The sequence below is a fragment of the Paenibacillus sp. WLX1005 genome, assembly GCF_046603685.1.
Classification (GTDB): domain Bacteria; phylum Bacillota; class Bacilli; order Paenibacillales; family Paenibacillaceae; genus Saccharibacillus.
On the sequence record NZ_CP176756.1, the window covers coordinates 4,572,297 to 4,629,967 of the forward strand.

Consider the following 57,671-nt stretch of genomic DNA (forward strand, 5'->3'; position numbering starts at 1 on the left):
GCAGCACAGGGCAGCAGCAACCGGTCGCACCGGCAGCAGTTCTAGCCCCGACCGCTCCCTTGTTAGCAACTGACTGATCTGTATTTCAACAGCATGTGCCTCATATCAGAACCGTATCACACAAATATAATATTCCTAAGGAGTGTATGAATCATGAACGCATGGCTCAGACAAAACAAAATCGCAATGTGGCTGTTAACTGTTCTTCGTATCTATATCGGTCTTCAATGGATTCAAGGTGGTTGGGGTAAATTAACGGGTGGATTCGACGCGAGCGGCTTCCTCAATAACGCGATCACACTCAGCACCGGTGAAAAACCAGTCGTCAAAGCAGCTTGGGCGGGCTTCCTGCAACACTTTGCGCTTCCGAATGTGGAGCTATTCAACATCCTCGTACCCGTTGGCGAATTCTTAGTCGGTCTTGGCTTGATCCTCGGTACCTTCACAACGGTTGCCGCACTGATGGGTATGGTCATGAACTTTGCCTTCCTGTTCTCGGGTACAATCAGCACCAACCCATACCTGATCCTGCTGGAAGTATTCATCGTCGTCGCTGGCGCAAACGCTGGTAAAATCGGTCTGGATCGCTGGGTACTGCCTTACCTGAAAGCTCACGTCTTCAAACGTCAGCCCAAAGACAGTGGCGGCGGCGCACCAACCGCACCGACTCACAAAGCGGCGTAACTGATTCACACGTAGAAAACAAAGAGACTATTATACTAACAAACAACGATATAAAGAAATAATGAGACAAAGAAACAACCAACGCGCAATCCTTAACATGAGGATGCGAGTTGGTTGTTTTTTTGTAACACCGTTGCGTATTGTATTTGAATGACATGATCACATATCCCGGCTCGCCACAAACACATACGTTGCCATCGAACCGATCACATCCGTTTGCTGCACGGAATGCTCCAGCATGCGTACCTCAGATTCAATCAGCGAACGCAGCTTGTCCGGTACATCAAACAATGCGTCCAGCTCGTCCTCATACGTATTCAGCACCATGTCTGTCTCCCACTGTCCATCCTGTAGCTGCACAGACTCTATCGACTGCTCGCGCTCGATGGTCCAGCCTGCTTCCGCAGCTACCCGATGAATGTCATCCACCGTAAACAGCGTGCGGATGTTGGCGGTACTGCTTTCCTTGAAGCATTCGTATTTGGCTTGAATCAACACTGCCAGAAGATGTGGAAACTGCTGAATGTGCTCAATTCGTGTATCCCATTCGGCAAAGCACAAACGCTTGCCCCAGTGACGTACACGCTCCAGAATCTGGCGCAATTCTTCAAACGAAGCCATATACCACGACGCATGCGAGATCACAACATAATCAAACGCATCTTCTGGAAAATGAGTATCGAAGCTCAGCACATCCACCTCATAGTCCATCTGAATCGGCGCACCCAGCTTGGAATCCAGCAAATAGTTCGCTGAATCGCCAACAGTGATAGGGCTACCATAATCGCGCGTTGCTACATCAATACCATGCACCAATCCGTCCGAACCGGTCGCCCACGCCAGCACCGCCGTCGTATCTCCTTGTCCACAACCGATTTCCAGTACCGTATCGCCCGGCTGAATGCCCCAGAACTTTACCAGCTTTAACCGATGCTCAGTCTGAATACGCTGAACTTCCTTATGCTCCTGCCCGGTCGCCATACAACTCACAATCTCATCCACAATCCGCTGCCACTCATCTATTTCATATTCTTGGCTCATTCTTGTACCCCTCTCGTTATTGACAATTCGCTGAAGGACAGACAAAGCTTTCTTTACATCGTGCCAGTAGGATTGCTGTGCAAGCCAACAATCTCAATCACTTCCATCTCCGCTACTGCTCGTGCTCCTTCCATCATATAGGCACGCGTACCAATCTGTATTTGATGTATATGAACCTGACGACGACGCTCTGGAATAACGATCCACATGCTCGCCGTGCCTGTAGAAGGAACAGGCTCTATTTGAAGAATAACTGCCCCCTGTTCATCCTCAAACTCTGGATGAATCATATACAATTCTGAAAGAATAACATTCGGCGGTATGTCGTTATATTTACCGTTGCGCTCCAATATTGCTGGCGTGTCACCCTGCTTTGCCGGAACATTCTTGACTGGCATTTCGTAAGCAAAATCTGGACGATACCCTTGCCATGGCAATACCCGACGACCGCCCTCGTCTGGGCTGTAAAATCGGTAACGTACGCGAAAATCAGGCGGATATCCCAATACTTCCTCATAGCTTTTTCTAGTATCCATGTTCATCTTCCTTCTCTTGTTATGGCATGAGCGCATGCTCTCCACCTTATCCATTCATTGACTACATTCATTCACCAAAATCAACAAATCATATGTACCTTTCAAACGATCACTGTATTCATTTCCCACTTCATGTATGCACTTCTTAATTCCGTTTATTCCGCTTGCTTATACCGTTGCCCACGCTTGCGCTGTAACGGCATACGCTGCTTCTATTGTAATACATCTTTATCCATAATAAATATCATTTTCCACATTCATATACTACTACAACATTCTCCATTCGTTTGACGTCGCTGGCTGGTCGTGATATTTTAACAAAAAGCCAATACGACGGTGCAGCATAGTAAAGCGGGCAGAATGGTCGGCAATTCGGCGATTTGGTTCCGATGTTATGTCATGGTGCAGCGAATTTACATACTGGCGACGGGAGGATGTATATGAGAGAACAATGGTTTGGCGAACTGGAACAATTGGAAAAGGATATCGTGGACTGGCGCAGACATATGCACCAATACCCGGAATTGTCGTTTCAAGAAGTGAAAACATCGCAGTTTATCGCAGATACATTACAAAGCTTTGGTTATGACGTTCGCACGAATGTGGGCGAAGGCGGCGTGCTTGCCGATCTGAAGGGTGCATTGCCGGGACCGACGATTGCGTTTCGCGCGGACTTTGATGCATTGCCGATTCATGAGGAAAATCAAGTGCCGTACCGTTCGCAAAATGATGGTGTGATGCACGCTTGCGGGCATGACGGTCATACCGCGTCCCTGCTCGGCGTAGCCAAAGTACTCAGTCAGCATACCGACCAGCTGCAAGGCAGCGTTCGTTTTATTTTCCAACACGCTGAGGAGAAAATTCCCGGCGGTGCCAAAGCGATGATCGACGACGGCGCATTGGAAGGCGTCGATGAAGTGTACGGTGCCCATCTGGCAAGCTACCTTCCTTACGGCAAAATCGCAGTCGTGTCCGGTCCATCCATGGCAGCGGCAGACGGCTTCTCCGTCGTCATTCAAGGGAAAGGCGGTCATGGCGCACGTCCAGATCAGACGATCGACTCCATCGTTGTCGGCAGTCAAGTCGTTGGCGCTTTGCAGCATATCGTCTCCCGTCATGTCGATCCGCTCAAATCGGCAGTCGTTACAGTCGGCGTCTTCCAAGCAGGCTCGGCGTTCAACGTAATCGCTGATACCGCCAAGATCGAAGGCACCGTACGTACGTTTGATCCACAAGTACGGGTTCAGATCGAAGAAGACATTCAGACCATTTTGCAAGGCATCACGTCGGCGGCACGCGCGACCTTCAAGCTGGAGTATACACACGGCTATCCGGCTGTCGTGAATCCACCGGAGCAGGCGGACTATGTTCGCTCGCTGGTGAGAGATTCGCTTGGTGAGGAAGCGTTGCAGGAAGTTCCACCTTCTATGGGTGCTGAGGACTTTGCCTACTATCTCGAAGAGCGTCCGGGCAACTTCTTCTATGTCGGCTCCCAGCAAAACGAAGACACAGCGTTCCCACATCATCATCCACGCTTCGACATTGACGAGCGTGCGCTACTGAATACAGGTAGAGTGTTCCTGAGTATTGTCGCTGACAAACTGTTGACCCCTTCGCCAGAAGCAGCACCAGTTCGTTAATCGACTAACCACATGTTACAAGCATAATGACAACGTATATACGTTTATTGCAAAAGCCCGTCCTGTTCTCATTTGAGAATACGACGGGCTTTTTGGATATTCGTATTGTATTGCACACATATGGTGCACAATAACTGCTGTTGCTTGCGTTACAACAGTCCATGTTACAGCAATCCTCTTTATATCAGTTCTTTTTATATCAGTTCTTTTTGTATTCGCTCCCCTTCATGTCAGTTCACTTCACAGCATGTACTGTAGCACTTTGCAGTTGGATCATCTTCTGAATGGTGAGCAGCACCCCTTTTTCTTCATTGGATTTGGTAATCCAGTCGGCAGCGCGCTTCGTATTATCGCAAGCATTGGATACGGCAAAGCTGTATTTGGCGATATCCATCAATTCCACGTCATTTTCCCCATCGCCAAATGCCATCGTCTGTTCATATGTCACATGAAGCAGCTCCTGCAATCGTTTGACCGTTTCTCCCTTGTGCGTATGCAGAGCGGTAATATCCAGCCATCTCGGCTCGGAGTCGATAATATAGATCGTATCCAGCAATTCGCTCTCAACATGGGCGCGCAACGCGGCACTACGCTGTAATGGATCGAAGACGGTTAGCTTGAGGAATTCCTCTCTAATCTCTGCAAATGAACCAATCTTGATCACTTCCTGATACGAGCCTTTGACCACTCGATACAGATCAGGGGAAATCGTGTCTTTTACATATGCGGCTCCGCTTGTGCAAGCGATTAGCGTCAGCTCAGTATCAAATTGCTCAATCAACCGAATCGCATGCAGTGCGCGTTCACGCTCCAGAATGAATTCGCGGATCAGTTGACCGTCTTTTTTGATACGGGTTGCGCTGTCTCCCAGTATCCAGATGCCTTCTCCCGCATGCTCGAACAATTTCTCCACCCGCTCACACTGCTTCCCTGTGCAAGCGACAAATTCGATGCCCTGCTGCTGCATCTGCGCATACACCTCACGAAACAATTCCAGATCAAACGAACTCTCATTGTTCAAAAATGTCCCATCCAAATCGGTCACAACTAGCTTAATCATATCCATTCTCCTCGCTCTTCATGAAATTGACAGGTCACGTTGGTTCTCATTGTTCCTCGTACCCTTTCCTATACGCCTGCCGCATAAATTCTTTATAAATATAGTGAAAACGTCGATGTGTAGCCGGATGCTCGACAATCCGCTCGAGCGTATAATAAATGGCGATCAATGCAAGAATTGCTACAAGTGCCTGCACAAACATCCACATAAGCATAACCTCCCTTTCGCAATATCTTTATAAACATTATTTATAAAGTGAATGCAAATGTAATCACATCATCTTCCCTGATCGCCAATGTTTTTGATCCACCGATACCGATTGACTTTCACCGCTGCAACGATACATTTTAGCATCTGATCACTTTTTAAAATGAGGAAGATCCACACTGGCGACCAATTCCATACGAATGCACCCAACAACGACAATGGCAAAATCAGCATCCACATAAAGATAAAATCGTTGTACATGACAAACTTCGTATCGCCTCCACTCTGCACAATACCGGATAACGACGGCATTTCATAAGAAGTACCCACTACCGTGATCGACAGAATGGTCATGAAGGTAAGCGCTAGCTCACGGGTATCCAGCGAGATCGAATACAGGAATAGCACATGATCTTTGAGCACATACAATGCGATGCCTGTCACCAAGCCGATGCACACATATATGAATTGCAACGTACGGCTGTACAACTTCACTTGTGTCATATTGCCTTCACCGACCGTTTTGCCCATGATGACGGACGAAGCACTTGCCGCCGCATATGCCCCTACAGTGACGAATTGGAAAATGCTTGTCGCCACACTATTCGCGGCAATCGCAGCTGTGCCCATATGACCGAGGATGCCAGTCTGTAATGCCATCGCAGCCGCCCATGACAAGCTTGCCAGCAAAATCGGCAGCGATACTTGAATGTACGACTTCCAGACGTTTACGGACAATGACATATAATCCCGCAGACGGGGAATAGCAGACAATTGACGGATGCGCACATACCCGACCACAAGCAGACATTCGATGATGCGTGAGATCAGCGTAGCGATAGCAGAGCCTTCCACTCCAAGGCTAGGCAAGCCTAAATAACCATATACCAGTACTATATTCAGCATGATATTCACAACTAACGTGCAAATGGATACGATCAAGCCAATGCGTACGATTTCCAGACTACGCAGCGTTGCCAGCAGCACATTCGTCACCGCATAGAATACATAAGACCAAGCAATGATTGTAAGAAAAAGCGCTCCTTCGCGCACAATCTCCTCTTCATTGGTCATCATGCCCAATAGCGGTGTAGCAAACAGAAACGAAGCCAGCCACATGACGATCCCAATACCTAGCGATATAACCATACCAGCACTAGTCGCTTGACCAATCAGATGCTGCTGCCCGGAGCCGCGATAACGCGAAGCAACAATCACGACGCCCTGTGCACAGCCGATCATAAGAAAAGTAGCGATAAACTGAATCTGATTGGCAAGAGCAGAAGCGGACAGTGCAGTCTCGCTATATCCGCCCAGTATCAGATTGTCCGATACAGCGACAGCGACGGTAATTATATTTTGCAGACCGATCATGAACGTCAAGCGGAAGAAACGGGTATAAAATTGACGATCTCGCGTGATCCATGTCATCGACCAAGACTCCTTTGGCACGATTGCATTCAGGAGTCGACCGTATAGTCTTTGTAATAATACAGCTTGTCCTGCTCGTTGATCTCCCGTAATACCCGGCACGGGTTGCCAACTGCGATGACACCTGCCGGAATATCGCGCGTTACGATGCTGCCTGCACCGATCACACTGCCGCGCCCAATACGGATACCCGGATTGATGATCACACCGCTACCGATCCACACATGATCTTCAATCACAACTGGGAATGCATACATTTGCCCGGTCGCTCGTAAGGTGGGATCTACCGGGTGCCCTACCGTACATATCGTTACATTGGGACCGAGCAGTACGTGATTGCCAATCGTAATCGTCGTATCATCGATCAGCGTCAGATTCGTATTCGCATAGAAGTGGCTGCCAATCTCAGTATTGGAGCCATAGCATAGATGCAGCGGCGGCTCAATCCAACTGTTCACTCCGATCTGCCCGAAGATTTGCTGGATCAGATTATGACGTTTGTCCGCTTCGGATGGGCGTGTATGGTTAAAGTCGTACACTAATTCTTTTCCCCGTAGACGATCTTGTGGCAACCCTTCGCCCATATCGGTAAATAATTTGCCCTGACGTATTCGTTCGCGCTGTGATTCGTTTTCCGACATATTCTTCAACCTTCTCTCTACTAATGCAGCGTTGTATGATAACTATAGTATGATTATAGTGTGAGATAACGATGAGAAATATCGAAATAGGATTCTTTTTTATAACAATCGTACACAGGAGGGTCTATGCAGCAGCAATTGAATATTATGGACAATGGTTCGGAAATTGTTGAATATGATACGCCGCATCTGGCGATTCGTTCGCGTGCGTCCAGACTTTCGTATTTTCAGAATCGGGCGGCGACCTGTCATTGGCATCAGGATTGGGAATGGGTATGGGTGTTGAGCGGGCATATGTACTATTTTGTAGATGGGGAGACATATACGCTGGAAGCGGGACAGGGGATATTTGTCAATTCCAATCGTCTGCATTACGGATATGGAGATGAGGAAGATTGTGAATTTCGGGTGCTACTGCTCAGCCCTTCACTGCTAGTGCGCAATACGTACATGGAGGAGCAGTATATCCGCCCCTTTATCGAGGATCAGTATACCGGGGCGCTCCTACTGGACACGCAGACGCATTGGAAGCGCCAAGTGCTGAAGCAACTTAACGAGCTGTACGAGATTTGCCAGCAGCGACAGGATGGATATGAATGGATGGCACTGAGCCGCTATGAACTGCTGTTTTGGGAATTGTACCGGAATACGATTGCCCAGTATGGCTCTCATCGCGGACATTCACGAGATATGGAAGCGGTAAAGCAGATGCTTGCGTATATTCAGCAGCATTTCGCTGAATCTGTACAGCTTCACCATATCGCTGCCGCTGGCTCGGTATCCCGAAGCAAATGCTGTGCGCTATTCAAGCAATCGTTACACAAAACACCGATTGAATATTTGAACAGCTATCGGCTGCAAAAAAGTATAGACTACATGAATAACGCCCAGTTGAATATTACAGAGATTGCGGCTGCCAGCGGCTTTAACAGCTCCGCTTATTACGCGGAATTATTCAAAAAACAGATCGGCGTTTCGCCGCTGGAATATCGCAAACAGCATCACAGATAGCGACGACCATCTCCATGATCGGCACATACAGATAGTTAGTATATGGATCGGCATAGAGACGGTTAGCATATGAATCGGTACGTTGGCGAAACAGGAAGCGCCGTAATCAGATGATCATTTATTCCGATGAATCGTCCTCTTCCAAACGCAATTGTCTCGCCATTTCCAGCACATCTTGCAGGGGATGGTTGGAGATCGTGCCGATTTGGATCGAATGCGCCGCTTGAGGATTGACCTTCATATAGGTATATACCATTTCTGTACGGGACAGCTGGTTTGTACCGCCTTGCGGCTCCACTTCGACCTCCACCTGAATCGTCTGCCGCTCATACAACGAACGATGCACATCTTCCCAGGTATCGACCATCTCCAGTTCCTTTTCGGTTAGCCGCAGCAACTGTCCATGAACGTTGGATTTGGGTGTTTCCCGCAGGTAAAAGTAACCATCCTCGTCCGCCACAATCGCATGCCCCGGCAATACTGCCGGTTCCATCGGCTTCACTCCGCCAAACAAAATCATCTGCAATTCCATACTGGTCAACGTCCCGTAACAAAACATCCGATATGAAGCCATTTTCTGCATCACTTATGCCTCCTGCCATGTTTTGATCAACACAATTTCCAACGGCTCTCCTAGTGATAGTGCTCCGATATCCCCATCATCCGATTGATAATACAACAACGAAGTTGCTTGCTCTACTAGCATGATTTTATGCCAGCTCACTCGCTATGATATGCTAGAGGAGCAAGATGATTCGGTAGCGATAATGCGGCGATTGCGGTATTTGGGCTGACTACGTAATACTTTTCTCCAAACCATTTGCGTTTTACGTAGGCGCAACCGTCAATCGTGGGTAATACAACTTAGATAGCGATTCAAGTATGAGCTACAGCCTATTCTTTGAATGAACGGAGAGATGATAATTATGGAACAGAAAAATCTTTTATTCGGCGTTGTTGCCGGTGCATTGGTTGGTATAGGAGCGGCTCTGCTGTTTACTCCCAAATCAGGTGAAGACCTGCGCGAAAGTCTGAAATCAGGTGCCAGTTCGTCGGCTTCCAACCTGACAACGACATTGAAAGTCAAAGGGCAAGAAGTGAAATCGAACACCGAGGAACTGATTCAACTTGCCAAAGAAATTACGCCAGTCGTCAAAGAAGCGATCGGTGTCGTACAGGAATGGAAAGAAATGATCGTAGGTGCAAAAGCTGAATTGACCGGCGAGGTCAACAAACTCAAAGGACCTTCGTCCACGACTTCCCTGCCTGAAGGCGGTTCAAACCAATCCGCAGCCCTGTAAAATGAAATCTTATATTACGTCGAGAATGCAGTCCGTTGATCGGTATCTCACCGATTGATTGGCTGCATTTTTGTATGGATTTCGTGCTGACTGATTTGCGTATGTGTACACATTCGCCTTATTACGCCAATTTCCTACTTTTTCGTCACCTGACTTTAGCATCAATTTTGCGTGAAGACATCGCCTTTTGAACCATGCCTTGGACTATGTTTTGCATATGTGATCAGCGTCTGATTCGTTCATTATCTGCTCATTGTGGTCAACGAGGAAGCTATATATCCCATTTCTATATGTATTCCGTTTCATTCTATAACGTATGAGTTTACTGCTATGTCTTCGGTATTCTCCTATCGTCTTCGTTAATATGTCATTTTTTATACGTGCTTTTGGTGCTTTCAACCTATACCTGTCCCTTCCAACCCATGCTAACTTTTAAATGTAAGCACTTACATTATGAATTACAAAGGAGAGATTAACACATGAAGAACAAAAGTTTTAGAAAAGGAACTGCCTGGCTGCTTAGTAGTGCATTGCTGTTAGGCGGACTCTCTGTCGTCGGTCAATCGGCTGCTGCCTCTTCGCCCTCTCTTATTCATTCTAATTTTGCAAACGTTAACATTTTATCGCCGCTATCGCAAATCACTTCTTCCGAGCCGGGTGCAACGACAACTGAACCCGGTGTTGGCACACTGGCTGCTGCGCAGGCTACTACATATAGCGCCTACAATTTGACCGGCTTCTCAGCTGGCAATCCGGGCGGCGGCTCCATTGCCGAGACCGATTCCCGCTACAAAAAAGTATACAATGCCACTGATCTCGCTCAAGCACTGAAAAAAGGCTCCGGCATCAAGGTGATCGAGATTATGAACGATCTCAATCTAGGCTGGAGTGAATTACCGACAGCCGCACAAACGTCCCCATTTGCCGCACACAATGCGCCCCTCACTCATCCTGTGCTTAAGAAAACAGGTGTCAGTAAACTGACGATTGACGGATTCGACGGATTGACCATTTTCTCCGCTAACGGTGCCAAGATCAAGCATGTCGGTATTACCGTGAAGCGCAGTTCCAATCTGATCATCCGCAATCTTGAATTTGACGAACTGTGGGAATGGGATGAAGCGAGCAAAGGCGATTATGACAAAAACGACTGGGATTATCTGACGCTGGAGCAAACGAACAAAGCATGGATCGACCACTGTACATTTAACAAAGCCTATGACGGTATCGTCGATGTGAAAAAAGGCAGCAATGGCGTAACGATCTCATGGTCCTACTTCCGTGGAGATGACGGCAGCTCCAACAGCTGGGTCACTCAACAGGTGAAAGCGATGGAAGCGGACAAAGCATCGTATCCGATGTACAACTATCTGCGCAGTAGCGCCGTCGGACTGAGCCAAGCGGATATTATCTCCATCGCTAGCGGACAGAAGAAAACGCATCTGGTCGGTGCAACGGAATTTGCATCGGACAATGCTGATCTGCAAGTGACGCTGCATCACAATTATTATCAGGATTCCCAAGATCGCATGCCGCGTCTGCGTGGCGGCAATGCCCATGCCTACAATATCGTAATGGATGCAAGCGGTCTAGTAAGTGCCAAGAGCAAGATCACAGACGCAATGGAAAAAGCAATCACGTCCAAAGGCTACCATTTCACCGTAACTAGCAATGGTGCGATCTCGACCGAAGGTGGCGCTGTATTGGTAGAGAAATCGAATATTATCGGCGTTGCCTCACCGATTCGCAATAACCAGACCGATCCCAATGATGCCAAATATACCGGTAAAATCCGTGCGGTCGATACGATCTACACCGCCAATGGCACGACCTTCCGCGGCAACAGCGATACCGCTGGCAGCCCGCTTGCTCCTTATCCGGCTGCGGCGCTCACCTTCTCGTGGAATGGCTTCACCACACTGCCGTATACGTACCAGACAGACGATCCATCTACACTGATTAGTCGTTTGAAAGCTTCTGACGGTGCAGGCTCTGGCAAACTGTCATGGACGAAAACAAACTGGCTGCTCACTTCGTATTGATATCCATATATTCCAGCAAAACAGGCTGCGCTTTCATTGCGCAGCCTGTTTTTGTCGGTTCTTCATCATAATAGAATTGGAAATATCCAGTTATTCATCTGTAAAAAGACGCATAAACACGTTGATACGTATAAAAAAGTCTGTATTTCTGCTCGCCAAGTCGCTTAACACCGATTACATTCTCTCTACTTGTGGTTAATACTAAACAACCATATTTTCACATTGTAAAGGAGAAATTGCCGTGCCGCATACCATCAATCTGGAAGCCATTACCCAACAGCTTGAATTGCTGGGTCAAAGTCAATTTGGCAAGCTGCCCAGCTCCATCGATATTCATACCAATGAACATTGTGTTGCTATCTTTCTGAACGACTTAACCGATCCCAATGATAACAGAATGCCGGACGATCTGGATGAACGTTATACGCATGTGTATATTTTACTGGATCAATTCATTTTCCCAGCGATCAAAAAGAAAATCGAACAGGCGACAGGAAGTACGGTCGTAAGTCATTTTATTGATTGGAAAGAAGAATCAAACTGCGCTTCGATTGTCGCTGCATTCAATCTGGAACCTGATCGACTCACAGAAGACCTATACTCCGGTAAAGCCGATCTGCATATGAAAGTCAGTCAGATCACCGAAGATGTGCAAAAAACACCGACCGATATCGAATCATTCTGGATGACTTCCTCCATTCTGGTCGTGATTCGTAAAGGATTGCTGATTAGTCTGGAAAAACGGATTATCAAAAAAGGCTTCAACAATGCGCTGCGTGTTTCCAAGCGTGAGCTGGAACTGGACCGCTTTGTTGAAGAGTTGCCGGTAGAAGACATTCTCGGCAAACAGCTGGACAGTGCTTTTCTCGACTGGGATTTTGAACATGATAATAGTCTGCTTATCCTCACGTTCCAAACCGATGGTACATCCAAGAAAATCAAAGCTTGATCATACTCGGCATAGCCGCTTTTGATCCACGACAAACAACCGATCTCATGACTGCATTGTTGCAGTAACATGAGATCGGTTGTTTGTTTATGGATTGCATTGTTTATTATGTTTATTTGCTGTTGGTACGGTTACTGTTGCGCTTGCATGCTTACAGATGCTGAAGTTCGTTGACGATTCGCCCCAGCGTCTCCTCGGATACGCGTGTTATTTTGTTATCAGCAATCTGACGTAAGGAAGACTGATGAACGATATTCGTTAACGCACCATTCAGCAATTGTGGTGCATGACGGTTAAGCACATCTACCGCCTGCTGATCCATTTGCAGCTCCGATAACATCGTCTGCTCGGTATACGTACGCCGGAACAAGCCGCCTGCCGGATAACTGAATCGGTAGACACCAGAGCCGATTTTCAAACGTACGCCATCTGCCTCCTTCTCCACTCGCAAAATACCTGCTACTACATGGACATTCTGTCCACTCTCCAACAGTTGCTCAGCAGCGGCACCGCGCAATGTTAAACTGGCGGTCGTATTCGCAGGAATACGCACATTCACGAACAGTTGCCCATGATCCAGTGTCCAGCCACATTCAATCGTTCCATACAGACTTTCGTGTGCAGCCCGTGCGTATGTAAGCTGACGACCGCCAAACTGTGGATGAAGACGAATACGACGATAAGCCGGTGTATCTTCTCGCATATCCAGTCCAGCAATGCGGCGGTACATCCAATCCCCCACTGCGCCGTACGAATAGTGATTGAACGAATTCATATCGTCACTCCAGAAGGAGCCATCCGGCTTGATGCTGTCCCAATGCTCCCAGATCGTAGTCGCCCCCTGTGATACCGAATACAACCAGCCCGGATATGACTGCTGCGTCAATAGCCGCATGGCCGTTTCATGATACCCATGATCTGACAACGCAAAGCACAGATACGGTGTACCGACGAACCCGGTCGTCAGATGATAATCATTGTCCACAACTAACCGATTCAGATCAGCTGCCACCCGTGCCCGAATCGCTGGCTCCACCAGATCGAATACAAGCGCTAGCACATGCGCAGTCTGAGTCGGTGCAGCGATTCGTCCGCGCAACGTTACGAATTCCTCGCGAAATGCTCGTACGACTTGTTCATGCAGCAGATGGTAATACGCTGCATCGTCCAGCAGATTCAGCACGTCCGCCGCCTGTGCCACCAATCGGCAGGAATAAGCGTAATACGCCGTCGCAATCAGATCGGTCGGAGTTGCTCCCACATAATCGCCTTCCTTGGCATCCAAGCCTAGCCAATCGCCAAAATGAAAGCCGGTGTTCCACAAATATTCATCCTCGCCCTGCGCTCGAATATAGTCGACCCAGCGCTTCATGCTGTCGTACTGCTCTGCCAGCAAACGGGTATCCCCATAATACTGATACATCGTCCACGGGCAGATTACAGCCGCATCGCCCCATGCCGCCGAGCTAGACCCTTCGATAATATTAGGCACAACAAAGGGAATGCCCCCATCCGGCTGCTGCTCCGCTTGTACATCATGCAACCATTTCGTGAAAAATGGTCCGCCGCCATAATTGAACAGCGCTGTCGAGATGAACACCTGCGCGTCACCCGTCCATCCTAGCCGTTCATCGCGCTGCGGACAATCGGTCGGCACATCAAGGAAATTGCCACGCTGCCCCCAGCGGATATTTTGCTGCAACTGATTGATCCGATCATCAGAACAAGCAAATTCACCCGTAGATGGCATATCCGAATGCAGCACTTCCCCGCTAAAATCCGCTAACGATAATCCGTGCTGCTCCTGCCCTGGATATCCTTCTACCTGCACATACCGGAACCCCTGAAACGTAAAATGCGGTGCATACTGTTCATGCTCATCACCAGATGCCCGGTAGGTGACCGTCTGCTTCGCCGTGCGCAAATTGCCAAAATAAATATTTCCTTCCGCATCTAGCACTTCGGCAAAACGCAGCGTAATCTCACTCCCTTTGTCCGCTCCTCGTACAGATAGTCGCAACCGTCCAACCATATTTTGCCCCATATCCAGAATATGCGCACCAGCTGGCGTGATCCCTGTCTTCACCGGTTGTATCTTCTGCGTCACAACGGTTGCCCAATTTTCCTGCGCCAGCAGCGGTTCATACGGCAGACGCAGTGTCTGTACTGGTGACCAATGTGAATCATCGAATCCATGCTCATTCCATCCGTGTTGTTCTAGCGACGCATCATACACTTCCCCATGATACAGATTGGAATACAGTACTGGTCCAGTCGACGCTTTCCAGCTACTATCACTAATTACGACCTGTTCTCGTCCATCACGATACCGCACATGTAGCTCCAGCAGCGCCGCCCGATGATCGCCATATACAAAGTGAGCATCGTTGAAGCCCAATTTGCCCCGATACCAGCCGTCTCCAAGCCAGATTCCGATCGCATTGCCGCCATTACGCAGCAGAGCGGTCACATCATACGTCTGGTATTGCAGCCGATGATGATAACTCGTCCAGCCCGGTGCCAGCACATCGTCCGATGCCTGCTGTCCATTGATATACAGCTCATACACTCCGGCAGCAGTCGCATACACGCGAGCAGATACGATATCGTGATCCAGTTCGAATTCACGCCGCAATTGGAATATCGGCTCCGATTCACGATGAATACGGTTTACATCTGGTGTGATCCACTTTGCCTGCCACTGACTAGGATGCAGCAATCCAGTTTCCACTGTGATTGCCTCACTCCACTCACTCTCCGCCCCACAGGACGACCATGCCTTCACTCGGAAACTATACGCTGTACGTGCGCGCAATTCCTTTCCTTCGTAGGCAAACTGGATCGATTGCTCTGTCTCTATTTTGCCGGAATCCCAGAGCGGATCATGAAAGTCGATATCGTCCGCCAGCGTCAATTGCAGTCGACATGCATGCTGAATGATGCCCCGTTCTGCACTATGTAGCTTCCAACTAAAACGCGGCATGGCGATATCCGTACCTAGCAAACGCTTACGGTATTCACATAATACCTCTGTAATCTCAATAACAGACATTCCTGCATCTCTCCTCTGTATGATCAGATGAATCCATTGGCAATGCGGTGAATATGTCATTTACAGCTGCGACGATGATATAGAACGAATAGATCCCAGCACATGCAAAAATGCTTTCTTTACTTTTCCCCGAAATATGGCGCATTCCTGCTGTTTTTTGACAGATTGGCAAATAAAAAACAGCCGCCCTGAACATAAGGACAGCTGTTTGAGACGCGTAGGGAGGTTTGGGTTCAGCAACATTTGCACATTCTGCTACCGCATCTGCACGTTACCATATCTGGATCAGAGCCAATAACGCACGCCTGCCATGAGTACGACACCTGCAATAACAGTGATCGATAAGCTTTTCGTTTTCAACGCAATGAGCAGCGTCGGCACCAATACGATGACCGCATGCCAATCGACATGTAGAGCGCTCCCTTGCTTATCCAGCGCACTTTCCACAATCAATGCTGTCAAAATACATACTGGGATATACGACAACCATCTCATCACGGCAGTAGGCAAGGCGATATTACGTACAACGAGAAACGGAATGACCCGCGGCAGCATCGTTACGAGCGCACAACCAATAATAACGAGCAATACACTCCACTCTACACTCATCGCTCAGTCACCACCCCGATCGTCGCTACAATTATTGTCGACAGAATAACTGCCAACTGCGTCGACATGAATAACGACAACACGACCATCGCAATGACCATATACACAATTAGACGCAGAATATGATTGAGTTTGTTCGGTAATATGCTGCCCAGTTGCAGTACCAGCAGTGCGATAAACATCGCAGTCAGTGCGTAATCCAGCCCGAACATCTCTGGATCAGCGATCCAGTTGCCGAATAGCGCACCGATGGTACACGAGATGATCCAGACGAGATATGCCGTAATATTCAAGCCATGCATCCAGCGATCATTCAGCGGACGTCCATCCGCAATTCGTCCCGCTGCCACGCCAAATGACTCATCCGTTACTAGCAAACCGATGCCCAGATTGTTCCACAGCGAATATCGGGCGAATTGCGGCGCTAATGTCGCACTCAGCAGAAAATGCCGCAAATTCACAATAAACGTCGTCAAAATAATCGCTGAGGCTGGTGTATGTACCGCCAGCAAGGCGCAAATAATAAACTGCGACGCTCCCGCATACACCAGAATCGACATCAAGGTCATTTCCAGCACACTCAGATGCGAAGCCGCCCCGACAATACCTGCCGCCAGCCCGATGCTAATATAGCCTAACAACGTCGGAATACAATCCTGCACCCCTTCCCCAAACGTAGGCTCCACTGCCGTTCGATCTTGTATCGTTTCCACTTGCTCGCTCAACATATTCCCCTGTCCCTTCCTTGTAAGTTATACACTATGTACAATCCAAACTGTCTATCCCTTCACAAGCTATCCATATGCTACAATGGACTAAAGTTTAATATAGTATACATACATTCTATATAACATACAATAGTCTGTTATATTAAATTTTCATACTAAAGGAGACTACCAATGGAAGCCATTCAACATACTGTTGCCCGCAATCTTGTCAAACTGCGCAAAAGTCGTAATCTCACCCTAGAGCAGACATCCGAGCTGACCGGTGTGAGCAAGGCGATGCTCGCGCAGATTGAAAATCAAAAATCCAATCCGACTGTTACCACCCTCTGGAAGATCGCTAACGGTCTGCAAGTGTCGTTTACTACCTTTCTCAAAGAAGAGGAGCAGCCCATTCGCAAGCTGAATATCAAAGACCTGAATCTAATCACCGATAGCGATGACAAGTATCTGGTGTATCCCTTCTTCGCCTACCACCCGGAAAAGAAATTCGAAGTGTATGTCGTCGATCTACTCCCCGGCTGCTCGCATCCACTTGAAACCGAACCACTCAAAATGCATCCAGGCGAGGAGTATCTAATTATGAAAGAAGGCACCATCACTGTGAATCTGAACGGTGCGCAGTATGAAGTGTCCGAAGGAGACGCGCTGCAATTTTCCGGTACGATTCCGCATGGCTATTTTAATCATTCGAATGAAAAAGCCAGCTATTTTATGGTCATGTATTATCCCGAAGATGGCTCGCATCAGCTGTAACCGCAAGCCGATCTCCACGTTATCATGACCACATGACAAAGAGGCAGAACAGATATGTGGTAACAAGTATCTGTTCTGCCTCTTTGTTCTGATCCTAGAACCTTTTCCATGCTTACAAGTATTTGTGATTCTACAATTCATTGGAATGTTAGAACTTTGCAATATTAGAAAATCGAGATCAATTCCCTTGTATACTCATGCCGATCCTCAGCGAATAACTGCTGTTGATCAAATGTATCGACTATACGCCCGTCCTTCATCACCATCAGCCGCTGACTCATTCGGCTCACAGCTGCCAGATCGTGCGAAATAAACAGATACGACAGATTCAACTGCTCTCTCAGCTCCGTTAACAGCTTCAGCACTGCCCCCTGCGAGATTACATCCAGACTTGCCGTCGGCTCATCCAGTATGATCAATTCCGGCTCAATGCTGATTGCTCGTGCAATCGTCACCCGCTGCCGCTGTCCACCGCTCAATTCATGCGGATATCGGTCTGCCAGTTCGGTCGGCAACTCCACTGCATCCAGCAATTCGTTGACCAGCTGCTTCCCCGATCTCGCTGTAAAGTGCTGTAAGCTCAACACATCCTTATACTGCTTATACGGATCAAGTAAAGAATCGTGGATGTTCAGCTTTGGATTCAGTGCAGCCGACGGATTTTGGAAAACGATCTGCATGCGGCGGCGCCATGGATACAGCTGCCGTTCGCTTAACGACTCTAACGATTGTCCATTCCATATGATCTGTCCGCTGTCGATGCGTTCGATCCGCATGAGACAGCGTGCTAGCGTGCTTTTGCCACATCCGCTTTCGCCTACTAGCCCTAGACACTCACCCTGATTTAGATCAAATGACACCTGATTTACAGCCATATGTGACGACTGCGATTGTTCTTCGTCATTATCTACAATTAGCGGACGCTGGTGTCGGTACGATTTGCACAATTTCCTTACTTGCAGCAATGTCATCATGGCTCTACTCCTTCCAAACCGGATGTCAGCACATGTCCCGGTCGTTGCAGCATAGGCGCAGCGGCAATGAGCTGCCGTGTATACTCATGCTGCGGATGATCCAGCACCCGATGTTTATTACCGGTTTCGACGATTTGACCATCCTTCATCACTGCCAGTCGATCGGCATATCGGCGTACATGTCGCCAGTCATGAGTGATGAACAGAATGCCGCACCCCGTTTCTCGCTGCTTATCTCGCAGCAACTCCAGAATCCGATGACCGGATACACTGTCCAGTGCAGTTGTCACTTCGTCCGCAATAAGCAGCGCTGGCGATAACAGTAGGGCAAGCGCGATAGAAGCACGCTGCAATTGCCCGCCGCTCAGTTGAAACGGATATCGTTCATACAGATTCCCGTCCAATCCGACGGATTCCAGTGCTTCTATTCCTTTACGCCGCCGCACCGCACGCGACTTCTCACGATGCACCTGCTGGTACTCATCCAGATGCTGACCAATCCTTAGAAACGGAGTAAAGGAGCCTTGATAATCCTGAAACGCATACGCGATCTGCCGTCCACGCAGACTGCGAAGGTTGGACGGTGGTAATGTAGTCAGCTCCTGATCCCGAAACATTACACTACCGCTCATCCGCAGATTATTAGGCAGCATCTGTCCAATGCCCTGCGACAGCAAACTTTTGCCACTACCGCTCTGACCGACCAGCGCGAGCCACTCACCTGCACGTAGAGAGAGGGAGACGTGATCCACAAGCATCTGCTGACGACTGGAAATGCTCACTTCCTGCAATGTCAACATGATCACGATACCTCCCGGTTCAGATTGTCCTTTTTCACATCAAAGCGGTCGCGTAGCCAATCGCCCAGCATATTCGCAAGCAGCACTGTTAGTACAATTGCGAGACCGGGATAGACCATCAGCTCTGGCATCGATTGAAAATACGGACGCGAATCGTTCAGCATCGCACCCCATTCCGGCGTCGGCGGCTGCGTGCCGAGTCCGATGTAGGAGAACGACGAGATCAGCAAAATAATTTTGCCCAGATCCAGACTCGCCATCACCAGCACATGCCCGATAATATGCGGCAGCAGATGTCTACGCATAATCGTAGCATCCGATAGCCCGTTCGTACGGGCGATGATCACGTAGTCCTTTTGCGCTTCACTCAGCACGACACTACGCACCAAGCGTGCATAATTGACCCATTTGACCAGTACAATCGCCAGCACCAGATTGCCGATGCCAGCGCCCAGCAACCCGCTCAACACAATCGCTACAATCGTATCAGGAAAAGCCAGAAAGCCGTCTGCAATACGCATAAAGATCACATCCACCCAGCCGCGCCGATATCCTGCAATCAGCCCGAAGGGAATGCCCAGCACTAGCGCCGCTCCCAATGCCAGCGCGCTAAAGCCAAGCGTCTGCTGACCGCCAAGTAACAGACGTGTCAGCACATCTCGCCCTAGATGATCCGTACCAAGCGGATGCTGCCAGCTGATGCCCTGTAGCCGTTGCCCCAGATCAGTCAGCAGCGGATCATGTTGTAAGTATAGAAATGTATATGCGCATGCTGCCACGATCAGGATAACCATCCCGATCAGCACGCTACCCTGTATCTTCCGACGATGGAAGATGCGTTTGGAATCAGGCAGGGCAAGAACGTGTTCTGTTGTCATTTTGCTCATACACCTGCATTCCTTTCCTTCAATCTCATTTCCGGATTCAAATAGCGATAGGACAGATCGACCGCCGTATTCACCACAAACACGATCAGCGCCATAATCAGAATGTAGCCCTGAATGAGCGGATAATCACGCTGTCGAATCGAATCAACGATCAGCTTGCCAATGCCCGGATATGCAAATAGCACCTCGATGACGATAACGCCGCCGATCAGACTACCAAGACTGACACCAAATACCGTAATCACTGGCGGCAGACTATGCCGCAGCACATGCACGCGGAAGATGCGCCATTCTGAATATCCACGCGCCCGCGCCGCTCGTACAAATTCCTGACTGAGCGAATCGAGCAGGCTAGAGCGTAGCAGACGCACATAAACGCTGGAGATCGCCAATCCCAGCGTCAATGAAGGCAGTATGAGCGAGATCCAGCCATCGCGTCCCATCGTCGGCAGCCAGCCAAGTCGTACACCGAGCAAGTCGATAAGGATCAAGCCGAGCCAGAAGCTGGGCACTGCCGCGCCGACAATCGATAGCAATCGGCTCAGATGATCGATCCAACCGCCACGATACAATGCAGATAGCGAACCGAGCGGTAATGCCACTAGCAGCATGACGAGTAGCGCACCAGTTGTCAGTTCCAGCGTCGCTGGCAATCCCGCCATAATCATCTGCATAACCGGTTGCCCGGTCACATACGATTGTCCAAAATCCAGCCGTACAAAGTCCGCCAGCCACATGCCATATTGCACCAACAGCGGCTGATTAAACCCCATTTCTTCCTTAAGCGCCTCCACTTGTTCGGTGCTGACAGACAGTTCATCCACATTCAAAATCGTCAGCACCGGATCGCCCGGTGCCAACCGTATAAACAGAAAGCTGATTAATGTAATAAACAGGACAAAGCCTATCGTCTCAATCAGCTTTCGTAGGATAATTGCTAGCATTACATCACATCCAGTTGGTTGGTAATCATGTAATATTCACTGCGCGTCGTGACCCAGTGTTTCACCTTGTTTTCGTCATAAGCAACAATCGTCGCTGGATGCAGAACGAACGAATTGATCACATTGTCATGCACATAATCCGCTGCCTGCTCTGCCAGCACTGCCCGATCTTCAGGCTTCACCGTCCGATTGAGCTTGTCGATAATGTTTGTCAGCTGCTTGTCCTGTGCACCACTGAAATTCAGCGCACCAGTCGGGTGGTACGTCGCATTCAGATAATAACCAGCATCTCCGCGCGGTGCAGTCAGATTACTGTACGTTGCGAGATCCCAATCGCGATTGGACGCCATATAATCTTCTGGCGTATCAATCTGACGAATATCTACCTTGATCCCGATCCGTCCAGCATCCGATTGGAATACCTGTGCAATGAGCGGCAGATCGGCACGAGCAGAATACGTCAGCAGTGTCATCGTCAGCGGCTGACCATTTTTTTGCATGACACCGTTTTGCAGCGTATAGCCTGCTTGGTTCAAATAATCTACAGCTGCTTGCTCACCAGAAGGCGAAGGCTCATACGTCGGTGCAAAAGGCAGCGATGGCAGAAATGGTCCAACCGCTGGCTCACCATATCCTAACAAAATGCTATCTACAATCTCTTTGCGATCAATCAACGCATCTATCGCCCGGCGCACATTCACATCCTGTAATGCCGGACGTTCCATATTCATCGTCATCTGATGGACGCGGAACGTAGATGTCGATTCCACCTTAATACCATCCTTCGCATCCAGCGTTTCCAGACTTTCCACTTCAGGACGGTATACAATGTCGACCTGACCAGATGTTAGCGCCAGTGAGCGTGCATTGGCATCTTCATTAAACGAAAAGGTTACTCCGTCCAGCGGTGACGCGCCATCCCAATAGTCTGCATATTTCTGCAATTCCAGCTTACTGCCCGGTGTAAACGAAGTCAGCATAAATGGTCCTGTACCAATCGGTTTGTTGACGATATCGCTCTCGCTCACATCAATGATCGACGTATTCGGATTCACCAGCTCAGATACAAATTCCGGAAACGGTTCAGTCGTCGTAATGTTGAGCGTATTACCGTTCGCCTCTATACTTTGAATTTTCAGAGCATTTTTCACTCCGATATTCTCGGTTGTGGCGCGTTCCAGCGATGCTTTGACTGCATCACCTGTTAGTGGCTTGCCATTCTGAAAGGTAACATCGTCACGCAGATGAAGCGTCCAGTGCTGCCCATCCTCGCCTTCCCAACTCTTCGCCAGCCACGGTGCAACCGTCAACTTGTCCTCATCCAGTCGCACCAGCGTCTCAGCGATGCCTGCACGAATCGGCACATAGCTGGAATCAACATGCGGATCAAGCGATTGCGTGGAGAAGTTGTATAGAAAATGTACATGCTTGCCCTGCTCCTGACCGCCTGCATTTTGCGAAGACGATGAGCAAGCACTGAGTATAAGAACGAGTACCATAATGACAGGCAGCAACAAGCGATTGGACTTCAGATTTCTGGCTAACCAATGTCCAGTGAACAAGTTCGTTAGAGCTTGCCGCCTATGTGTCGTTGGAGGCTGGATAGTTTGCCGTGATCCGGTTTGTGTAACATTTTTATATTGAGTTTGAAATGGGGCAGAGTCACTTGCAACGGATGCTTCATTCGCATACGTACCAGCTTCGATATGGCAGTATGCTTGAGCTGCTGTATCCACTCCCTGATTGGATTTCTTACGGATTGCTGTCTGGTGTTCCGGTTGATTCTTCATATCATGTTGTTTCCTGAAGGTGATTGCTGTAGCTTCATGCTCATTACTGTGTGTATTCATCTGAAATCTCTCCCCCGTATGTATAGCTGCCAAGCAGCCTTATATCATTATTTACATGTTTATTAGTAAAGTTTACGATCTACATCTTATCGTAACGTTTACGATTTGACAAGCAAAAAACCGGTATTCCATCTGAATTGATAGAATACCGGTTTTTCATATGTTGATAGGTATATATGAAATATGTTCACTTTGCATTGTTTAGTAATGATACTCTTTCGGTACAAAGCATGCCGCGATCAGATAGATCAGCAAACTGGCTCCACTTGTTACGAAAATACTAATAACGAACAGAATCCGCAGTAGACTTGCATCCATATTCCACATTTGTGCCAGTCCGCCGATCAGACCTGTCATCATCCTGTTTTGACTAGAACGGTATAATTTTCTCATCATGATCAATCTCCCTTGAATAGTTTGGTTTACACATTTGGCTTATACATCTGCATTCGCTTGCTTCACATGTACATTCGCCTAATTCACTTACCTGACTTGCACTTGATGAGTACGTTTTTATCGTACAGATTCAAGTAGCACTTCTGTTCCGGCGTTATCGCCGTTGATTGTATGATCATTACGCTCTGGTTGTTAAGCTTATTGATTTTCTTTTTGCTATTCCATTCCTTTGTGTTTCGTCTTGCTTTTATATTACCGGACACAGCATTCCGTTCAAACCGTCCAACGACTGTTTTTGAGTTTGGACTTTGGTCGGGGAATGAGCTGGACTAACATACTGGATGTACATACGAGGATTGGATATGAATGCTCCACTGCTATTGCTTTTTAGATGGATGAAGCTTACACTACACTTATTAAAAGTATTATCAAAAGTAAATACACTCTCAGGCAAGGAGCCTTATTTCTATGAATGTACCAACTCACAGCACCCAGCATGTCAAAAAAATAAATACCGAGCTGGTCAAGCAAACACTGCGCACGAACAATACTGGCACCAAAGCGTCTATCGCCCGCTTAACTGGACTAAGCGTCGCTACCTGCGGCACCATTCTGAATGAACTCGTTCACAGCGGAGAGATTATCGACCTCGGCACCGATGAATCCAGCGGTGGTCGTCCGGCGAACCGTTACCGTTTTAACGCCGATTATGCCAGCATGATCTGCATGATTGTACGCACCGAAGGCGGGGTTCATACGATCACCTGCGCCGTTGCCAATCTGAACGGCGAACTGGCAGAGCATGAGGTTCATACGCTAGAGCAGATTGATGTACCGATTATTGAGCAGTTGCTGGACGATTTGACGCAAAAGTATACGCATGTGCGCGCAATTGGCATCGGCATCCCCGGAGTAGCACTGGGCGATACGATCGGCATCTGCGATGTACCGCAGCTGGCGAATCAGCCGCTAGCAAGTTTGTTGAAGCAGCGGTATGAAGGCGTAGAGATTTTGCTGGAAAACGATATGAATCTGACCGTGTACGGACTGTATCAGCAGTTGCAGCTGGAACAGGATCGTAACTTTGCTATCGTGACATTTCCACGCAATCATTATCCCGGCGCTGGCTTTATCGTGAATGGTCAGCCGATGAACGGTAACAGCTACTTTAGTGGCGAAATTTCGTATTTGCCCTATGGCGTTAGTCGTGAACAACAGCTGGAACTCCTGCAATCTGCTGAGCAAGCAGCCGGATTCATCGTGCAATCGCTCGTATCCATTATTGCGATTATCAACCCGGTGCAGATCATTATTACCGGTGACTCCATCACTGCCGACATGCTATCCAAACTGGACGCAGGCTGCCGGGCAATCATTCCAGCCGAGCACATGCCAACACTACTTATTCAAAATGACACTCGATCCGAATATCTAAGTGGTCTGATCACCGCGACGCTGGAACGTCTCACGTATCACATTCAGCTCATTCAGCGACGCTAGAACAACGTCACACCCGTCACCGTAAAAGTGTATGTTCGCCAATCTTGCCGCGCCACATATTCCGGCACTTCATGCACAACAATTTATGATCCATTGCTCAGGAGGACATTGCTCATCATGGCACATCTGCAAACCAACACACCCAAGCGTAAACGCAATACTATCTACATCATGCAACTGGTGACTATTTTCCTCGGCTTTATCGTTTTCGGCATCTCGGAAAATATCAAAGGACCTGCCATCCCGCGCATCCAGTTTGATTTTAATCTCAATGAACAGCAGCTGGGCACCCTGCTATCGCTCAATGCGCTCGGCTATCTGATCGCCTGCTCCTTCACCGCCATTCTCGTACGTAAATGGGGCATCAAAATCGTCAGCGTTCTCGCCTTCGGCTCTATGGTGCTGTCGGGCGTATTCATTTTCGTATCTCATACATATCCGCTGTTCTCCGCATCGTATTTCTTTATGTACATTGGCAACGGCATGCTAGAAATCGCACTGGCGATTCTCGGCGCACGTATCTTTGTCAAAAATACCGGCATGATGATGAATCTGTCGCACTTCTTTTACGGACTCAGCTCAACTGTGGCGCCGCTACTCGCTACTGGTGTGATGTCGCTAGCCGTATTCGGTCATGAACTGGACTGGCGCGGCATGTATTTGGTCATGCTGGCGCTCTGCATTTTGCCAATTCTGACCGCGCTGCGCAGTACATTTCCCGGCGACGATCTGCCGCATGAGGATCGGATCTCGCTGAACATGCTGCTGCGCGATCCCGCATTGTGGATGATGGTCATGATCCTCTCCTCTGGCGTCGTGTCAGAATTAGCAGTCGGCGGATGGTTGGTCAACTTTTTGGAAAAGGCATACGCTTGGGATACCGTCAAAGCGTCCGGTATGCTATCGTCCTTCTTCCTCGTCTTCTCGCTCGGTCGACTGTTGCTCGGTCCACTGACTGACCGCATCGGCTTTGTGCTGTCGCTAATCATCTTCTCGGCATTCTCGGCAGTTTGCACCTTTGCTGCATTGGGCGGTGGTGAGTCGCTGGCGTTTCTGTTTGCCTTGTCAGGTGCAGGTATTGCAATCATTTATCCAACGGTGATGGCATTTATCGCGCGTCGTTATCCGACGGGTAGTGATACGGCGATTACGTTTGTCGTGACCATGATGGGTGTAGGCAGTGTGATCGGGAATTATGTAATTGGCTGGATCATTGAATTTGTAAAACAGATGTATGCAGCGGGCAGCACCGTTGGATTGTTGCGCGGATTGCAGGCGGGATATGGATTTATCGGCTTGTGCGCCGCTGTCTGCGCGGTATCGGGGATTGTGCTGTATGTGTATTTGAAGCGTAAACAGGAACTGATTTGATATAGAATAGATTGGAATTGTACTTTGTGAAATTGAGAATTTCGTTTATTCGCAGTTCATTGGATGAAGCTGAGTATGAGGCGCATGCAAAGTCAATATGATGGAATTACAACATAGATTGAGTTTGAAGTCATTAAGCTTTGCACCTCTAACTAAGCACGCATCATGTTGTTATGTATACTTGGCAAATCAAAATAGACCGCCCATGTTCATAGAGCGGTCTATTCGTATTCCTATTGATTATAGGTATAAGGTATAATGTGTAAAATTATTTTAAAAGCACACGTACACCAAGACCATATTATATATCTAAATCGTAGCTCCATACAGTCTCTAGCCCTTTTACCAAAAAGCTCATCTCACATTACTCGCCCATAATATAAGACTATAGGTCAATAGCCAAAGCTAACCGAAGTCATTATAATCAAGATTGGAGAAAGGAGGAAATCCAGCGTGTATTTAACACGTATGTTATAAAAAAGCATCCCATCCACCATCAAGTGGATTAGATTGAGCTATTTATTCATCAAACAAGCAGCTTGGACATGTATGCACGGCGATACGATACATATAGCACTATCAGAAACAAGTAATAGGAATCTATTCTTTGTACTACACGATCGTCATATATTTGCATACATATGTAACACCTGCACGTTATTGAATAAACGTACTGCATTAAAAACTAAATGAAAACGAGGACGAACAAGAGATGGGAACCATGAACGCTTCTTTACATATGGAGAAAGACAATCAGCTTCACCAATATAAACTGTACGAACAACGCATGCGATATGAGGAGAATGAATTCTATGCTAGTCTTTGGAGAAGATGGCTGGCATTCACAGTGGATCGAATGATTCTATTTGTCGCTTGTCTTGCTTGTATCTGGATGCTGGTCGTACTGGGTGAGCAGATCGAGATCATGCAGCATTCAGATATGTATACTGCCATTGATCATGCCAAAGATAATGTATTCATAAGCATCTTTGGCGGGGCGTTGTTATTTATGCTGTTTGTATGCCCTTGTCTGTATTACGCTCTGTTTGAAAGTTCGCGTCTGCAAGCAACACCGGGCAAGCTTTTACTTGGACTAGCTGTTGTGGATCAACACAATAAACGCGTGCGTTTTACTCGCACACTCAGTCGATCCATTTCCAAAGAAATCAGCAGTTGGCTCTTCGGCATCGGCTTTCTACTCGCTCGATTCACGCCTAACAAACAGGCACTCCACGACATGATCGCCAAAACGTATGTCGTGGACAATCAAGCACGACATCGAATCAACTATCTGCAATACAAATGTGAGCAGCATATCGATTTGCTGGATACATAGACATTTCGCTCATAACATCCAAAATTGCCGGAGGTGCACCGCATGATATTCCGTATCGTTCGAGGTATGTAGCTGTCGGGCTGGATCAAAACGCGTACCAGCCGCCACGGGATACGTCTGTCCTCTGGCTTCATCTGCTGCATCATCACGAGTAGCGGAATGACGATCATGCGATATATTCCGCTGCGGATTCCTCTATTTAGAGAAAGGCGGAACCTTTATGAACGAAACGGACTACCAGGCATTTTACGAACAAGTGGGCAATAGTAATGGCTGGAACTTTGACCATATTCGCTGTATAACGGAAGGCACAGCATTGGATCTGTATCAACACGTACAATCATTGCTGCAACCGCATCATCTACTGCTAGATATCGGTACAGGCGGCGGTGAAGCCTTGCTGAGTCTGACAGCTAGCGCAGCATTGCTAGTCGGTATCGATCAATCGGCTGCCATGATCAACACAGCCCGGCGTAATCTAAACATCGCCAATGCTCCTCATGTGCGCTTGATGGAAATGGATGCACAGCAGCTGCAATTCCCAAATGACTTTTTCGATATCATCTCCTGTCGGCATGCGCCACTGCATATCTCTGAAGCTGCCCGAGTACTGCGTCCCGGAGGTTATTTGCTCACTCAGCAAGTTTCGGAACAGGATAAATGGAATCTCAAGCAGGCTTTTAAACGCGGTCAGGCTTACGATGTACCGCCTCATACATTGCAGCGTCAATACATGCAGCAATTGGAGCAAGCCGGATTTCAGGATGTAGAAATATTACAATCGGAAGTGCACGAATATTATGAGTACGCGGAAGATTTAATTTTCCTGCTCCAGCATACGCCGATCATTCCCGACTTTGGTCAATGTGAAAGTGATTGGCGGATTCTGCACCATTTTATCGAACATCATACAACTGACAAAGGCATTTGCACCACAGCCGCGCGATTTATGATCATTGCTAGCTTGGTATAACACTGGTGTACACGATACAGAAAATGAAATAGTTAAAAAAACTCCTACCAGCGCATCTTGGATGCTTGCTGGTAGGAGCTTTTTATATTGTGTGTCCATCCAACTGGACACTGCATTGTTTATCTCAATTGAATCGTTGCTGTTGCGTCGTCATCTTCCAAATTCAGTACCAGACTGTCTTTGGACTTGGCTACCGCATCTGGAACTTCCATAACGACAAAGCCTGATTTGGACGACAGCGGATTGATGTTACCACTGCTCAAATCTCCGTTGATCATTGTAACCGTATACGGATATTCGTATTTATCTTGGAACATAGCATGCATCTGCACACCGCCAATCATAGCGGTGAATGTATCTGCCTGTGTTCCTTTGTTCGTAATTTTGTAATTCAGTATTAGAAACTTGTTGCCTTCTTCTGCGCTGGAAGACATGAAATCATCCGTCACTTTTTGAGCAAATTTAAACGAAGCTAGCTTCACTTCCCAATCACCTAGTGTAAACGTTTGTCCCACTTTGTACACGGTCTCTTTAGGAGCTTCTGCTTCTTTGCTCTCTGTGTCCTTGGCAGATGCTGCGGCATCCGCTTTTTCAGTCGATTGGGTTTGCTCGGTAGCTCCGCTTGTTGTGGCAGAAGCAGACTCCTGTGCTACATTTCCACAAGCTGCGAGCAGCATAACACTGATGATTGCGACAGATAGACTCGATTTTTTCAACATTTTCCTTTTTCCCCCTTATAAGTATCCAACTACTTATATCGGCAGAAAATTGTATTTGTTTAACTTTGTTTTGAATTGCGCGTTTTTTACTTGTATTTGCTTGTACCTTTGTATGATTGGACATTTAAAAGTAATCCTTCTATTGCGAATCACTTAATTACTCACCATTCTACCAATCATGCCTACCACACTGTCACATTCGAACTTCCGCTGCTCTGGTATCCTTCCGTCGCCAGCACCTGATACGACCATGTGCTACCCAAATTCATACCGTGACTCGCCCATGCTTTGACATGATTGGCAAAAGTAATCGTCGAATTTACGCCTGTCGGATGTTTGGTCTGACGCACGCTCCAATACTGGGTAAATGTCTTCGTGCCCTCAATGGACGGCGCATTCGTACGAGTAGCAGTATAAATATCGTACGTACCACCGTCGCTAGTAAATGTGCCTTTGTATGTACCTGTCGGACGATACGTGCCCCAACTGTCGACCACATTGTACCTTTGTATGATTGGACATTTAAAAGTAATCCTTCTATTGCGAATCACTTAATTACTCACCATTCTACCAATTATGCCTACCACACTGTCACATTCGAACTTCCGCTGCTCTGGTATCCTTCCGTCGCCAGCACCTGATACGACCATGTGCTGCCCAGATTCATACCGTGACTCGCCCATGCTTTGACATGATTGGCAAAAGTAATTGTGGAATTCACACCAGTCGGACGTTTGGTCTGACGCACGCTCCAATACTGGGTAAATGTCTTCGTGCCCTCAATAGATGGCGCATTCGTACGAGTAGCAGTATAAATATCGTACGTACCACCGTCGCTCGTAAATGTGCCTTTGTATGTACCTGTCGGACGATACGTACCCCAGCTGTCGACCACATAATACTCGATCAGCGAATTACGCGTCCAGCCGTACAGCGTCAAATACCCGTTACCAGAAGGTGACCATACCCCAGCGTTGTAGTTAATGACCCGATTCGGCGATCCGGTTGCCCAGCCTTTGCCGATGACGAAATTTCCAGTGTTTTTCCAAGTTACGCTGTAATTGCCACCAGAGCCGTTCACCGCATTGACCGTGCCGCCACCATCCGTCCAATTTTGCCAGTAATCTGTAGTTGCTGCGCTAGAAGTAGCTGTCAACAGACCGGAACTCATGGAGATGGCGAGAATTGTAGTGAGAACTTTCTTTTTAAAAGGGAACATGTATAACCTCCGGGAGAGAATAAAATGAATGTTGACATGAAGGGCGAATCGCCCCACAGCTCGTACATAGTCCGCAGAATTACTGACGAACCGTCAAGCTTTTGCTGGTGTGATCCCAGACTAGATTGCCATGAAATGCAGTTACGAGCGAAGCCGCCTGCACATAGGTCGTATCGCCAATCAGACGCCCATCCTGTAACGGATGCCCATCCACCGTTGCTGTTTTGGTCGCAGCGTCAAAGCCAACGGCGAATCCAAACACCGACTGCAATTCACGCAATGGCACATAGTCCTCATTGGCGATCAACAGCCCTGCGGCGTGGACGGTCTGTCCGTTATGAATATAATTCACCGTCGTTGGCACAGGTTGAGCGGCGGCAGTTGGACTAGATGAAGAAGAAGCAGATGCTGCTGATTGTTGCGCAAAAGACTGCGGATGTGCCGCATCCGGCGACTTCGAACTTGCACTAGCATACTGCTGGAGCAGTTCCAGTCCGCCTTGAAATTGATTCAGATCTACTTTTCCGCTAATGCCGTCTACCTGCCCCGCGTCACTGTACTGCCAGAAGTTCCACTGTTTCCATGCGGTGGTATCCTCAGGCGGCACCCCATCACTGTAACGGGCAATCCACAGATTGTACGTGCCTAATGAAGCATCAAAATTCTGCCCAAACGCATTCCCCGTATACACAAGCGGCTTACGCCCACTCAGCCGCTCTACATCTTGCAAAAAAGCAAGTGCAATGGCATTGATCGTCGCCCGATCTACGTTCGAAGGATTGTTTTCATAATCCATCACTAACGGCAACTCCAATGCCCCCACCGCTTGCACCACACTTACAAAATGCGCCGCTTCCGCCTGAGCCGCCGCTGTAGAAGTCGCCGTCAGAAAATGATACGCCCCCACCAGCAATCCCGCGGCGCGTGCACCCTGTACATTGCTGCTAAAATTCTCATCCTGAGAAGCAGAGCCTTCACTCGCTTTGACAAAGACGAACGCCTTACCCGCCGCTTTTACCTTATGCCAATCAATCGCCCCTTGATAATGGCTAACATCAATTCCCTGCGCATTGCCAGTTTGCCCTGCTTGCATGGAAGTTGCTCCCTTCGATGGTTGAAGTGGTGAGGATGTTGATATTGTTGAGTTTTAGGCATTGGTGGATACAATGGGATGTGCGCGATCAAGATAGTGAAGTGCATTGTTTTCTAGTAGTGAAAGGATAATGCCGATCCATTGCTTATGATGCTAATCTAATCTTTCTTGAATATATATTCCATATGAAGGAATAAAAACCTTTTTTATCCTTGTTATAGGAATGTATAAAATAAGCGAAATGGTGAATAAGGATAGATAAAATAGAAAAAAGCCTTTCCGGCTGGCAATCGCTACTCTTGTCGTCATTGAGTAATTATGCGCTGCTGCTTGGGAAAGGCTTTTTTAAATGAAATGAACTTGCTATCTCAAATGTTTGCTGTACTTAGTTACTGTATTCGCTCACTTCAAAGGTCAGGATTTTATCGAAAATTACATAGTCTTTGCGGCTGCTAAAGGGACCCTTGTTGTTATCATGCTTGTCGATCGCGTAGGATGCTTTACCTGTACCAGCTTGTTTGGCTTCATACCAAGAGATGAAGTCGTTGACCTCGGTCATGCTGAGATCAAACTCTTTTTCCAGCCCAGTGATCATAGTTATAACCAAAATCGCGCGATTGCCGTTTTCTGGCTCTGGAGTTGGAGTCGGGGTAGGCTCCGGTTCAGAAGTTGAAACTGCGCTCATCATCTCCAATTCATCAATACTTACATAAATGCCACCATTGTTTTGAGTAACATTAATACGATATTTGGAAAATTTCTCTGTATTCGCAAAAGTAAATTCGCGCTTCTCTCCTGCTAACCAAGTAGTTTCATTTTCACGATGATCCAATACAACCCATTTGTTATTTTGCTCATCATAAGCTTCGAAATCCCAAACTTTTGGTGCACGATCAATATTTTCTGCTAATCTTGGGGTGATTCCTTTGATCGTATATTTGGAGATAGCGACTGGCTCTGGAAATTGATAAGACAACCAACCTGTAGAAGTTTTAGGTTCCCATGTATCTTCATACGATTGGCTAGTAGAACGATTAAATGCTTTGTAAGCTGCATAAAGTGAACTATACTCTTCATTAGCCGATGCTACACCAGATGGAGCAGTATTGGATGTCATTTGTGGAATCAAATTGTTGGAATACTCTGTTGTGGCTGCGAACGAGGCGCTTGTAGGGAATATAATTAGTGTAATAAGCATTGCCAAGATTAACTTCATTTTCATATGTAACTATCCTTTACTATGTTTTTAAAATTATAGTAGAACATCCATTAAAATATTGCCAAACATTAAATTCTATAATAGGGATATATGACTAAAATTTACCTAAAATCTAAAAATAAAAATAAGAGGCTACACATTGGATAGGGTAGCCTCTCATTGGGAACTATTTCATCTCATGTGAAATGAGATTGTTATTCTATTTAACTACACTTATTTTTTCAAAAAAGAGGTTACCTATATCTACAATACAATCGCGATAATTCTCTTGAAAGCTTTAATGTTCCTCCACAACTTCCACTTGCTTCGCCTTAAAATCATCCAACATCGCCCGCACCTCATCCGTCGAACGGGCACTCATCAACTCATTCCGCAGTTCACTCGCCCCACGGAACCCACGCACATAAATCTTGAAAAACCGTGGCAACGGCTTAAACGAACGCGGCTCAATCGCCGAATACTTGTCATGCAGATCCATATGCAGTCGTAACAAATCCAGCAATTCCTCACTGCCATGCTCTACCGGCTCCACTTCAAAAGCAAATGGATTGCTAAAAATCCCCCGCCCAATCATCACGCCATCCACGCCGTACTGCTCCACCAGCTTCAATCCTGCCGTCCGATCCGCAATATCACCGTTAATCGTCAGCAGCGTCTGCGGCGCAATCTCATCCCGCAACTTCTTGATCTCCGGAATCAGCTCCCAGTGCGCAGGCACCTTGCTCATCTCATCCCGCGTCCGCAAATGAATCGATAGATTCGCAATATCCTGCTGCAAAATATGCGTCAGCCAGCTCCGCCATTCGTCCACTTCACTAAACCCAAGCCGCGTCTTCACACTGACTGGCAATCCACCAGTTTTTGCCGCTTGAACAATCTCGCCCGCCAGATCGGGACGGCAGATCAGCCCGCTGCCTTTCCCATTCTCAGCAACATTCGGTACAGGACAGCCCATGTTGATGTCGATGCCTTTGAAGCCCTGCTCCGCCATACCAATACTCATCTGGCAGAAAAACTCCGGCTTGTCCCCCCAAATATGAGCCACCATCGGCTGTTCATCCTCGGTAAACATCAATCGCCCGCGCACACTATGGTGCCCCTCTGGGTGACAATAACTCTCCGTATTCGCAAACTCTGTAAAAAATACATCCGGTCTAGCCGCCGCACTCACCACATGACGAAACACCACATCCGTCACATCCTCCATCGGTGCCAGTATAAAAAAAGGCTTCGGTAAATCACGCCAAAAATTGTCTGTCATGTTAAAAATCCTTTCGTTTTGCATATAGCTTTGAGTCTTTATCCAGTGTGTATGGATAGTTATTAGACATACACAATAAATTTTATTTATATTCATAATAAATCTCTTAGCTGCATATTACAAAATCATACTACATTAGATAATGGAAGATGAACAGAAACTTTACTCGACTATTATATTAGTCTGCACAACAAAAAAGAGGATTAATCTCTCCCTCTTCGCTAATTCATTTATACTCCCCAGCTATTTTTTTGAATCCATATACATTTTTGATTCACATTCTAATAATAACAAAAGCCTTTTAGCTATTTTCGTTTATGAAGGATATCCAAGCATTATTTCAGGACGAATTGTTGTACTAGAATTGACAATTCGTCCTGAAATAATGCTTGTGTCGATTTCTAGCCCCAATATTTGCGAGGTCGGTTGTTGATCAAAGTAAGAGCTATTCAAGTTCAGCATCACTCACCTAGACAACAAAATCATGACCTTTAGAGAATAGTTCTTAAATCATACTCTACGATCAGCGAAGTAAACATCTATGTCGTGCAGGCTCTGAAGTACTTCATGACACAAAAACTTCTTTCCTCGATCGGCGGCTTTGGATATTGACTAGTGAGTAGACCGAACACGATTTCCATCAACCAAGTAATTCGATGGGGTACTTTAATTGCTTGGTCAAAGTGTGTTTTTCGCTTTATCGGGATCGCGACAAACACCTTGCTTTTTCCCCAGCTGGAAACAAAGGTATTCAGTTCTAAGTAAACAAACAATTTTCTTCTTTGAATAGCTTTAGAACGCTGCCTTTGTGCTGGAGAACTTGAAGATTCCCTCTACTCAGCTGACTGTGAAGAGCTAGTTATACAATGTTTCCAAGGTAACGCTAGCAAGTCCCTTCGCTTTATTTTCTGTTGGAAACAGATGATAGATTCGTTTCCATTCCGTATCTTTAATCTCGCGATTCGTAAATATCTTTTCAGATTCTCCCTTGCTATTTTCACCTTTCTGGATGAATGCGGAATGTTCGTTTTTAAAGCAATACTTAGTTTTCACATATACTCTAACCAATAACAAGCTTTTTGTGATTATTAATAAAGATCATATATTAATAATCACATTCATTTAAATAATGATTAAGAAACGTTATATAGTTCGATTAGGATCTTCTATCAGTAATACAATTTTTTTTTAGCTTTTAGTTCTTTCAAATTCAATCTATGTTCATCTAGAGTATCTTCATAGATAACTATATTTTCATCTATACCAGATTGGATGTAAAACCCTCTCTCATTATCATATCCTTCTGATGTATGTGCTAATAAGTTTCTAAATTTAATTAGATCTTCCCAAGCATCAAATAACTTTTTGTTTTTGCTCTTAAAATGTGGAGTTAAAGTTCTTCTAAGCCTATTTACTAATTTTTTATATGTTTCTTCATCATTAAAACATGCAAATTTATTCCTTAATAAAAACTCTAATTCAGCATGCTCGCACATATATAAACCTCTAATAGCATTTAATTCATCCCATCGACTAAGACTAATATCTATTGCCTTTTCAAATTCCTGTTCAACCATTTGAGTAGAAACTTCAGCCAATGAAATAAACATAAAATTACAAAACAACTCAATATTATGATTTTGAAATTTATCTATTACTCCCCTGCGAATCTCTCATTGTATTCATTTTTAGAATATAAAACGAAAAATTGTTTATACATTTGATTTTTTCTAATTTCCATTAAGTATTCTAATCCCGTATCACCATCCCCCAAATTATAATCAGAAATAAAAAAATCTATACGTTTTTCACGATCAGATATAATACTTTTAGCTCTTTGTAAATCTTCAACCTCTTCAATCAATACTGAATAACCTTTATTCTCAATTAATTGTTTAACCAGTTTAACTCTACTTTTATGATCCCGACCATTTTGATTATCTTCTAACCAAACCACTATTAATTGCCCTCTCACGTTTAGATTTCCCCCAATTTTAAAACGAAGTCTACTTCTTTTTGTTTATACGACCCAATAGATATTTCCCACCCAAAATCTTTACAAATCTCTTGTATTAAATACATACCAATTCCAGTCCCATTTCTTTTATTACTGAAACCCAATCTAAATATGTCTTGTATAGGATCTACCTTTATAGGTCCAGTATCAGAAAAAAAATGAATCTCATTAATATCATTGTTAAATATCACTTTTATATAACTGGCATTTCTTTCTATTGCATTTGATACAAGATTATCTAGTAATACCCCTAACTCAAATACTTCTACTTTTGCTAAATAGGGTTCATCACTAATCTCAATTCGTTTATCTGTTCTTTGAAGACTTAAACTATCAAAATAACTAATCAAATACTTTTTCAAATCAATATTATGTTTGCCTATAATGTCGTAATCATTAAGCTTTAAAAATTGCTTTTTAATAACACTTAGCTTATCAGCACCTTTTTTTAAATCAGTTAAATATGATGAAATACGTTCGTATTCATCAGCTTCATAAAATTCTTCAGCCATATCAGCAATAACATAATTGATCTGGTTACTTATTCCTGTAAGTTCATGTACTAGCAATGTTTGACGTTCGTGATCATTTTTGCTTAACAAAACATCTTTTATTTTATTTTCTGTTTTCAAACTATTATTTTTGTCTTTTAAATCACGGTTCTCCGAGTCTAACTTATGTGATATAACTTCTGCTTCCTCACGTGCTCTTTTCTCTTTTTCTTTAGCCTGCTCCTCCAAAATTCTCTTCTGTCTCTCAACCTCTGCTCTATATTCCATTAATTTCGTTTCTTCATCTCTAATAGTGTTTGCTATTGAAATACGCTCTCTTATCAATTTACCTACTATAACTTTTAATAGATCTATTAAAAGCTCTACCCGTTCATCATCTTTTGTCATACCTTCCCTGCTAGTTGTAGAAATATCAGGCAATTTATCATCATCCAATATATCAAAGGATATTTCTCCTTCTATATAATTTGAGAAAGCCTGATTATTATTGAGATAATCAAGAAAATTTTCAACTGCAAGTTTATCTCTAACATAAAGTTTAAGTCTATTGGGGTTGTATACTTCATTCTTTAAAAATCTGATGTCATTAAAACTAGCCTCTTCTGATTTAATTGTGGCATGTATACCGATCCAACCACTTAACTCATAGAAATCACTATTAGATTTCCGTCTAAATTTATGAATTCTCTTTCTCCTTTTATTTTGAATGAAGTCGATATATCATCAGGATGTAATGTAAGCACTTCCCTATAGTAATTAATATCGGGATCAGCTTTTTTTGATCTAATCATAATAAATTCTTTAAGATGATCACTTTTTAGCTTAGGTATAGTTTCAAAAAGTGCATAGAAATTTTGAAAAGCAACTTCTTTTTTTACAACTTCAAAAATTATTTCCTCATTTAGTTTAGTAATGTATGCAACCTCTATGTTTGCACTTAAATTATCTAATAGATAATAATCTGCAATTCTTCTTTTAAGACCATCTAATTTTCTTCCAGCAAAATTCGTCATATCAACATCAGTTAATTTTATTAATGTTCCTGTAGAATAACTATTCCAAATTTTTTCGTTTTCAATTTCTACATCATTTTTATCGACTCTATCTAATTTAGGAACATCTGAGTCTCTAACATTAGTAGAATCCAAAACCCAAGAAGTTTCTAAGTTATTAGTTTTAGTAACTATATAATATTTTTTTGATAAAAATAATCCAGCGAGCTTCCCTACGCCTTTTCGTCCTTTGATTTTGTTAGAGACATTATCGTCTTCCTCTCTTTTATTTCTGCCAATCAAAGCATATTTCTTAGCTATATCTTCGTAACTCATTCCACTACCATTATCAAAGATTTCAATTGTAGAACGTTCTTTTACTATAGAATTGATGTACACACGTACATTATCTGCACCTGCATCTAAGCCATTGGCCACTAATTCTGAAATTGCACTCCACTTACTAGTGTACATCTGTTTTCCAAGAAGGTTTAATGCGTAGTAAGAAAAGTTAAAATATACTTCATTAGCAATACTTTCCATATGCCCTCCTAATTTATCTTTATCTAGTTATACTTTTAAAAAAGCTCTCTAACTGTTTAGCGATTGCTATTGCCAATAATGGAGGTACTGCATTCCCAATCTGCATGTTTACACTTTCTTTACTTCCTACAAAATGAAATGAATCTGGAAAAGATTGTATTCTTGCGCCTTCTCGTGAAGTTAATGCTCTATTTTGGATGGGATGTATACATCTAAAGGAAGAGGGAGTTGATAAATTATTAGTTATTGTAGAGCTGGGTTTGTCCCACCATAATTTACCGTATGTGTTATTATACCCTGAAGTTAAATAATATTTTGAATCTAATTCTCCATTAACAACTAATTCATTTATATATTTTTTTCCTTCTCCAGGTATCACAACTTCCATAATTCTTAGCATTTTTTCTCCATTTATTCCATTATAATGATTTGTTAAATCATCACAATCGCCTCTCATTAATTGTTGATATCTAGTATAAGTTTCAATTTCATAATTTTGCTTTGATTCTCCGTTAAGTAATGTTGGAAGATCCCCTATCGCATCTTCTAAAGTCAAAAACTGTTCTTCTCTTTGATATATAGGAGAAGGAAATTTCCACTTGGAAGAAACATTTAAATCTTTTCTTATACCTACTAAAAATACTCTCTCGCGATTTTGGGGTACTCCAAAATGCTTAGCATTTAGTACACTCTCTTTAATTTCGTATGACAGATCAATATTAAAATCTGAAAAATCGCTAAATTCATTTTTAATATCATCTAATACAGGTTGGCCGATATTATTTTTTATTGTTAATAAACCTGTAACATTTTCGAATAAAAATACTTTAGGTTTAATAAAAGATAATATTCTTCTATATTCTTTGTACATTTTTGCTCTTGCATCGTATTGCCTTTTACCTACTGTACTAAAAGATTGACAGGGGGGCCCTCCAATTACTAAATCTACATTTGTATAATCAATATTTTTCTCAACCAAATATTCTTCAGAAATATTAGCAACATCACAATTTAGTAAAGGAATCCGAGGAAAGTTTAACGAAAAAGCCTTGGCAGCATTTATATCTAATTCATTAGCAAATAGTATATGATAATTTCTATTGTTCACAATTTATTATTTCTAATTCTATTTTTAAATCCTAAAGTCAAACCTCCTGCTCCAGAAAATAGATCTATTACTCTTATCATTAATAATCCCCCTAAAATTCCCTAATAATATCATTTTCTATATACTAATCTCGAAATAATTTCAACTTATCACTTTGCCATATTCGCAATTTTTTTTAGGAGCCACAAGATCAAAGACACAGAGTCGGAACAAATAGATTAGCTCCTTTTAGCAGAAAACACAGATAAAAGATGGTCTTTAAAATCAAACCGAATCAAGCTTAATAGCATACTTTGGAACATTAAACATAAGATCCTCAAAGAGATCTACCCGAACATTTTATACCTTAAAAGGGTATACTTCTGATCTAAGTTATGAAACAAAGATGACGTTTTCCAACAAATCTTTGTATATCTGACACGAGATGCGGACTTGCAGAATATTTTGTTGCATAGTAGATCATGTAAAGTTCATCAGCACGCAGTAAGGACTAAGAACACCAAAATCCAAACCATACTAAAGGCATTAGGCAATCCCGTTTGTCTATTTTTAAGGCTTGGAAATGTTCATGACTCTAAGGTCGCGATTAACCTTATTCTGGACATTACGCTGACTGGTCGTAAAATTTTAGCAGGTAAAGCTTATGGAGCTTTGGAGTTTTGAAGATTCGAATGTAATATATATTTAGTCGCAACATGCCACGTTTTACATCCCACCCAAGTCTAATACAAAAGATCCATGACACTACGATTTTTCCATTTATAAAAAACTTCATTTCGTCGAGTTTTTATTTAATAAACTCAAATAATTTTTTTGGAATCGCTACACGTTACGATAAGTTTCTCCGAAATTTCTTAAGCTTTGTTTTAGCTTCTATCATAATTGTACTCAAGTAGTTATAATTTAGATAGATTTTTTTTAGACATACTATAATTATGACTTTTAAAGAAACTCTCATGGAAGCAGCTACGTTTTCTATATTAGACTAATTATAATTGAATTTTTCCAAATCTAGCTTTTATGCTTAATTTCATTGTATGACCTATTTTCTACACAAATCTAGCTAATAGCTATTTTATATTCACACTTTCTTAGCAGTCTCATTCTAAATAGACATATAGATTCACTTTTTAGCCAAAACACTTCGGTTAGAAAAAGTATATTAAGATTCCCTTTCTATTTCCAGACACCTTTCGATTCAAATAAAAATAATATGAGGACGCGAACTTACTCGCGTCCCCAATCACCGATTATTAATTCAAACCCTGCCATACCAACACTGCCACCGACTCCACATGCACCGTATGTGGAAACATATCAACCGGCTGTACTTCCACCGTACGATACCCACCTGCCTCCAAAACCTGCAAATCCCGTGCCAGCGTCGACGGATTACACGATACATACACAACCTTCTCCGGCTGCATCTGCAAAATCGTCTCCAGCAACCGCGGATCGCAGCCTTTGCGCGGTGGATCGACCACGATCACGTCCGGCGTAATGCCCTGCTCTTTCCAGCGTGGAATCACATCCTCGGAAGCGCCAACCTCAAACTCCACATTGCTCATACCATTCAGCTCAGCATTTTTCCGAGCATCTTCAATCGCTTCCTTCACAATCTCCACACCGTACACTCGCTCGGCATGTTGCGCGAGGAACAGCGAGATGGTGCCGATTCCGCAGTACGCATCAATCACCGTCTCCTTACCCGTCAATCCGGCATACTGTACCGCCTTCTCATACAATACTTCCGTTTGCACCGGATTCACTTGGTAAAACGACCGCGCCGAGATGGCAAATTTCACATCGCCGATGTAATCGTGGATCACTTCGTTCCCCCACAATACAATCGTCTCATCGCCGAAAATAACGTTCGTTTGCTTCATGTTAATATTCTGGCAAATGCTAACCACCTGCGGCATTTCGGCGCGGATGCGTTCGATCCATTCCGGTTTACGGGGCAAGCGTTCGCCGTTGGTGACGAGGACGACCATCATCTCATTGGTGCTGAAGCCGACTTTCACTACGACGTGACGCAGGATGCCTTCACCAGTTTCTTCGTTATACGTCGGGATGCGCAGGTCGCTGCCGATCTGTTTGACTTTATTCACCAGCTGATCGTTGCGACTATCTTGAATCAGGCAGCTTTGCATATCGATAATCCGGTGACTGCCACGCGCGTAGAAGCCGCCGATCAGGCGACCGTCTTGTTCACCCATCGGTACTTGGGCTTTGTTACGGTAACGCCAAGGTTCCGCCATACCTAGCGTTGGCAGAACACGGATACCCGATGTGGAAGTAGCCTGTTGACGTGGATCAGTAGAAGTCGTGTTCTCATTGGCACCTGCGACGTTATCGTTGCCGTGAACGTTATCCATGTCTTGAGTTAACGCAATTTCGTTTATTGTACCTGTAGCTTTGTCTGCTTCATCGCTATTTCCATCCATATCTGTTTGCTCCATAGAGGATGAATCTGCCAACACTTTGAGCTTGCCGATCCGCTCCAGATTGTCGATGACGTGCTGGCGTTTCCATTCCAGCTGTGCATGGTAGTTCATATGCTGAATCTGGCAGCCGCCGCATTGGGAGAAAATCGGGCATGGGGCGTTGACGCGATCTGGGCTTCCTTGTAGTAGGGTCAGCATTTTGGCGTAACCGTACTGCTTTTTCGTTTTGACAACACGGGCTTGTACCTTTTCGCCGGGCAATGCGCCAGAGACGAATAATGTGTAGCCGTCGGTGCGTCCGACGCCTTCACCTTCATGGGTCAGTCCGATAATATCCAATTCCAGTTCGTCGTTTTTGGAGACGGGCAGGTTGGCGATTGCCGCCGTTGTAGCTGCCGATTGACGTCGGGGAGCGTTATGTTTTTTACCGCCTCTGCGGTTGTTATTGTTCATGATTGCTTCTGTTCCACCTTCATTAAATTGATCTGTCCGAAACGTGCATCGACACAGATCGGGGCATAGGATTGTTCCATATGCGTAACTATTAAATTGTATAGAAAACTGCACGACGTTACAATACATATCGCTACTTTACCGACGGATTGTTGGATTTTTATCGACATTTGCACGTAGAAATGCATCATTTTGCTCGTTCCCGACGACTAAGCACAATAGTACATGGAAAAGTATTCTGTTCTTCTGTATTTCGTTGTTCTACATCCCTCTTTTGTGCATTATGCTATTATCTATTTCTCTTTTCTATATTGCTCTGTTTTGCATTATGCTACTTCTCTACTTTTCTATCCTACATTCTGCTGTTCTCTATCCTTCTCTTACACTCTATTAACTGGAATAGATCGAGCAGAACGTACGGTCAAATCTGCCTGCGAGCAAGTCTTCTTTGCGAATGAAAAAGTGCATATAGCCTGCATCCCACCAGACGAAGCCGATTTGCTGGTCGCTATCCACTTCTAGCAGCATGAATACATCGTCTAGCTCCTGCTGCAAGCGCGCTTCATCTCCGCCAAAATGCGGCAATAGCCGTTTGCGATCCTCTTCACTTTTGTACAGATACTTGCCATTGTACCAATACGACGTGGCGATGAGTTCATCGTCACCGTGCTGACCTTCGGCATAGCCGAACAGTTGACCGATTCTGTTATCCGGCTTCCAGTCCATCTCCTCGCTGATGAGCATATAGCTTTCATCGGATTCTTCGGTCAGTGTGTCCTGATCTAACAGATACAGAGTACTGTAACCATAGTTCGGGAATTCTACATCTGCATGCGCATGCACCTCATACGCTTCAAACTTGATCTGATCTTCTTCCTCCAAAATCGTAAAGTCTTCTTCCTCCTGATACCGTAGCTGAGATACATCATCTCCATTCCAATACAGCACCTGATGCTCAATGTTCTGCGCGGTTTCCCCTTCCCCTGCAAAAAAGTACAATATTCCCTGCTTAGGCAATAACGAGCTATGTACACCTTGATATGCTTCATCCTGTATTTCTGCTTGCAGTTGGGCAAGGTTCAATTGCGCGATTAAGGTCATCTTATGTCCGTCTCGCGTCTGCGGCCATGTCAGCTGCTCTGGCAAATCAGGGGAACCGCCAAAGCGTGAATGTCCGATGCGCTCATGACCTTTTTCACCGCGGATCAATTTCACCACAGGGCGCTGGTGATTGCGCAAATAATGCTCTAGCTCAGGCGCTTCGTACTTGTCGAGTAGTTTCTTTAATTCCGCGTCAGGCAGCAGATTCGGGTAATTGGAATACGTGGTCATTGTAGATAACTCCTTTCAAATATAAGCCTATTGGACAAAAAATCGAAATATCGTACTGATAGAATCTGTTGGACAACCATTACAAAATAAAGCCTCCGTCGTCCGTATGCTGTTCTTTCTTTGCAGAAATTCAGTATAGGGACGGTGGAAGCTTGAGATGATTTGACTATTCATTACAATCTGAATCTGTTACGGCAATCTTCTATTCTGCAATCTTCTATTCTCATGAAGATTAACGCCACTTACCTTTACAACAGTCGATTATCGTTAGCGAAGATGCGCAGCTTGTGCTTGAGCACTTCAAACTTACCCGGTAGCTTGCCGCCTAATTCTCCGTCGAGATTCAGCATCACGCGGTCGTTGTTCGGTGATTCAATCTCTATACGACTTGTGCGGAAGTATAGTACCTTCGGATCTCCTAGATGCTCCCCACGCAGCGCCATTGTGACGAGGCGGATAAACTCGGCGAGATTGCAATTTTTCACAGCAATGACATCGAATAATCCATCGTCGATACGCGCGTCAGGTGCCAGCTTTTCAAAGCCGCCGACGGAGTTTGTATTGGCGACGAGGAAGATCATAAACTGGTCATGGATCGGGTCCATACCTTCCGGGCGGATGATCAGCTCTGTTGGTGCGAGATTGACCATCTTCTCGATGCCTTTCATATAATATGCCATCTGACCGATCATCGTCTTGAGCTTGCTGGGCACTTCATATGTCAGCTCGGTAAAGGAACCGCCACCAGCGATGTTGATAAAATAACGATCGTTCACTTTGCCGATATCAATCGGACGTGTCTGCTGACGGATGACGAGATCGCAGTACTCTTCCCAATTACGCGAAATGCCCAGCGCACGGGACAGATCGTTTGTCGTTCCCAGCGGGAAGATGCCCAGCGGTGGCGGGTTGTCGTACGCCGCCATCCCGTTGATGACTTCATAGATCGTACCGTCGCCACCTGCGGCGATGATCATATCGTATCCACCGCGTTCAATCGCATCCATCGCGGCATGGGTTGCATCGTGCTCGCCAGTTGTTGCATGACAGCTCGTTTCGATACCGCCCTGATCCAGACGCTGCAAAATATCCGCCAAGCGGCGGCGCATTTCTTCGCGTCCGGAGGTCGGATTATAGATTAATCTCGCTCTTTTCATTCCATTCTGCCACCTATTGTTGATGTGATAAGCCTGTTGAAGCAGTAATACGGCTATACGTTCCAGTCAGAGATATGCAAAATAACAGGCTCGGCTATGTTCTATTGTTTCCGTATACGTTCTTGACCTGTACTATTGTTCACCTGCTGCAATAATAGATCCGCTTGTCGCTCCATCCAATGGGACAGACGCGGATGCGGCAGCAGCGCTTCACCGGCATATTGATAGCTTAACCCTTCCAGTCGGCGGGGAATCACGGTATTCAGGAAATAGCCCCGACTCAGAAACAACGGCGCAACCAGCACCCGATACCCACGATTACTCCATTTGCGCGTCTTCAGCGTCAAGCTGTCAGGATTCAGCAGGGCATAGTCTGCATACGCGGTGCCACTAACATGACCGATTCTTCGCGATAGGGAAGATATGCCTTTTACCCAGCGATGCAGAAAGCCTGGATGAATGCTGCCATGACCGACGACCAATACGACTTCACGCGCCGGGTCTTCTGACAGGTGCTTGATTTTATCCCAGATCATATGCGCAATATCCTCGTCATCGTCGACCGGATATCCGAAATGAACATTCGCCGTAATAGCAAAAGGCTCCAGATCGGTTTCTTTTTCCGGAGCTTCTTTGATGCCAAGGGCATACCCTATTTCGTCGATATGTGTACTGCCAGAGGATACAAACAGGGGGATAACCAACAGATCGGTTACCCCTTGATGCTCCAGCTCATTGATTCCATCCTGTATTAATCGCCCTGGCACATTGTCCAGATAGCTGCTGTATACAGGCAAGTCTGCCGGAAAAGATGTAGCGGCGACGGCTTCGTCAATCCAATGCATCCATTCCGACTCCGGCGATCCATGACTAATAATCAATATCCCCGGTTTGCTCATCCGTTATCGTCCCAGACGCTCCAGCGTCATTTTGTAGCCGTCGTTGCCATAGTTCAGGCAGCGTTTTACACGCGAAATGGTTGCCGTGCTTGCGCCGGTTTCCGCTTCGATCTGGTTGTACGTTGCACCTTTGCCAAGCATACGAGCGACTTCAAGACGCTGAGACAGAGATTGAATTTCGTTTACAGTGCACAGGTCATCAAAAAATATATAACATTCTTCCAAATTTTTGAGCGTCAGAATCGCTTCGAATAATTGATCTACGCTTTTATCATCAAGTTTTTTAAGTTGCACGATTAGATCATCCCCTACTACGGTTAATGTACCTTCATTGTATAGATTCCCATTTGTTTTTTCAAGCGTTAACGATGTACAGTGTTGCAGAATAACAACGCCGGAACAGTTTGGCTGTGCCGCAGTAAAGCCAGGAACGCGTATGAAAATATGATTATTCTTTTCAATATTCGTTGTCCTTTTCAGCAGGACAGCAAAAAACGCACCGTTCCCTATCTAGCGGCTGATAACAAAGGTCTGTCGGGAAATGCGGCAATCAACGATTTACCGATCTCTGTCCGCATATGATAGACAGTGCTATTATTTTGAAAATAGTTGAGCGTACAGAAGCATCATGAAAACATAACGTCACTCTATAGCAACATCCATCATCATACTGATGTCCATTCGGTCATTGATCTTGTCTTGGTTCACAACATGTAAAATAGAAACATTCTATGACATATACATACGCTGCATTTCCATATTGCCATCTTTATCTGGCATTTGTATTCGATATCAGTCCATTCTGTATTTCAGCTTGTTGCCGTTATTTAAACCAGCCTCGCCGTGTGAACAGCAGCATCATCCCGCCGCCCAGTATGAGCATGAGGAACAATATAGCAAAATAGCCGTATTTCCAATGCAGCTCCGGCATATTGTCGAAGTTCATTCCGTAAATGCCCGCGATCAACGTCAACGGCATGAATACGGTCGTAATCACGGTCAATGTCTTCATAATGCCATTCATCCGGTTGGAATTGAGCGAAATATAACTATCCCGCAAATCCGACGTCATCTCACGATCTGACTCAATCATATCGGACAGCTTGAGCAAATGATCGTAAATATCGCCAAAATACGAATGGTGCTCGTCGACTTTCTGAATATGCTGGGAGTTAATAATCCGATACATCAGATCACGCATCGGCACAATCGTCCGGCGGAGCTTGAGTAGCCTTGAACGTAGGGCGAACACCTGGTTCAGCAGCTCATCCACCGCTTCATTCGGACCGAGTTTCTCCAGCGCATCCAATTCATCCTCAATATCGAACACGCATGGAAAATATTCATCGACGATTTTATCGATAATCATATAGGCGACAGCAATCGGTCCGCGCAGCCATTTGGGGCGTTTGCCATCATGGTAGCTCAGCACACGTTGCCATGCAGTATCAACTTCTTGATGCTGCTCATGATGAAACGAGACAATCAGACGATCGCTAACGAACAGATCGACTTCCTCAGCATTCAATGTATCGCGCTGTACTTTATGCAAAACGAGAAATTGGACATCCCCGTAGTAATCCATCTTGGGACGTTGCAGCAGGTGCATACAATCCTCTACTGCCAGCGGGTGAAAATGAAAAAAGGTGCTTAGTAGCTCCGACTCTTCTTCTGTCGGTCGATCAAAATCGACCCAGCACCAAGCATATTTCTCATGATGAATATCTTCCAGTGGCACATGCTCCACAATAGTATGTTCTGGTGTGATGCCAAGTATGCGTATCAACCGGCTCATCCTCATTTCCTACAAGAATCGCTAATCTTCCGCGAGTATATCACAACTGGATATGCAGCACATAGTCTGGCGCCACAGCGCATAAAAAACCGCCGTCACAGAGCAACGGCGGAATAGTATACGTATCATCGCCTGTCTGACTGACCACTCACTAGAAGTCAGACAGAGGATGATAGCTTATGCAAAGATGTGATTAGAACAGTTTGAACAGCAACAGATAGATCAGACCGGACAAACCGGCAGCGACCGGAATGGTCACAATCCACGCGATTACGATCCGACCAGCAAGTCCCCACTTCACTTCACGGAAACGCTTGGCAGCACCAACACCGAGAATGGCGGAAGTTACAGCATGCGTTGTACTGACTGGCAAATGAGTCAGTGTCGCGGTGAAGATAACCGTTGCGGACGTTGCATCTGCGGCAAAACCGTTAATCGGTTCGATTTTGAAAATTTTCGTACCCATCGTTTTGATGATTTTCCAACCACCAACCGATGTACCGAGTGCCATCGCGGTTGCAGCAGAGATTTTCACCCATAAAGGGACTTCCAGATGATCCTGCACACCAGCAGCGACCAGCGCGAACGTAATGATCCCCATTGCCTTCTGCGCATCATTCGTACCGTGCGAGAATGACTGTAGTGCGGCGGTCAGAATCTGCATCGTACGGAAGCCTTTGTTGACCGTATGCGGGCTGCGCTTGGCGAAGATCCATTTCAGAATATACATGACGATAAAACCCATCACAAATGCGATCAAAGGCGACAACAACAGACCTTCAACGATCGTACCGAATCCGCTCCAATTGACTGAATCGGAACCGGCTCCAACGAGTACCGCTCCAGCCAGCGCACCAATCAGCGCGTGAGAGGAAGAAGACGGAATACCGAACAGCCAGGTCGCCAGATTCCAGATGATCGCCGCGATCAAGGTCGCGATTACGATCTGAATCCCGTTGTCCAGCTTGGTCGGATCGGCTACACTGCCACCGATCGTTTTGGCAACGCCAGTAAAGGTAATCGCACCGACAAAGTTCATCACTGCCGCCATTAGAATGGCGGTACGTGGTGGCAATGCGCGAGTCGATACCGATGTGGCAATCGCATTCGCCGTATCGTGGAAGCCGTTGATAAAGTCAAAGGCGAGCGCCAGGAATACGACAATGCCTAATACCCATAATGAGGTTTCTACCATATTTATTCATCATTCGGTTGTGCTCCCACTCCTATCCACGGGAACCGAATGATCCTACCTCCTTAATTATCGTGAGATTTTGCCCATTCCGCAAAATCATCATGTCTGTAATGGTTCGTTTAAACTGCAATGCTGATGATCACGTTTAGCACAACGGGAGCAGTATACACCGTTCCAGCGGCAAACGAAAAACGAACCACTCTTGTACAGGTCGGTTCGATTTTCCATTCATGATCAGGAGTTGCTCATGATGATGGATTCCAGCATGTTAGCTACATCTTCACAGGCGTCGGTTGTCGTTTCCAGGCGCTCGTAGATTTCTTTGCGTTTGATCAGTTCGATCGGGTCTTTGACGTTAGCGAACAGTTCTTTGATACATTCGCGCATTACGTCATCGCCTTGGTTCTCCAGATCGTTCAAACGAATCGTATGCTCACGGATTGCCAGCAGTTTTTTCTGGGAAAGCAGGTGAATCGCTTTTTGCATCTCATACGCACACTCGCGCAGAATCTCTGCAAAACGGTTAATATATTGGTCAGGCTCACTCAGGTGATACATATCAAAACGGGAAGCACAAGCTTCCATGCCGTCGATTACATCATCCATCGTCGTCGTGAGATCCATAATATCGTCACGTTCCAGCGGTGTAATGAATGTTTTGTTCAGCTCGGTAATGATCGTATGCGTGTAAGTGTCGCACTGGTTCTCGTAATCTTTCATCGTTTTGGTGAATTGCTGGATATTGTTCAGACTCGCAACTTGTTCAGCGAAGTAATCTGCGGCCTGTACAATCGTATCCGCCATATTCTCCAGCGTCTCAAAAAAGATATCCTTCTTTTTAATACGCATTCCTCTAACCCCTTTTCACAATTGTGCCGAAACTTGTCGGCAAAATGCATTTTAAACGCATCAAACGCAAATTTGGCTCTGATAGCAACCTTTGTTATCTTATCAATCCGTACACCATTTTGTAAAGAATAGCTTATAAAATCATGCATAATTATCATACAAAAATCATACAACATTCGACGTCTACCCTATACATTACACTTAAAATGGATATTTCATCCATTTACATCCATTTTTTCACCATCAATTGTAAGATGACTGTTAAATGAGCCGCTGTTCGGCACAATGTTATAGTAGGTCACTCCGGGCACAAACGGCACTTCCTTGCCATCCTGATAAAAGCGGATAACATCGCCAGATTTGCGACTCCATTGTCCCGAAATCATATTGCCCTGTTGAAACAAAATCGCCTCCCCGCCAGAATTCATATCCAGACTGAGTCGACCGACATCGTCGAGTACTTTGTAGTCTCCACCAAGCACGAGTACATTGGCGGCGGTAAGCACCTTACCGGTATTAAGATCGATATGATCCTCGCCATTCATCTGACGTTTGTACAAACCGGTTGCTTCATTGTAGAGATAACCAACCTTGTAGCTGTCGAGCAGGAAACGTAGTTCGATCGTAGTTGCCTGTTCAGGCGCGGAATCTGCACTTCTTTCACCAGCAGGACTAGTGTTGCTTACCGCTGGATCAGACACTTCTGTAGCAGTGCCTGCCGTATTGGAATCCATGGCATCTGTTGGCGGCGTTGTTGCAGCATCCGTTGCACCAGAATCCCCGGTATCGGTTGATGATGTTGCGGATTGCTCTGCTCCATGCACAAAGGAAAATGTCGGCAAAGTTACCGTTTCGGCATAGCCCTTTTTCTGTGCGGCTTCCCGTAGTTTGACTTCATTTGTGTACAGATTATGCGGAGCCTTGCGACTGGAATCGCGCCAGAAGGGAGCGCTGGCATTGGTGATCTCGTCCAGATGCTCTGTATCATCACGCTGCAAAATAGAATAAGCGTCCGTACTGCCACCAGCATGTACTAGCAAGGCATGAAGCGTATCGCCGATATGAATCAAATACGGACGAATACTGCGTACCGGACCGATCGTAACGTCACCATGATAACTCTGATACACAGCGATCAGCCGCGTAATCCCGCCTTCTGCCAGCACCTCGTACACCATATCCGCCTGTGTTAATCCAGATTGTGGACGCGCGGCAGGCGCATTGTTAATCATCACCGCAATCGGACGTGCATCATCCGGCTGCTCCACATCCAGCCCGGTTAACGGTGCAGTATATGCAGGCTGCTGAACAGGTTCTTCCGGAATCGGCTCGGTTGACGGTGTTTGCTCTGGTACGGATACGGCTGGTGGCGCAGGCTGCGCTGCTTCTTCCGACTGGCACGCTGTAAGTACAGCGACAAGCACAAGGATGCAGCACCAGCGGCTTCTTTTCAGGGATGACAATGCGTTCATCAGTTCCTCCTTGAATAGCAGAACCGCCATACTCGTATTCATTCCTTCTTGCTACCATGCTTCGTATGATCTGCCGTGTACATCCTTTTCGCTCAGCGCTATATAGTCAGCGTAGCAGAGCCGGATGAACTTCGCATGAACAGGAATCATGGACAGAAGGGAATGAATGTGCATATTGGTTCTGAATCTAATATGACATATGAAGCTTAAACGAACCTGTAAACGTGCAACTATGTATCCTTCTGCTTCACATAATAAGCTCATTATATACATAGCTGATTCGCTAGCGGAACGGTATCCGATATATTTCTGGAATTTATATGTAAATTACTACGCTTTACAATGACTTAATATAAGAATATTAAAAAATAAGCTTGATTGTGATTTTTGTTACATATTAAATTTTAATCATGTTTTAAAATAAAGTCATGAAAGAGATGATCATTACAAATTGATTAAGGGGTGTATGAATCATGAACACATGGCTCAGACAAAACAAAATTGCAATGTGGTTGTTAACCGTTCTTCGTATTTATGTCGGCTTTCAATGGATTGAAGGCGGCTGGGGTAAATTGACTGGCGGATTCGATGCTAGCGGATTCCTGACAAATGCGATTGCACTAAGCACCGGGGAAAAGCCAGTCGTAAAAGCAGCATGGGCAGGCTTCCTAGAACACTTTGCCCTGCCAAATGTTGGATTATTCAATATACTTGTACCGTGTGGTGAGTTCCTCGTTGGTCTTGGTCTGATCCTTGGTACATTTACAACCGTCGCAGCTCTGATGGGTATGGTGATGAACTTTGCCTTCCTGTTCTCGGGTACGATCAGCACGAATCCTTATCTGATCCTGCTCGAAATCTTCATCGTCGTTGCGGGTGCCAATGCTGGTAAAATCGGTCTGGATCGCTGGGTACTGCCTTATCTGAGAACACATATTTTCAAACGCCAACCTAAACACGGCGATGGAACGCCCAATACGCCGAAGCATACCGCGATCTAACTGAATTTGCGCACTGTGTGCAGAGTTGGATAACTTGTAGAAGAATAAGCTCTGTATGTACGGAATCAGGTATGGGGCAAGAGGAATCCATCGCAGGGATTGCCAATTGAGCGTTACGCATCATACCATTCCATTGCAAACGTTCCTTGTATGACAACGATGCTCCGTTACGACAACGATGTTCCGGCGTGTATTTGCCGTAAATCAGATGTAGCGTCAGAATCAGATGATAACAATAGCCAGTCTCGTGTAGGCGGATATGCCGCTTAGACGAGGCTGGCTATTTTACATGCAAATGAACCTGAGGTGATTATCCTCTCTTTGTCGTTGCGTCTGTTCCACCAAATGCGCGTTGCAGATCTTGCTCGCCCGTTGATAGCATTAAGGCTACGTCGTCCGGGTATTGGTCAGAATACATCACACGGATGATATGCCCTTGTTGTAGTTGTGAGAGATTACTTTCAAAAATATCTTTTTGCGTATGGATGGTGCGTGTCTCGCCGTTGGGTCTAGTTAGGCTCAGTGTGAATTGTAAGGAAAGCTTGCCATTATGAGTGTTGCCAAGGTGCACAACGTCCAGTACTTTGGCATACAGCTGTTCACCATGACGTGCAATCTCTATCGTTTCCGGGTCTACTCCTTGCCGAATCATCTGTTCATTGAGCAAGGACTGCATATCGTGCTGCGACACCTGACCATTGCGATCCAGACCGACCTGAGATGGATGCTTGGCAGAGACTAGTAGTGGAATGACACTACCCGGCTGGAATTGTGGCATAGCAGTTTGCGGGATGATGGCTTTGAACGATGCTGGGTAAGGCTCCTGTCCATGACGTGTGACCATCACTTCGATCAGTAACTGTGGTTGCTCGTTGATGTATGTGCCCGTTTGCTGAATGTGTCGGATCAGACCGACCGCCGGTTCACCTGATGTAACCGTGCGCAGACTGAATATAGTACTTAGAATAGGTGAGATACATACCAGCCCGAAGCCGGTATATAGTAATGGCTTATACCATGAAGTATGAATAACGGAGAACGCGTCTCCACCAGTGAAATTGGCATAGAGGGGTAGAAATAACACCGCCATCAAACATAGTATACCCGTTGTTGTCAGAATTTTAATCATCATTCATTCCTCATTTCACAGCAAAATTTATTCGTTATTCGTTATTCGTTATTCGTTATTCGTTATTCGTTGCAATGGAATATACCCGTAAGAGCATTCAGTCAAGTGGTCCCATATAGATAAATGAAGATGGATGCGCGGGGTGAGTGCCAAGCCCGATCACGTCGCCAGGACGCGGGATTTGCATCTTTGGTACGAGCGTCTCCATAGTATGGGAATAACGGTCACCACGATTCTCAACTACATTCAGCGACAAGACCACAATCGGATCAAAATTGACCAGTTTGCCCGTATCTGTGACAGATACGACGGTTGCCATTGCGGTTATTGCTACCTGACCGGATGATGCACGTTGTAGCTGCTTGGCGGCTTCGAGCCCAGCGTTCATATGCTGACGATGCTCCTGAGGAATCAGCCCTTTGATGAGCATACCGCTCAAGCCTTTGTTTAACGCCTGATCTGCCTGCTGCAATCGGTCGTTGGAATCAGCTTTCTTTTTGAAAAATTTCATCATCAATCATACTCTCCTTTAACGTTTAAATAGTATAACGTGGGTTGATGCGGGATGAATGGGCAAAGACCATATCAAGTGATTCACTCCTGCATTCCTATGGCTTACTTTTATTATAAAAAGGGCGATTGACTGCTACAATACGTTTGAGAACATACAAAAAAGCAGGCAAACTGCCTGCTTGAGTCACACAAAATGATAGGAATGTGAGGAGAATGGGTGCTTTTTTACAAATAAATACGGAGAATCCGTCGTTTATAGGAGCGTGGATTGCATTGATATTGCTTGTTTGGGCGAATCTAGCAGTGGTTGAGCAACATAATTTCACTTGATTGCATCCAATTCTCCACATTTCGTTCTCTCATATTCCATTCCTAAACATTCCATTCTCCATCATCAAGCGCGACGCAGTACATAGACTAGCTTGCGATAATAAAGTGCTGCATCCTTGTATCGTCGCTGCTCCTCCGCCACCGTCGCCAATCCTTCATACAGCACACTCAATCTCTCCTGCTGACGAATCTGTTCAAAATACGGCAAACATTGCAGTGCCTGCTCGGCAAACGACTCATTTTTCCCGGCGGATAGCGATAGCTGACTTTCATAAAAGCACAGCGACATCTGCTGATCGGCGGTTAATGTACACGCACGCAGCATCTCCAGTAGCTCCACCAGCTTACCCCAGCTCTGACGCGTCCAAGCGATATCGCAGCGATAGATCAGCAACGTCGGCTCCCACTGCTGCTGGACTTCTTGCGGCTGCATCTGCACGATACTTTGAAAGTTATCAATCTCCTGCTCTGCCTGCGACCATTCCCCACTGCGGGTGAGCATAATAATACGATTGTTCATAATGGCGCTTAGTGTATCGCTCTGCTGCTGTGTATGTACGAGATGCGCTTCCGCCATAGATAGGGCGGTCAACGCTTCCTGTGTCCACTCCATCGAAAAGCAATATCCGCTGTACAGCACATACAAACCGGATAACCGATGAAACATGCGTTGTTGGTAGATATGTGAGATGATCGTTTCAAAAGAAGCTTTGGCTTGTTCCAATTGCCGCGTATGTACATAAGCTTCAAGGCGAATCTGCTGTGCCGTCAACCATGTTTCGCTGCCATGTGCCAGCAATGGTAGCCACAATTCCGATTGGTGCAGCACGTCATGATATTGCCCGAGCGAACGGAAGTGCTGGATTTTATAAAAAAGCAATGCTTGACGTAGCGGTGTCGGCAATTGAATATGATCTTGCCGTCCGAAGTGCTCCAGATATACGTTCAAATAGGACTGATGTACATACCGATATGCATCCTGATCGTTTAACTGCTGATAGTAGGTCGCCTTCATGAGTGCGGTTGTCAACTCCACGGTCAGCGCTGGATGCCGATCCGGCAGATCATTCACGCTCTGCTCCGAAATGGATGAAGCCTGTGCCGACAACATGTCCACAATTCGCTGTGCTTCTCGTAAAATATGCTCCTCAGTATTGTCCGTCTGTGTAATATAGTCCGTCTCTACGCCAAGCCGCTGTGCCACAGCTTCTGCCAGATCATCCGGTAACGGATAACGCCCCGCCAAAATATTGGAAAAGTGCGCCTGTGTCACCAAGCCGTCGGTTAGCTCCTTGCGGGACAATTGCTTCTTATCGCAGAGGTATTGTATTCGTTCTTTTAGCATACAGATTGCTCCTTCCGGCATCGCTTGCGTATTCTCTCCTGTGTGCATATGTTGATCCGATCTCTACATTGATGAACAGCCACTCTATATTTCAGTAGGATCATACGTAGCTCGTATACACACAGGAGATTTTCAATCCCATTATAGGCAAATGCACACAGCAACTCAAACGATGCGGAATAACCTTCAACCTAAATGTTCCATGATCACTTTTTTCAAATGCTGTGCTGCGGTTGAAGGCTCGTCAGACGCAGCAATGGCGGAGATGACCGCGACACCATCGGCACCGTCGATTAATACCGGCGCAGCATTATGTTCGTGAATGCCGCCGATGCCGACCAGTGGGATAGTCAGTCCAGAGTGGCGTAATTGCTGGATAACTTCTGTGCCGCGTACTGGCTCTGCATCGTCTTTGGATGTGGTGGGATAGATCGGACCGATGCCCAGATAGTCTGCTCCGGCGGCGATGGCGCGGCTGGCTTCAACCAGTGAATGGGACGATACGCCGACAATTTTGTCAGGACCGAGGCGCTCACGTATCCATTCTGCCGGGGCGTCGTCCTGTCCGACATGCAGCCCATCCGCATCCAGCTCCAATGCCAGCTCCAGATCGTCATTCACGATAAACGGCACCTGCTGCTTCCGGCAAATATCCTGCAAACGCCGTGCCAGCTCCACATATGCTGAGCCGTGCAGCGCTTGTATGCCCTTTTCCCGGTATTGAAATAGCGTAACGCCACCGGCAATCGCCTGCTCCAGCACTTGCTCTGGCGTATGCTTGCAATTCACACTGCCCATGACGAGATAAAGGGGCAAGCGTTCACGTATCCATTGTATGCGTGTTGTCGTACCGCTGGATGGTAGATGATTCATCGTACAGCACCCCTTTTTCGATAGGCAAAATGATTGGTCGGTCCGTGTACAGAGCCGATGCCCAATCCGTCTTCGATCGCTGCATGCACGAATGCTTTGGCGGTTTGTACTGCTTCCAGCAATCCGCTGCCTTTGGCTAATTCGGCGGTCATAGCTGCTGAATAGGTACAGCCCGTGCCGTGCGTATGCGGAGTGTCTACACGCGGACGCTCTACATAATGAAATTGCGTACCGTCGAACAGTACATCGACTGCTTGCGTGGTGGATGTATCATGCCCGCCTTTGATAACAGCGGCACGAGCGCCCATCTGAACAAGTTGCCGCGCCGCCTGTTCGCGTTCGCTTAGTGTGCGGATGGTGTTACCCGTTAAGAGTTCCGCTTCCGGTACATTGGGCGTGATGACTGCCGCTAGCGGCAATAGCTCCTGAATGAGCGCTTGCATCGCCTGTTGTTGCAGCAGTACGGAGCCGCCTTTTGCCACCATCACGGGATCGATCACCAGCTTGCTCCACTCATACTGTCGCACGGCTGTTGCCACTTCGCGAATAATGTCAGCGCTGAATAACATGCCGGTCTTCACCGCATCCGGCTGTAGATCGTCGCCGATGGAATGCAGCTGCGTGACTACACCTTGCTGCTCAACAGGATATACGCCCTGTACGCCAGCAGTATTTTGCGCGGTAACAGCGGTCACTACGGACATACCGTATATCCCTAGCTCCTGAAATGTTTTCAGATCTGCCTGAATGCCTGCACCGCCGCCGCTATCCGAGCCAGCAATCGTTAATGCCTGATGAATACGCATCGTACAATCTCTCCTTTCTGTTCAAGATAGATGATGATCTGGCTGATGAATGTCCAATTTCTGAGTCATACGCCCCCGCTGCTGTACTTGCTCCGGCGTAACCGTACCTAGCATATTCAACAGCTCGATCTGAAAACTACCTGTTCCATGCTGCCCGGCACGTTCCGCCGCCAGCTCCGCAGCTACTCCGTAAAAGATCAACGCCTCTACCGACGACTGCAACAATTGCGCTCGGCTTCCATCCGTAACCGCAGCAAATGCAGCGACAACCGAGCTAAGTAGACAACCTGCTCCTGTGACCTGTGTGAGCAGAGGATGACCGTTGGCGATCCCATGCACTTGTTCCCCATCTGTCACCAGATCCTCAGCACCTGTAATGACTACGATGCAATGCAACTGACGCGCCGCTCGAATTGCCAGTTGTACGCGGTCGCCATCTCCGCCACCTGCATCGACGCCTTTGATCTGCCACGCTTCCCCAATGACGTTGGCAACTTCCGCCACATTGCCGCGCACAATATCGACACGTACTTCTTCCGTAATTTGCTGAGCAGAAGCGGTACGGTAGGGCGTCGCTCCGGCACCTACCGGATCGAATACTACTGGTACACTGGCATGATTCGCCGCTTTGCCTGCTAACAAAATCGACTGCACGACATACGGATCAAGCGTACCG

Annotated in this window: 53 protein-coding genes and 1 pseudogene (1 of these 54 only partly in view); 12 read left to right on the top strand and 42 right to left on the bottom strand. The window is 46.0% G+C overall.

Annotation, left to right across the window (positions count from 1 at the left end):
- Positions 1–150 precede the first annotated feature (150 nt).
- The gene (locus ACE3MZ_RS19590) at positions 151–684 is read left to right on the top strand and encodes a DoxX family protein (RefSeq protein WP_411346858.1); all 534 of its coding nucleotides are present in this window, start codon (positions 151–153) and stop codon (positions 682–684) included.
- 159 nt (positions 685–843) lie between these two features.
- Here the strand turns inward: ACE3MZ_RS19590 and ACE3MZ_RS19595 are convergent, their stop codons facing one another.
- Positions 844–1,725 (bottom strand): class I SAM-dependent methyltransferase, encoded by an 882-nt coding sequence (locus ACE3MZ_RS19595; protein ID WP_411343786.1) that lies wholly within the window; start codon positions 1,723–1,725, stop codon positions 844–846.
- A 53-nt stretch (positions 1,726–1,778) separates the two neighbouring features.
- Positions 1,779–2,261: a hypothetical protein gene (locus ACE3MZ_RS19600; RefSeq protein ID WP_411343787.1), complete on the bottom strand. Its 483-nt coding sequence runs from the start codon at positions 2,259–2,261 to the stop codon at positions 1,779–1,781.
- 440 nt (positions 2,262–2,701) lie between these two features.
- On the opposite strand from ACE3MZ_RS19600, the gene ACE3MZ_RS19605 reads away from it, so the two are divergent.
- The gene (locus tag ACE3MZ_RS19605) at positions 2,702–3,901 is read left to right on the top strand and encodes a M20 metallopeptidase family protein (protein ID WP_411343788.1); all 1,200 of its coding nucleotides are present in this window, start codon (positions 2,702–2,704) and stop codon (positions 3,899–3,901) included.
- 235 nt (positions 3,902–4,136) lie between these two features.
- Here ACE3MZ_RS19605 and ACE3MZ_RS19610 read toward each other — a convergent pair whose 3' ends face one another.
- The 4 genes from ACE3MZ_RS19610 to ACE3MZ_RS19625 all read right to left on the bottom strand — a co-directional run bounded on the left by ACE3MZ_RS19610 (position 4,137) and on the right by ACE3MZ_RS19625 (position 7,240).
- Positions 4,137–4,961: an HAD family hydrolase gene (locus ACE3MZ_RS19610; RefSeq protein ID WP_411343789.1), complete on the bottom strand. Its 825-nt coding sequence runs from the start codon at positions 4,959–4,961 to the stop codon at positions 4,137–4,139.
- Between the two features lie 46 nt (positions 4,962–5,007).
- The gene (locus tag ACE3MZ_RS19615) at positions 5,008–5,169 is read right to left on the bottom strand and encodes a hypothetical protein (protein ID WP_411343790.1); all 162 of its coding nucleotides are present in this window, start codon (positions 5,167–5,169) and stop codon (positions 5,008–5,010) included.
- Positions 5,170–5,237: 68 nt separating this feature from the next.
- Positions 5,238–6,599 (bottom strand): MATE family efflux transporter, encoded by a 1,362-nt coding sequence (locus ACE3MZ_RS19620; protein ID WP_411343791.1) that lies wholly within the window; start codon positions 6,597–6,599, stop codon positions 5,238–5,240.
- A 29-nt stretch (positions 6,600–6,628) separates the two neighbouring features.
- A complete protein-coding gene (locus tag ACE3MZ_RS19625; RefSeq protein WP_411343792.1) occupies positions 6,629–7,240 on the bottom strand; it encodes a maltose acetyltransferase domain-containing protein in 612 nt (203 codons plus the stop codon).
- Positions 7,241–7,366: 126 nt separating this feature from the next.
- Between ACE3MZ_RS19625 and ACE3MZ_RS19630 the strand changes: the two genes are divergently transcribed.
- Positions 7,367–8,251 carry a helix-turn-helix domain-containing protein gene (locus ACE3MZ_RS19630; protein WP_411343793.1) on the top strand — a complete coding sequence of 295 codons (885 nt, stop codon included), beginning with the start codon at positions 7,367–7,369 and terminating at the stop codon, positions 8,249–8,251.
- Between the two features lie 118 nt (positions 8,252–8,369).
- Here ACE3MZ_RS19630 and ACE3MZ_RS19635 read toward each other — a convergent pair whose 3' ends face one another.
- Entirely contained in the window at positions 8,370–8,834 is a 465-nt protein-coding gene (locus ACE3MZ_RS19635; protein ID WP_411343794.1) for a gamma-glutamylcyclotransferase family protein, read from the bottom strand.
- Positions 8,835–9,177: 343 nt separating this feature from the next.
- Between ACE3MZ_RS19635 and ACE3MZ_RS19640 the strand changes: the two genes are divergently transcribed.
- The 3 genes from ACE3MZ_RS19640 to ACE3MZ_RS19650 all read left to right on the top strand — a co-directional run bounded on the left by ACE3MZ_RS19640 (position 9,178) and on the right by ACE3MZ_RS19650 (position 12,543).
- Entirely contained in the window at positions 9,178–9,552 is a 375-nt protein-coding gene (locus tag ACE3MZ_RS19640; protein ID WP_411343795.1) for a YtxH domain-containing protein, read from the top strand.
- Between the two features lie 479 nt (positions 9,553–10,031).
- Positions 10,032–11,594, top strand: coding sequence for a hypothetical protein (locus ACE3MZ_RS19645; RefSeq protein ID WP_411343796.1), 1,563 nt, complete (start codon positions 10,032–10,034; stop codon positions 11,592–11,594).
- Positions 11,595–11,835: 241 nt separating this feature from the next.
- On the top strand, positions 11,836–12,543 hold the full coding sequence (locus ACE3MZ_RS19650) for a Na-translocating system protein MpsC family protein (protein ID WP_411343797.1): 708 nt from the start codon (positions 11,836–11,838) through the stop codon (positions 12,541–12,543).
- A 151-nt stretch (positions 12,544–12,694) separates the two neighbouring features.
- Here ACE3MZ_RS19650 and ACE3MZ_RS19655 read toward each other — a convergent pair whose 3' ends face one another.
- From ACE3MZ_RS19655 to ACE3MZ_RS19665, 3 genes are all read right to left on the bottom strand, one after another.
- Positions 12,695–15,595 carry a family 78 glycoside hydrolase catalytic domain gene (locus tag ACE3MZ_RS19655; RefSeq protein WP_411343798.1) on the bottom strand — a complete coding sequence of 967 codons (2,901 nt, stop codon included), beginning with the start codon at positions 15,593–15,595 and terminating at the stop codon, positions 12,695–12,697.
- 285 nt (positions 15,596–15,880) lie between these two features.
- Positions 15,881–16,204, bottom strand: a complete 324-nt coding sequence (locus ACE3MZ_RS19660) for an AzlD domain-containing protein (RefSeq protein WP_411343799.1) — start codon at positions 16,202–16,204, stop codon at positions 15,881–15,883.
- On the bottom strand, positions 16,201–16,932 hold the full coding sequence (locus tag ACE3MZ_RS19665) for an AzlC family ABC transporter permease (protein ID WP_411343800.1): 732 nt from the start codon (positions 16,930–16,932) through the stop codon (positions 16,201–16,203). Before ACE3MZ_RS19665 ends, ACE3MZ_RS19660 begins: the two co-directional genes overlap by 4 nt.
- Positions 16,933–17,103: 171 nt before the next feature.
- Between ACE3MZ_RS19665 and ACE3MZ_RS19670 the strand changes: the two genes are divergently transcribed.
- Positions 17,104–17,685, top strand: a complete 582-nt coding sequence (locus ACE3MZ_RS19670; protein WP_411343801.1) for a helix-turn-helix domain-containing protein — start codon at positions 17,104–17,106, stop codon at positions 17,683–17,685.
- Positions 17,686–17,849: 164 nt separating this feature from the next.
- Here ACE3MZ_RS19670 and ACE3MZ_RS19675 read toward each other — a convergent pair whose 3' ends face one another.
- The 6 genes from ACE3MZ_RS19675 to ACE3MZ_RS19700 all read right to left on the bottom strand — a co-directional run bounded on the left by ACE3MZ_RS19675 (position 17,850) and on the right by ACE3MZ_RS19700 (position 23,536).
- On the bottom strand, positions 17,850–18,656 hold the full coding sequence (locus ACE3MZ_RS19675) for an ABC transporter ATP-binding protein (RefSeq protein WP_411346859.1): 807 nt from the start codon (positions 18,654–18,656) through the stop codon (positions 17,850–17,852).
- On the bottom strand, positions 18,656–19,459 hold the full coding sequence (locus tag ACE3MZ_RS19680; protein ID WP_411343802.1) for an ATP-binding cassette domain-containing protein: 804 nt from the start codon (positions 19,457–19,459) through the stop codon (positions 18,656–18,658). Before ACE3MZ_RS19680 ends, ACE3MZ_RS19675 begins: the two co-directional genes overlap by 1 nt.
- 2 nt (positions 19,460–19,461) lie before the next feature.
- Positions 19,462–20,253: a nickel transporter permease gene (gene nikC / locus ACE3MZ_RS19685; RefSeq protein WP_411346860.1), complete on the bottom strand. Its 792-nt coding sequence runs from the start codon at positions 20,251–20,253 to the stop codon at positions 19,462–19,464.
- Between the two features lie 89 nt (positions 20,254–20,342).
- Entirely contained in the window at positions 20,343–21,290 is a 948-nt protein-coding gene (gene nikB / locus ACE3MZ_RS19690; protein ID WP_411343803.1) for a nickel ABC transporter permease, read from the bottom strand.
- Positions 21,290–22,789: a nickel ABC transporter substrate-binding protein gene (nikA, locus tag ACE3MZ_RS19695; protein WP_411346861.1), complete on the bottom strand. Its 1,500-nt coding sequence runs from the start codon at positions 22,787–22,789 to the stop codon at positions 21,290–21,292. The genes nikB and nikA overlap by 1 nt, the downstream gene beginning before the upstream one ends.
- Before the next feature lie 552 nt (positions 22,790–23,341).
- Positions 23,342–23,536, bottom strand: a complete 195-nt coding sequence (locus ACE3MZ_RS19700; protein WP_411343804.1) for a PspC domain-containing protein — start codon at positions 23,534–23,536, stop codon at positions 23,342–23,344.
- 468 nt (positions 23,537–24,004) lie between these two features.
- Between ACE3MZ_RS19700 and ACE3MZ_RS19705 the strand changes: the two genes are divergently transcribed.
- The 4 genes from ACE3MZ_RS19705 to ACE3MZ_RS19720 all read left to right on the top strand — a co-directional run bounded on the left by ACE3MZ_RS19705 (position 24,005) and on the right by ACE3MZ_RS19720 (position 28,716).
- Positions 24,005–25,036 carry an ROK family protein gene (locus ACE3MZ_RS19705; protein WP_411343805.1) on the top strand — a complete coding sequence of 344 codons (1,032 nt, stop codon included), beginning with the start codon at positions 24,005–24,007 and terminating at the stop codon, positions 25,034–25,036.
- 117 nt (positions 25,037–25,153) lie between these two features.
- Positions 25,154–26,407 (top strand): MFS transporter, encoded by a 1,254-nt coding sequence (locus tag ACE3MZ_RS19710; RefSeq protein WP_411343806.1) that lies wholly within the window; start codon positions 25,154–25,156, stop codon positions 26,405–26,407.
- 721 nt (positions 26,408–27,128) lie between these two features.
- Positions 27,129–27,743 carry an RDD family protein gene (locus ACE3MZ_RS19715; protein ID WP_411343807.1) on the top strand — a complete coding sequence of 205 codons (615 nt, stop codon included), beginning with the start codon at positions 27,129–27,131 and terminating at the stop codon, positions 27,741–27,743.
- A 220-nt stretch (positions 27,744–27,963) separates the two neighbouring features.
- Positions 27,964–28,716 carry a class I SAM-dependent methyltransferase gene (locus ACE3MZ_RS19720; protein WP_411343808.1) on the top strand — a complete coding sequence of 251 codons (753 nt, stop codon included), beginning with the start codon at positions 27,964–27,966 and terminating at the stop codon, positions 28,714–28,716.
- A gap of 119 nt (positions 28,717–28,835) precedes the next feature.
- Here ACE3MZ_RS19720 and ACE3MZ_RS19725 read toward each other — a convergent pair whose 3' ends face one another.
- The 20 genes and pseudogenes from ACE3MZ_RS19725 to ACE3MZ_RS19820 all read right to left on the bottom strand — a co-directional run bounded on the left by ACE3MZ_RS19725 (position 28,836) and on the right by ACE3MZ_RS19820 (position 50,998).
- Entirely contained in the window at positions 28,836–29,435 is a 600-nt protein-coding gene (locus tag ACE3MZ_RS19725) for a DUF4352 domain-containing protein (RefSeq protein ID WP_411343809.1), read from the bottom strand.
- Between the two features lie 182 nt (positions 29,436–29,617).
- Positions 29,618–29,938 (bottom strand): annotated as a pseudogene (locus tag ACE3MZ_RS19730) (glycoside hydrolase family 11 protein); the annotation flags it as partial.
- A 77-nt stretch (positions 29,939–30,015) separates the two neighbouring features.
- On the bottom strand, positions 30,016–30,654 hold the full coding sequence (locus ACE3MZ_RS19735; protein ID WP_411343810.1) for a glycoside hydrolase family 11 protein: 639 nt from the start codon (positions 30,652–30,654) through the stop codon (positions 30,016–30,018).
- 79 nt (positions 30,655–30,733) lie between these two features.
- Positions 30,734–31,747: a glycoside hydrolase family 25 protein gene (locus tag ACE3MZ_RS19740; protein WP_411343811.1), complete on the bottom strand. Its 1,014-nt coding sequence runs from the start codon at positions 31,745–31,747 to the stop codon at positions 30,734–30,736.
- Between the two features lie 385 nt (positions 31,748–32,132).
- Positions 32,133–32,969, bottom strand: a complete 837-nt coding sequence (locus tag ACE3MZ_RS19745; protein WP_411343812.1) for a hypothetical protein — start codon at positions 32,967–32,969, stop codon at positions 32,133–32,135.
- A gap of 274 nt (positions 32,970–33,243) precedes the next feature.
- Entirely contained in the window at positions 33,244–34,227 is a 984-nt protein-coding gene (locus tag ACE3MZ_RS19750) for a tRNA dihydrouridine synthase (protein WP_411343813.1), read from the bottom strand.
- 1,169 nt (positions 34,228–35,396) lie between these two features.
- On the bottom strand, positions 35,397–35,804 hold the full coding sequence (locus ACE3MZ_RS19755) for a hypothetical protein (protein WP_411343814.1): 408 nt from the start codon (positions 35,802–35,804) through the stop codon (positions 35,397–35,399).
- Between the two features lie 77 nt (positions 35,805–35,881).
- Complete coding sequence (locus tag ACE3MZ_RS19760) at positions 35,882–36,202, bottom strand: response regulator (RefSeq protein WP_411343815.1); 321 nt, start codon at positions 36,200–36,202, stop codon at positions 35,882–35,884.
- A gap of 2 nt (positions 36,203–36,204) precedes the next feature.
- Entirely contained in the window at positions 36,205–37,176 is a 972-nt protein-coding gene (locus ACE3MZ_RS19765) for an ATP-binding protein (protein WP_411343816.1), read from the bottom strand.
- 218 nt (positions 37,177–37,394) lie between these two features.
- Positions 37,395–38,291, bottom strand: a complete 897-nt coding sequence (locus ACE3MZ_RS19770; RefSeq protein ID WP_411343817.1) for an ATP-binding protein — start codon at positions 38,289–38,291, stop codon at positions 37,395–37,397.
- 19 nt (positions 38,292–38,310) lie between these two features.
- On the bottom strand, positions 38,311–39,399 hold the full coding sequence (locus ACE3MZ_RS19775; RefSeq protein WP_411343818.1) for a DNA cytosine methyltransferase: 1,089 nt from the start codon (positions 39,397–39,399) through the stop codon (positions 38,311–38,313).
- Positions 39,400–40,652: 1,253 nt separating this feature from the next.
- Entirely contained in the window at positions 40,653–42,299 is a 1,647-nt protein-coding gene (rlmD, locus tag ACE3MZ_RS19780; RefSeq protein ID WP_411343819.1) for a 23S rRNA (uracil(1939)-C(5))-methyltransferase RlmD, read from the bottom strand.
- 390 nt (positions 42,300–42,689) lie between these two features.
- Positions 42,690–43,631 (bottom strand): DUF1963 domain-containing protein, encoded by a 942-nt coding sequence (locus ACE3MZ_RS19785; protein ID WP_411343820.1) that lies wholly within the window; start codon positions 43,629–43,631, stop codon positions 42,690–42,692.
- A 248-nt stretch (positions 43,632–43,879) separates the two neighbouring features.
- Complete coding sequence (locus ACE3MZ_RS19790; protein WP_411343821.1) at positions 43,880–44,788, bottom strand: diacylglycerol kinase; 909 nt, start codon at positions 44,786–44,788, stop codon at positions 43,880–43,882.
- Positions 44,789–44,889: 101 nt separating this feature from the next.
- Complete coding sequence (locus tag ACE3MZ_RS19795; protein WP_411343822.1) at positions 44,890–45,687, bottom strand: sirohydrochlorin chelatase; 798 nt, start codon at positions 45,685–45,687, stop codon at positions 44,890–44,892.
- Positions 45,688–45,690: 3 nt separating this feature from the next.
- Entirely contained in the window at positions 45,691–45,981 is a 291-nt protein-coding gene (locus ACE3MZ_RS19800; RefSeq protein WP_188778663.1) for a YerC/YecD family TrpR-related protein, read from the bottom strand.
- A gap of 529 nt (positions 45,982–46,510) precedes the next feature.
- Positions 46,511–47,473, bottom strand: a complete 963-nt coding sequence (gene corA, locus ACE3MZ_RS19805) for a magnesium/cobalt transporter CorA (RefSeq protein WP_411346862.1) — start codon at positions 47,471–47,473, stop codon at positions 46,511–46,513.
- A 202-nt stretch (positions 47,474–47,675) separates the two neighbouring features.
- Entirely contained in the window at positions 47,676–48,677 is a 1,002-nt protein-coding gene (locus ACE3MZ_RS19810) for an anion permease (RefSeq protein ID WP_411343823.1), read from the bottom strand.
- A gap of 234 nt (positions 48,678–48,911) precedes the next feature.
- A complete protein-coding gene (locus ACE3MZ_RS19815) occupies positions 48,912–49,526 on the bottom strand; it encodes a DUF47 domain-containing protein (protein ID WP_411343824.1) in 615 nt (204 codons plus the stop codon).
- Between the two features lie 215 nt (positions 49,527–49,741).
- A complete protein-coding gene (locus ACE3MZ_RS19820; RefSeq protein WP_411343825.1) occupies positions 49,742–50,998 on the bottom strand; it encodes a DUF3048 domain-containing protein in 1,257 nt (418 codons plus the stop codon).
- A gap of 470 nt (positions 50,999–51,468) precedes the next feature.
- On the opposite strand from ACE3MZ_RS19820, the gene ACE3MZ_RS19825 reads away from it, so the two are divergent.
- Positions 51,469–51,999 carry a DoxX family protein gene (locus ACE3MZ_RS19825; protein WP_411346863.1) on the top strand — a complete coding sequence of 177 codons (531 nt, stop codon included), beginning with the start codon at positions 51,469–51,471 and terminating at the stop codon, positions 51,997–51,999.
- 310 nt (positions 52,000–52,309) lie between these two features.
- Here ACE3MZ_RS19825 and ACE3MZ_RS19830 read toward each other — a convergent pair whose 3' ends face one another.
- From ACE3MZ_RS19830 to thiM, 6 genes are all read right to left on the bottom strand, one after another.
- A complete protein-coding gene (locus ACE3MZ_RS19830; RefSeq protein WP_411343826.1) occupies positions 52,310–53,131 on the bottom strand; it encodes a hypothetical protein in 822 nt (273 codons plus the stop codon).
- Positions 53,132–53,225: 94 nt separating this feature from the next.
- Positions 53,226–53,642 carry a hypothetical protein gene (locus ACE3MZ_RS19835; protein ID WP_411343827.1) on the bottom strand — a complete coding sequence of 139 codons (417 nt, stop codon included), beginning with the start codon at positions 53,640–53,642 and terminating at the stop codon, positions 53,226–53,228.
- Positions 53,643–54,035: 393 nt separating this feature from the next.
- Complete coding sequence (locus ACE3MZ_RS19840; protein ID WP_411343828.1) at positions 54,036–55,316, bottom strand: helix-turn-helix domain-containing protein; 1,281 nt, start codon at positions 55,314–55,316, stop codon at positions 54,036–54,038.
- 186 nt (positions 55,317–55,502) lie between these two features.
- Positions 55,503–56,189: a thiamine phosphate synthase gene (gene thiE / locus ACE3MZ_RS19845; RefSeq protein ID WP_411343829.1), complete on the bottom strand. Its 687-nt coding sequence runs from the start codon at positions 56,187–56,189 to the stop codon at positions 55,503–55,505.
- Positions 56,186–56,995: a bifunctional hydroxymethylpyrimidine kinase/phosphomethylpyrimidine kinase gene (gene thiD / locus ACE3MZ_RS19850; RefSeq protein ID WP_411343830.1), complete on the bottom strand. Its 810-nt coding sequence runs from the start codon at positions 56,993–56,995 to the stop codon at positions 56,186–56,188. The genes thiE and thiD overlap by 4 nt, the downstream gene beginning before the upstream one ends.
- 21 nt (positions 56,996–57,016) lie before the next feature.
- Positions 57,017–57,671: the 3' portion of a hydroxyethylthiazole kinase gene (gene thiM, locus ACE3MZ_RS19855; RefSeq protein WP_411343831.1), read on the bottom strand. Its footprint extends 179 nt past the window's final position; the window shows 655 of its 834 coding nt (coding positions 180–834); the start codon falls outside the window, past its right edge; its stop codon occupies positions 57,017–57,019.

Excerpts from the sequence above, each read along its gene's own strand:
- ACE3MZ_RS19595 (WP_411343786.1), bottom strand. The coding sequence starts at position 1,725 with ATGAGCCAAGAATATGAAATAGATGAGTGGCAGCGGATTGTGGATGAG.
- ACE3MZ_RS19600 (WP_411343787.1), bottom strand. The coding sequence starts at position 2,261 with ATGGATACTAGAAAAAGCTATGAGGAAGTATTGGGATATCCGCCTGAT.
- ACE3MZ_RS19605 (WP_411343788.1), top strand. The coding sequence starts at position 2,702 with ATGAGAGAACAATGGTTTGGCGAACTGGAACAATTGGAAAAGGATATC.
- ACE3MZ_RS19610 (WP_411343789.1), bottom strand. The coding sequence starts at position 4,961 with ATGATTAAGCTAGTTGTGACCGATTTGGATGGGACATTTTTGAACAAT.
- ACE3MZ_RS19615 (WP_411343790.1), bottom strand. The coding sequence starts at position 5,169 with ATGTGGATGTTTGTGCAGGCACTTGTAGCAATTCTTGCATTGATCGCC.
- ACE3MZ_RS19620 (WP_411343791.1), bottom strand. The coding sequence starts at position 6,599 with ATGACATGGATCACGCGAGATCGTCAATTTTATACCCGTTTCTTCCGC.
- ACE3MZ_RS19625 (WP_411343792.1), bottom strand. The coding sequence starts at position 7,240 with ATGTCGGAAAACGAATCACAGCGCGAACGAATACGTCAGGGCAAATTA.
- ACE3MZ_RS19630 (WP_411343793.1), top strand. The coding sequence starts at position 7,367 with ATGCAGCAGCAATTGAATATTATGGACAATGGTTCGGAAATTGTTGAA.
- ACE3MZ_RS19635 (WP_411343794.1), bottom strand. The coding sequence starts at position 8,834 with ATGCAGAAAATGGCTTCATATCGGATGTTTTGTTACGGGACGTTGACC.
- ACE3MZ_RS19640 (WP_411343795.1), top strand. The coding sequence starts at position 9,178 with ATGGAACAGAAAAATCTTTTATTCGGCGTTGTTGCCGGTGCATTGGTT.
- ACE3MZ_RS19645 (WP_411343796.1), top strand. The coding sequence starts at position 10,032 with ATGAAGAACAAAAGTTTTAGAAAAGGAACTGCCTGGCTGCTTAGTAGT.
- ACE3MZ_RS19655 (WP_411343798.1), bottom strand. The coding sequence starts at position 15,595 with ATGTCTGTTATTGAGATTACAGAGGTATTATGTGAATACCGTAAGCGT.
- ACE3MZ_RS19660 (WP_411343799.1), bottom strand. The coding sequence starts at position 16,204 with ATGAGTGTAGAGTGGAGTGTATTGCTCGTTATTATTGGTTGTGCGCTC.
- ACE3MZ_RS19665 (WP_411343800.1), bottom strand. The coding sequence starts at position 16,932 with ATGTTGAGCGAGCAAGTGGAAACGATACAAGATCGAACGGCAGTGGAG.
- ACE3MZ_RS19670 (WP_411343801.1), top strand. The coding sequence starts at position 17,104 with ATGGAAGCCATTCAACATACTGTTGCCCGCAATCTTGTCAAACTGCGC.
- ACE3MZ_RS19675 (WP_411346859.1), bottom strand. The coding sequence starts at position 18,656 with ATGACATTGCTGCAAGTAAGGAAATTGTGCAAATCGTACCGACACCAG.
- ACE3MZ_RS19680 (WP_411343802.1), bottom strand. The coding sequence starts at position 19,459 with ATGTTGACATTGCAGGAAGTGAGCATTTCCAGTCGTCAGCAGATGCTT.
- nikC (WP_411346860.1), bottom strand. The coding sequence starts at position 20,253 with ATGGTTATCCTGATCGTGGCAGCATGCGCATATACATTTCTATACTTA.
- nikB (WP_411343803.1), bottom strand. The coding sequence starts at position 21,290 with ATGCTAGCAATTATCCTACGAAAGCTGATTGAGACGATAGGCTTTGTC.
- nikA (WP_411346861.1), bottom strand. The coding sequence starts at position 22,789 with ATGGTACTCGTTCTTATACTCAGTGCTTGCTCATCGTCTTCGCAAAAT.
- ACE3MZ_RS19700 (WP_411343804.1), bottom strand. The coding sequence starts at position 23,536 with ATGATGAGAAAATTATACCGTTCTAGTCAAAACAGGATGATGACAGGT.
- ACE3MZ_RS19705 (WP_411343805.1), top strand. The coding sequence starts at position 24,005 with ATGAATGTACCAACTCACAGCACCCAGCATGTCAAAAAAATAAATACC.
- ACE3MZ_RS19710 (WP_411343806.1), top strand. The coding sequence starts at position 25,154 with ATGGCACATCTGCAAACCAACACACCCAAGCGTAAACGCAATACTATC.
- ACE3MZ_RS19715 (WP_411343807.1), top strand. The coding sequence starts at position 27,129 with ATGAACGCTTCTTTACATATGGAGAAAGACAATCAGCTTCACCAATAT.
- ACE3MZ_RS19720 (WP_411343808.1), top strand. The coding sequence starts at position 27,964 with ATGAACGAAACGGACTACCAGGCATTTTACGAACAAGTGGGCAATAGT.
- ACE3MZ_RS19725 (WP_411343809.1), bottom strand. The coding sequence starts at position 29,435 with ATGTTGAAAAAATCGAGTCTATCTGTCGCAATCATCAGTGTTATGCTG.
- ACE3MZ_RS19735 (WP_411343810.1), bottom strand. The coding sequence starts at position 30,654 with ATGTTCCCTTTTAAAAAGAAAGTTCTCACTACAATTCTCGCCATCTCC.
- ACE3MZ_RS19740 (WP_411343811.1), bottom strand. The coding sequence starts at position 31,747 with ATGCAAGCAGGGCAAACTGGCAATGCGCAGGGAATTGATGTTAGCCAT.
- ACE3MZ_RS19745 (WP_411343812.1), bottom strand. The coding sequence starts at position 32,969 with ATGAAAATGAAGTTAATCTTGGCAATGCTTATTACACTAATTATATTC.
- ACE3MZ_RS19750 (WP_411343813.1), bottom strand. The coding sequence starts at position 34,227 with ATGACAGACAATTTTTGGCGTGATTTACCGAAGCCTTTTTTTATACTG.
- ACE3MZ_RS19755 (WP_411343814.1), bottom strand. The coding sequence starts at position 35,804 with ATGGTTGAACAGGAATTTGAAAAGGCAATAGATATTAGTCTTAGTCGA.
- ACE3MZ_RS19770 (WP_411343817.1), bottom strand. The coding sequence starts at position 38,291 with ATGGAAAGTATTGCTAATGAAGTATATTTTAACTTTTCTTACTACGCA.
- rlmD (WP_411343819.1), bottom strand. The coding sequence starts at position 42,299 with ATGAACAATAACAACCGCAGAGGCGGTAAAAAACATAACGCTCCCCGA.
- ACE3MZ_RS19785 (WP_411343820.1), bottom strand. The coding sequence starts at position 43,631 with ATGACCACGTATTCCAATTACCCGAATCTGCTGCCTGACGCGGAATTA.
- ACE3MZ_RS19790 (WP_411343821.1), bottom strand. The coding sequence starts at position 44,788 with ATGAAAAGAGCGAGATTAATCTATAATCCGACCTCCGGACGCGAAGAA.
- ACE3MZ_RS19795 (WP_411343822.1), bottom strand. The coding sequence starts at position 45,687 with ATGAGCAAACCGGGGATATTGATTATTAGTCATGGATCGCCGGAGTCG.
- ACE3MZ_RS19810 (WP_411343823.1), bottom strand. The coding sequence starts at position 48,677 with ATGGTAGAAACCTCATTATGGGTATTAGGCATTGTCGTATTCCTGGCG.
- ACE3MZ_RS19815 (WP_411343824.1), bottom strand. The coding sequence starts at position 49,526 with ATGCGTATTAAAAAGAAGGATATCTTTTTTGAGACGCTGGAGAATATG.
- ACE3MZ_RS19820 (WP_411343825.1), bottom strand. The coding sequence starts at position 50,998 with ATGAACGCATTGTCATCCCTGAAAAGAAGCCGCTGGTGCTGCATCCTT.
- ACE3MZ_RS19830 (WP_411343826.1), bottom strand. The coding sequence starts at position 53,131 with ATGATGATTAAAATTCTGACAACAACGGGTATACTATGTTTGATGGCG.
- ACE3MZ_RS19835 (WP_411343827.1), bottom strand. The coding sequence starts at position 53,642 with ATGATGAAATTTTTCAAAAAGAAAGCTGATTCCAACGACCGATTGCAG.
- ACE3MZ_RS19840 (WP_411343828.1), bottom strand. The coding sequence starts at position 55,316 with ATGCTAAAAGAACGAATACAATACCTCTGCGATAAGAAGCAATTGTCC.
- thiE (WP_411343829.1), bottom strand. The coding sequence starts at position 56,189 with ATGAATCATCTACCATCCAGCGGTACGACAACACGCATACAATGGATA.
- thiD (WP_411343830.1), bottom strand. The coding sequence starts at position 56,995 with ATGCGTATTCATCAGGCATTAACGATTGCTGGCTCGGATAGCGGCGGC.